The 57,671-nt window shown below is 46.1% G+C and carries 36 protein-coding genes and 1 pseudogene (1 of these 37 running past the window's edge); 15 read left to right on the top strand and 22 right to left on the bottom strand.

Translation table 11 applies throughout. The annotated features are described in order from the left end of the window. The 10 genes from QUA44_RS16965 to QUA44_RS16920 all read left to right on the top strand — a co-directional run. Positions 1 to 1,012, top strand: the end of a protein-coding gene (locus QUA44_RS16965) for an amino acid adenylation domain-containing protein (protein WP_333252685.1). The gene continues 7,709 nt to the left of window position 1, outside the view; 1,012 of the gene's 8,721 nt are visible here — the last part of the coding sequence; its start codon lies off the left edge, out of view; it ends in the stop codon at positions 1,010 to 1,012. A 315-nt stretch (positions 1,013 to 1,327) separates the two neighbouring features. Continuing rightward, positions 1,328 to 6,040, top strand: coding sequence for an amino acid adenylation domain-containing protein (locus QUA44_RS16960; protein ID WP_445243678.1), 4,713 nt, complete (start codon positions 1,328 to 1,330; stop codon positions 6,038 to 6,040). 1 nt (position 6,041) lies between these two features. Then, positions 6,042 to 9,335, top strand: a complete 3,294-nt coding sequence (locus tag QUA44_RS16955; RefSeq protein ID WP_333252689.1) for an amino acid adenylation domain-containing protein — start codon at positions 6,042 to 6,044, stop codon at positions 9,333 to 9,335. Positions 9,336 to 9,535: 200 nt separating this feature from the next. Then, complete coding sequence (panP, locus tag QUA44_RS16950) at positions 9,536 to 11,224, top strand: pyridoxal-dependent aspartate 1-decarboxylase PanP (protein ID WP_333252691.1); 1,689 nt, start codon at positions 9,536 to 9,538, stop codon at positions 11,222 to 11,224. Beyond that, positions 11,214 to 12,755: a condensation domain-containing protein gene (locus tag QUA44_RS16945; protein WP_333252693.1), complete on the top strand. Its 1,542-nt coding sequence runs from the start codon at positions 11,214 to 11,216 to the stop codon at positions 12,753 to 12,755. The genes panP and QUA44_RS16945 overlap by 11 nt, the downstream gene beginning before the upstream one ends. A gap of 67 nt (positions 12,756 to 12,822) precedes the next feature. Next, complete coding sequence (locus tag QUA44_RS16940; protein WP_333252695.1) at positions 12,823 to 13,872, top strand: TauD/TfdA family dioxygenase; 1,050 nt, start codon at positions 12,823 to 12,825, stop codon at positions 13,870 to 13,872. A gap of 22 nt (positions 13,873 to 13,894) precedes the next feature. Next, positions 13,895 to 17,134, top strand: a complete 3,240-nt coding sequence (locus QUA44_RS16935; RefSeq protein WP_333252697.1) for an amino acid adenylation domain-containing protein — start codon at positions 13,895 to 13,897, stop codon at positions 17,132 to 17,134. Next, positions 17,131 to 22,887, top strand: coding sequence for an amino acid adenylation domain-containing protein (locus QUA44_RS16930; protein ID WP_333252699.1), 5,757 nt, complete (start codon positions 17,131 to 17,133; stop codon positions 22,885 to 22,887). The genes QUA44_RS16935 and QUA44_RS16930 overlap by 4 nt, the downstream gene beginning before the upstream one ends. A 248-nt stretch (positions 22,888 to 23,135) precedes the next feature. After that, positions 23,136 to 27,497 carry an amino acid adenylation domain-containing protein gene (locus tag QUA44_RS16925; RefSeq protein ID WP_333252701.1) on the top strand — a complete coding sequence of 1,454 codons (4,362 nt, stop codon included), beginning with the start codon at positions 23,136 to 23,138 and terminating at the stop codon, positions 27,495 to 27,497. 59 nt (positions 27,498 to 27,556) lie between these two features. After that, positions 27,557 to 28,909, top strand: a complete 1,353-nt coding sequence (locus QUA44_RS16920) for an aminotransferase class III-fold pyridoxal phosphate-dependent enzyme (protein WP_333252703.1) — start codon at positions 27,557 to 27,559, stop codon at positions 28,907 to 28,909. Positions 28,910 to 29,356: 447 nt separating this feature from the next. Here QUA44_RS16920 and QUA44_RS16915 read toward each other — a convergent pair whose 3' ends face one another. From QUA44_RS16915 to QUA44_RS16870, 10 genes are all read right to left on the bottom strand, one after another. Then, positions 29,357 to 30,397 (bottom strand): tetratricopeptide repeat protein, encoded by a 1,041-nt coding sequence (locus QUA44_RS16915; protein ID WP_333252705.1) that lies wholly within the window; start codon positions 30,395 to 30,397, stop codon positions 29,357 to 29,359. Between the two features lie 390 nt (positions 30,398 to 30,787). Continuing rightward, positions 30,788 to 31,783 carry an MBL fold metallo-hydrolase gene (locus tag QUA44_RS16910; protein ID WP_333252708.1) on the bottom strand — a complete coding sequence of 332 codons (996 nt, stop codon included), beginning with the start codon at positions 31,781 to 31,783 and terminating at the stop codon, positions 30,788 to 30,790. Next, positions 31,767 to 32,462 (bottom strand): hypothetical protein, encoded by a 696-nt coding sequence (locus QUA44_RS16905; protein ID WP_333252710.1) that lies wholly within the window; start codon positions 32,460 to 32,462, stop codon positions 31,767 to 31,769. The genes QUA44_RS16910 and QUA44_RS16905 overlap by 17 nt, the downstream gene beginning before the upstream one ends. Before the next feature lie 5 nt (positions 32,463 to 32,467). Next, positions 32,468 to 34,525, bottom strand: a complete 2,058-nt coding sequence (locus QUA44_RS16900; RefSeq protein ID WP_333252712.1) for an ATP-binding protein — start codon at positions 34,523 to 34,525, stop codon at positions 32,468 to 32,470. Between the two features lie 159 nt (positions 34,526 to 34,684). Further along, on the bottom strand, positions 34,685 to 35,458 hold the full coding sequence (locus QUA44_RS16895) for a BMC domain-containing protein (protein WP_333252715.1): 774 nt from the start codon (positions 35,456 to 35,458) through the stop codon (positions 34,685 to 34,687). 205 nt (positions 35,459 to 35,663) lie between these two features. Beyond that, positions 35,664 to 36,341 carry a carbon dioxide concentrating mechanism protein gene (locus QUA44_RS16890; RefSeq protein WP_333252717.1) on the bottom strand — a complete coding sequence of 226 codons (678 nt, stop codon included), beginning with the start codon at positions 36,339 to 36,341 and terminating at the stop codon, positions 35,664 to 35,666. 286 nt (positions 36,342 to 36,627) lie between these two features. After that, a complete protein-coding gene (locus QUA44_RS16885; protein ID WP_333252719.1) occupies positions 36,628 to 38,265 on the bottom strand; it encodes a ribulose bisphosphate carboxylase small subunit in 1,638 nt (545 codons plus the stop codon). A gap of 157 nt (positions 38,266 to 38,422) precedes the next feature. Continuing rightward, complete coding sequence (locus QUA44_RS16880) at positions 38,423 to 38,728, bottom strand: EutN/CcmL family microcompartment protein (RefSeq protein WP_172186882.1); 306 nt, start codon at positions 38,726 to 38,728, stop codon at positions 38,423 to 38,425. Between the two features lie 278 nt (positions 38,729 to 39,006). Beyond that, positions 39,007 to 39,348, bottom strand: coding sequence for a carbon dioxide-concentrating mechanism protein CcmK (locus QUA44_RS16875; RefSeq protein ID WP_006635058.1), 342 nt, complete (start codon positions 39,346 to 39,348; stop codon positions 39,007 to 39,009). A gap of 96 nt (positions 39,349 to 39,444) precedes the next feature. Beyond that, positions 39,445 to 39,756 (bottom strand): carbon dioxide-concentrating mechanism protein CcmK, encoded by a 312-nt coding sequence (locus QUA44_RS16870; RefSeq protein WP_006635059.1) that lies wholly within the window; start codon positions 39,754 to 39,756, stop codon positions 39,445 to 39,447. Between the two features lie 384 nt (positions 39,757 to 40,140). On the opposite strand from QUA44_RS16870, the gene QUA44_RS16865 reads away from it, so the two are divergent. Then, entirely contained in the window at positions 40,141 to 40,374 is a 234-nt protein-coding gene (locus tag QUA44_RS16865; protein ID WP_333252721.1) for a hypothetical protein, read from the top strand. Positions 40,375 to 40,515: 141 nt separating this feature from the next. After that, on the top strand, positions 40,516 to 42,390 hold the full coding sequence (locus tag QUA44_RS16860) for an NAD(P)H-quinone oxidoreductase subunit F (protein ID WP_333252723.1): 1,875 nt from the start codon (positions 40,516 to 40,518) through the stop codon (positions 42,388 to 42,390). Positions 42,391 to 42,556: 166 nt separating this feature from the next. Here the strand turns inward: QUA44_RS16860 and QUA44_RS16855 are convergent. Further along, a pseudogene (locus tag QUA44_RS16855) lies at positions 42,557 to 43,164 on the bottom strand (Uma2 family endonuclease). 128 nt (positions 43,165 to 43,292) lie between these two features. Here QUA44_RS16855 and QUA44_RS16850 point away from each other — a divergent pair. Together QUA44_RS16850 and QUA44_RS16845 are read left to right on the top strand one after the other, a co-directional pair. Beyond that, positions 43,293 to 44,807 (top strand): NADH-quinone oxidoreductase subunit M, encoded by a 1,515-nt coding sequence (locus QUA44_RS16850; RefSeq protein WP_333252725.1) that lies wholly within the window; start codon positions 43,293 to 43,295, stop codon positions 44,805 to 44,807. A 245-nt stretch (positions 44,808 to 45,052) separates the two neighbouring features. Beyond that, complete coding sequence (locus QUA44_RS16845) at positions 45,053 to 46,219, top strand: CO2 hydration protein (RefSeq protein WP_333252728.1); 1,167 nt, start codon at positions 45,053 to 45,055, stop codon at positions 46,217 to 46,219. Positions 46,220 to 46,476: 257 nt separating this feature from the next. Here QUA44_RS16845 and QUA44_RS16840 read toward each other — a convergent pair whose 3' ends face one another. The 4 genes from QUA44_RS16840 to QUA44_RS30725 all read right to left on the bottom strand — a co-directional run bounded on the left by QUA44_RS16840 (position 46,477) and on the right by QUA44_RS30725 (position 51,536). Continuing rightward, the gene (locus QUA44_RS16840; protein ID WP_333252730.1) at positions 46,477 to 47,196 is read right to left on the bottom strand and encodes a PHP domain-containing protein; all 720 of its coding nucleotides are present in this window, start codon (positions 47,194 to 47,196) and stop codon (positions 46,477 to 46,479) included. A 503-nt stretch (positions 47,197 to 47,699) separates the two neighbouring features. Beyond that, positions 47,700 to 50,129: a bifunctional serine/threonine-protein kinase/ABC transporter substrate-binding protein gene (locus QUA44_RS16835; protein ID WP_333252732.1), complete on the bottom strand. Its 2,430-nt coding sequence runs from the start codon at positions 50,127 to 50,129 to the stop codon at positions 47,700 to 47,702. 191 nt (positions 50,130 to 50,320) lie between these two features. Next, positions 50,321 to 51,082, bottom strand: a complete 762-nt coding sequence (locus tag QUA44_RS16830) for a ZIP family zinc transporter (protein WP_333252734.1) — start codon at positions 51,080 to 51,082, stop codon at positions 50,321 to 50,323. A gap of 244 nt (positions 51,083 to 51,326) precedes the next feature. Continuing rightward, entirely contained in the window at positions 51,327 to 51,536 is a 210-nt protein-coding gene (locus QUA44_RS30725) for an HPP family protein (protein ID WP_445243733.1), read from the bottom strand. On the opposite strand from QUA44_RS30725, the gene QUA44_RS16825 reads away from it, so the two are divergent. After that, positions 51,505 to 51,681: a hypothetical protein gene (locus QUA44_RS16825; RefSeq protein ID WP_333252736.1), complete on the top strand. Its 177-nt coding sequence runs from the start codon at positions 51,505 to 51,507 to the stop codon at positions 51,679 to 51,681. The two genes, QUA44_RS30725 and QUA44_RS16825, sit on opposite strands and share 32 nt — an antisense overlap. 5 nt (positions 51,682 to 51,686) lie before the next feature. Here QUA44_RS16825 and QUA44_RS16820 read toward each other — a convergent pair whose 3' ends face one another. The 7 genes from QUA44_RS16820 to QUA44_RS16790 form a co-directional block, all read right to left on the bottom strand. Beyond that, on the bottom strand, positions 51,687 to 52,439 hold the full coding sequence (locus tag QUA44_RS16820) for a hypothetical protein (protein WP_333252738.1): 753 nt from the start codon (positions 52,437 to 52,439) through the stop codon (positions 51,687 to 51,689). 17 nt (positions 52,440 to 52,456) lie between these two features. After that, complete coding sequence (locus QUA44_RS16815) at positions 52,457 to 53,131, bottom strand: DUF2254 family protein (protein WP_333276637.1); 675 nt, start codon at positions 53,129 to 53,131, stop codon at positions 52,457 to 52,459. A 16-nt stretch (positions 53,132 to 53,147) separates the two neighbouring features. Continuing rightward, positions 53,148 to 53,783: a DUF2254 domain-containing protein gene (locus tag QUA44_RS16810; protein ID WP_333252740.1), complete on the bottom strand. Its 636-nt coding sequence runs from the start codon at positions 53,781 to 53,783 to the stop codon at positions 53,148 to 53,150. 20 nt (positions 53,784 to 53,803) lie between these two features. Next, a complete protein-coding gene (locus QUA44_RS16805; protein WP_333252742.1) occupies positions 53,804 to 54,790 on the bottom strand; it encodes a mechanosensitive ion channel family protein in 987 nt (328 codons plus the stop codon). 296 nt (positions 54,791 to 55,086) lie between these two features. Next, positions 55,087 to 56,208, bottom strand: a complete 1,122-nt coding sequence (locus tag QUA44_RS16800) for a hypothetical protein (RefSeq protein WP_333252744.1) — start codon at positions 56,206 to 56,208, stop codon at positions 55,087 to 55,089. A 14-nt stretch (positions 56,209 to 56,222) separates the two neighbouring features. Continuing rightward, complete coding sequence (locus QUA44_RS16795) at positions 56,223 to 56,774, bottom strand: SH3 domain-containing protein (protein WP_333252746.1); 552 nt, start codon at positions 56,772 to 56,774, stop codon at positions 56,223 to 56,225. A 155-nt stretch (positions 56,775 to 56,929) separates the two neighbouring features. Further along, positions 56,930 to 57,541 carry a hypothetical protein gene (locus tag QUA44_RS16790; RefSeq protein WP_333252748.1) on the bottom strand — a complete coding sequence of 204 codons (612 nt, stop codon included), beginning with the start codon at positions 57,539 to 57,541 and terminating at the stop codon, positions 56,930 to 56,932. Positions 57,542 to 57,671 lie beyond the last annotated feature (130 nt).

Raw genomic sequence — 57,671 nt, 5'->3', positions numbered from 1 at the left:
CCCTGAGAGGTTAAGGGCGATCGTCAAAGAATGTCGCGTTGTCAGTGTCGGCGGGCCAACCGAAACTACCCTTTGGAATATTTGGTATCCGGTAGAAACTGTTGATTCTTCTTGGAAGAGCATTCCCTACGGATCGCCGATCGCCAATACACGCTATTACATTTTGAATGAAAGGCTAGAAGACTGTCCCGTCTGGGTTGCCGGCGAGATGTGCTGTGCCGGAGTTGGGCTGACAAAAGGATACTGGCGGAATGAAGAAAAAACTCGCGCCAGTTGCGTCACGCACCCCGTCACGGGCGATCGCTTGTACCGAACGGGAGATTTAGGGCGCTTCCTCCCTGACGGCAACATCGAATTTTTAGGGCGAGAAGATTTCCGCCTTAAAATTCGAGGATTTCGCATCGAAGCAGGAGAAATTGAAGCTGCTTTGAACGAGCACCCAGCAGTCAAAGCATCCATTGTCACCGCATTCGGAGAAAATCACAGTCAAAAGCGCTTAGTAGGGTATATTGTTCCCCAACAAAATGCTGTCCTTGCGACTGAAGAATTGCGCCAATTCCTGAGAGAAAAACTGCCCGATTATATGGTGCCGTCTGCATTGATAATTCTGGACGCGCTGCCACTTTCGGCGAACGGCAAAGTTAACCGTAAGGCTCTGCCCGAACCGGATGCTGCAATTCCAGAAGCCAAGAATTTTGTCGCGCCTCGCACTCCTATTGAGGAAATGTTAGCGAGAATTTGCTGTGAGGTTCTCGGCATTGAGCAGTTAAGTATTACCGATAACTTTTTTGAACTAGGAGGAAATTCGCTGCTGGCAATTCAATTAGCAGCAAAGATACGAGAATGTTGTCAGATAGAGTTGCCTTTGTGCGATATTTTTGCAGGGCGATCGCTCGCCGTACTTGCAGAAAAGATTGCTGAAGCCAAAAACCAAAATGCGGTCGTTGAAGAACCCGCGATCGTTCCCGTTTCGCGATCGGCGTACCGCAGGTCACTGTCATCTTTGCGCTAACCACAATTCAGTGATGAGTCATATCATGTCCGTTCGATTGACCATTATTCCTGTAGGGGCGGGTTCGCCAATATCTTTACTAAAAACGATAAATCTCGTAAACCCGCCCCGCCCAAGATATTACCTCATGTCCGTTCGATCGACCATAATATCCCGGTCGGGGCGGGTTTACGAGATGGTCAATTATTGGCAGGTATTGTTGGTGAACCCGCCCCTACAAAAATCGCGGTTGCTCGAACGGACATGATATTACCTCATAATCAATCCCTAAATATCTGCTGCAATCCCAATTACCAATTACCAGCTACTAATCCCATGACGGTGCATTTTTCCGAAAAACCTCCAACAGATACTCGCGACTCTGCGAATACTTCCGAAGAAGAAGTATTTGCATTTCCCACCTCTTTTGCCCAGCAAAGACTGTGGTTTATTGACCAATTTGAACCGGGAAACCCTTTTTACAACCTTCCGGCGGCTGTGTTACTGAAAGGCAGGCTAAATGTAGTAGTGCTAGAACGAAGTTTCAAGGAAATTGTGCGCCGTCACGAAGCTTTGCGAACGACATTTGCCACTGTAGACGGTCAACCTGTGCAGGTGGTTGGTGAAAATTTTAATTTCGGACTGCAACTTTTAGACTTGCAAAAATTGTCCGAAATTCAACGAGAAGCGGAAGTCAAAAAACTGGCAGCAGCAGAAGCTAGCAAACCTTTTGACCTCACCAAAGGGCCGCTGTTGCGAGCTAATTTGCTACAGTTAGATGCTGAGGAATATGTCTTGCTGCTGACGCTGCACCACATTATTTTTGATGGCTGGTCAATCGGAGTCTTTCTGCAAGAATTAGCAGCACTTTATGAAGCGTTTTCGATTGGCAAACCATCCCCACTTCCCGAACTTCCCATCCAGTACGCCGATTTTGCTATTTGGCAGCGGGAATGGCTGGCGGGCGATTCCGTGGGGGATAGCTTCGCTTCACGCTTGCAAACTCAACTTAACTACTGGAAAAAGCAGCTCAGTGGCGCTCCCCCCTTGCTGGAATTGCCAGCCGATCGCCCCCGTCCCCCCGTGCAAACCTATCGGGGCGCGAAAGAATCATTGCTCATCCCGAAAACGCTAACGGCAGCCCTCAAAAAGCTCAGCCGCCAGGAAAATGCCACCCTGTTTATGACCCTGTTAGCAGCCTTTAAAACGTTGCTCTATCGCTATACAGGACAGGCAGATATCCCCGTTGGTTCTCCCATCGCCAACCGCAACAGAGCGGAAATTCAAGGGCTAATCGGGTTTTTTGTCAATACTTTGGTATTGCGAACTGATTTGTCAGGCGATCGCACTTTTCGGCAGTTGCTCGATCGCATTCGGGATGTGAGTTTGGAAGCTTACGCTCACCAGGATTTGCCGTTTGAGAAACTGGTTGAAGAGTTGCAACCCGATCGAAATTTGAGCTACAATCCGCTGTTTCAAGTGGCTTTTGTTTTGCAAACTGCACCTGTTGCTGCGGAATCAATCGCCGGACTCAATCTCACTCTTTTAGATGTTGAGAATCAGACAGCAAAAGTTGACTTAACGCTGTATTTAGAAGAAAAGCAGGAAGAAATTAGCGGTCAGTTTGAATACAGCACGGATTTATTTGATGCAACCACAATCAAGCGGATGGCGGGGCATTTTCTCACGTTGCTGGAGGGCATAGCAGCCAACCCCGATCGGCGGATTGAAGAGTTGCCGTTGCTGGGGGAAAAAGAGCGGCATCAGTTATTAGTAGAGTGGAATGACACCCGCGCCGATTATTCGAGCGATCGCTGCATTCATCAATTATTTGCAGCGCAGGTCGATCGAACTCCCGATGCCATTGCAGTCGTATTTGAAGACCAAAAACTCACCTACCGCGAGCTGAATGAACGAGCCAACCAACTCGCGCATTACCTGCAGCACCTGGGCGTTAAACCAGAAGTTTTGGTGGGAATTTGTGTCGAGCGAGCGATCGATACAATTATCGGCATTCTCGGTATTCTCAAAGCTGGGGGCGCTTATGTTCCGATCGATCCAGCCAACCCGCGCGATCGCCTTGCTTTTATACTCGAAGACGCACAGGTAAATGTGCTGCTGAGTGAGAAAAAGTTGTTGCCAAATCTGCCTAAATCCAGCGCCAAAATCGTTTGTCTCGATGCCGATCAAAGTGCTTTCTCCCAACACAGCAAAGAAAATCCCGCCAGCGCCACCACTGCCGAAAATCTCGCCTATATTATCTACACTTCTGGCTCAACTGGCATCCCCAAAGGCGTTTTAGTTTCTCACTCCAACGTCGTCCGCCTGTTTGCTGCTACCCAGTCGTGGTACAACTTCAACGAGCAAGATGTGTGGACGCTGTTTCACTCTTATGCCTTTGATTTCTCAATCTGGGAAATTTGGGGCGCTTTGCTATACGGCGGGCGACTCGCGATCGTGCCTTATTCAGTCAGCCGATCGCCCCAAGAATTTTACAACTTGCTATGCAAAGAAAAGGTAACAGTTCTCAACCAAACTCCTTCTGCATTTTACCAGTTGATAAAAACAGAAGAATCTGTTGGAATTGGCGAAGATTTAAGCCTGCGCTTAGTAATTTTTGGCGGGGAAGCTTTAGACTTGCAAAGCTTAAAACCTTGGTTCGATCGGCACGGCGATCGACATCCCCAACTTGTCAATATGTATGGCATTACAGAAACCACAGTCCACGTCACCTATCAGCCGCTGACTGTCGCTGATTTAAGTAAAAATGCCAGCCTTATTGGCCGTCCAATTCCTGACTTGCAAGTTTACCTGCTCGATCGCAACTGTCAACCCGTTCCGATCGGCATTCCTGGGGAAATTTACGTTGGTGGCGCTGGCGTCGCGCGGGGCTATCTCAATCAGCCAGAATTAACGGCCCAGCGGTTTATTTCCAATCCCTTTAATGATAGTTTGAAAGCGCAGTTGTACAAATCGGGAGACTTAGCTCGCTACCTACCGAATGGCGATATTCAATACTTGGGACGAATTGATCACCAAGTAAAAGTGCGTGGTTTCCGCATCGAATTAGGAGAAATTGAAGCAGCACTAGGACAGCATTCCGATGTGTTGCAGGCTGTAGTTATAGTGCGAGAAGATGTACCAGGAGATAAGCGATTGATAGCTTATATAATTGCTAACTCAGCAGCACAAAATAAGCATTCAATACTGATTCACGAACTGCGCTGCTTTCTGAAAGAAAAATTGCCTGAATACATGATACCTGCTGCTTTTGTGACACTGGAGGCGCTGCCTTTAACAAACAACGGTAAAGTCGATCGCAAAGCCCTGCCTGCACCGGAGCGCGATCGCCCAGAACTCGAAGAGGCATTCGCCGCGCCCACCACGGCTATTGAGAAAATCCTGGCAGAAATTTGGGCGCAAGTATTGGGGTTAGAACAAGTTGGAATTGACGACAATTTCTTTGAATTGGGCGGCGATTCTATCCTCAGCATTCAAGTCATTTCTAAAGCCAATCAAGCTGGGTTGCGACTCACACCAAAAAAACTATTTCAATACCAAACTATTGCCCAATTAGCCACCGTAGTCAATACAGACAAATTAAACTTAACTGAACAAGAATTAATCATTGGCGAAGTTCCGCTGACACCGATTCAGCAATGGTTTTTCGAGCAAAATCTCTCCGATCCGCACCACTGGAATCAGGCGGTGCTTTTAGAGTTGCAGCAACCTCTCGAACCTGCATTAATTGAGTCAGTTTTGCAGGAATTGCTGAAGCACCACGACGCGCTGCGCCTGCGTTTTGTGCGAGGAGAATCTGGCTGGCAGCAGGATCTCGCCAATCCCGACGAGGTTGCTCCGTTTACCTGCATTGATTTGTCATCGCTACCTCCAGAGGAACGAGAAGCCGCTTTCCAAAATGCTGCCACTCAGTTGCAAATTAGTTTGAATTTGTCCGAGGGGCCATTACTTCGCGCTGCCCTATTTGACTTGGGTCAACATCAGCCAAATCGCTTGTTATTGGCCATTCATCACTTAGCGGTTGATGCTGTTTCTTGGCGAATTTTAATTGAGGATTTCCAGACAGCTTATGGCCAGATTAGCCGCGGCAAAACAGTCGCGCTCCCGCCCAAAACAACCTCATTTAAGCAGTGGGCAGAACGCTTGCAGGAGTGGGCGCGATCGCCCGAATTGCAGGGAGAGTTCGATTACTGGTTCGCCCTTTCTCATCAACCAACTTCTAGCTTGCCAATAGATTTCCCCACAGCAGCTAATTTAGTTGCATCTGAAAAAACAGTATCCGTTGCTTTGAGTGTTGAAGAAACAAAACTCCTCTTACAAGAAGTACCTGCCGTTTACCGCACTCAAATTAACGATGTATTGCTAACTGCTTTAGGTCAAGCATTTGCACGCTGGACTGGCAATAACTCACTTTTACTTGACTTAGAAGGTCACGGGCGCGAAGATATATTTGAGGGAGTAGATTTGTCGCGCACAATCGGCTGGTTTACAGCAGTTTTTCCTGTCCTGTTAAATTCAGAAAAACATTCCGATCTAGGCTCTGCCCTCAAATTAGTAAAAGAGCAGTTACGTGCAGTACCAAATCGCGGCATCGGCTTGGGTGTCCTGCGATATTTAAACGAAGAAACGGCTAAAAAGATCTCGAATTTGCCGCAAGCTGAGGTAAGCTTTAACTATCTCGGACAGTTTGACCAAGTGCTGCCAAAAGCTTCTTTATTAATGCTGTCTTCCGAGCCGAGTGGCCCCCTTCGCAGCCCGCGCGGAAATCGGCGTTACCTGCTGGAAATTAACGGATTTATTGCCAGCGGCAAGCTGCAATTAGATTGGACGTACAGCGAAAACATTCACCGACGAGAAAGCATTGAAAATTTGGCAACGGGCTTTATAGAATCGCTACGATCGCTAATTCAATACTGTCTGTCACCCGACGCTGGTGGCTGCACTTTTTCTGACTTTGCAGAGTTTAAGTGGAGCCAGTGGAGCCAGGACGATTTAGATAACATTACCGCAATTTTGGGAGAGCTTTAATATGATCAAAGGCAATATCGAAGATTTTTATCCCCTCTCCCCAGCGCAGCAGGGCATTCTCTTTCATTCCCTTTACCAGCCAGAATCGGGCGTATATTTCGGGCAACTGCTATGCGTCTTGCGCGGCGATCTCAATGTTTCTGCATTTAGAAATAGTTGGCAAAAAGTTGTAGAGCGACATCCCATTTTGCGGACTTGTTTCGTGTGGGAAAATTTGAAAGAACCCGTGCAAGCGGTGCGTAAGCAGGCTGCATTATCTTGGCAGGAAATAAACTGGCGATCGCTCTCTGCGTCAGAACAACAACAGCAGTTAGAAACATTCCTCAAAGCCGATCGAGATCAGGGCTTTGACTTGAAATCAGCTCCCTTGATTCGCATTACACTGGCGCAGTTAGAAACAGATACTTTTCAGTTTATTTTGAGCCACCACCACTTAGTTTTAGATGGGTGGTCGCTGGCGATCGTGCTTGAGGAAGTTTTTGCATTTTATCAAGCCTTCTCCCAGGGCGAGGAATTGCACCTCAAACGCCCTCGCCCTTATCGGGATTACATCGCGTGGCTGCACCAGCAAGATTTATCTGCGGCTGAGTCATTTTGGCGGCAAACTCTCAAAGGTTTTGCAGATCCAACTGCGATCGCCCGATGCAATATTGTCGCGGGAAACCGTTTAGAAAGTAGTGGCGAACAGCAGGTGATATTTTCTGCAACAGCCACGGCCACACTGCAATCCTTAGCGCGGCAGCATCAGCTAACATTAAATACCCTCGTACAGGCAGCTTGGGCGCTACTTTTGAGCCGATATAGCAGCGAGGAAGATGTGGTTTTTGGTACGGTTGTTTCCGGGCGATCGCCAGATTTAATTGGTGCTGAATCGGTAGTGGGACTGTTCGTAAATCCTTTGCCAGTGCGCGTAAAAATTAACCCACAGGATGTTATTTTATCCTGGTTGAAAGAACTCCAAGCGCAACAAGTTGAGGCGCGGCAGTATGAGTACAGCCCCCTCGTTGAGGTGCAGGGGTGGAGCGAAGTTCCTCGGAGTTTACCTTTATTTGAGAGTTTCGTCGTTTTTGAGAATTATCCCTCGGATGCTTCTTTGCAGGAGAAGATTCACAACTTAAAAGTAGAGAATATTCGCTCCTTGGAAACAACGAATTATCCTCTAACGGTGATGGCGATGCCCGGTGCAGAATTGACGCTGAAAATTATTTTCGATTGTAGCTACTTTGAGGACAGTGCGATCGCGCGGATGCTCAAACACCTGCAAACTTTACTGGAAGGAATGGCTGCCAATCCTCACCAAAAACTATCCAATTTATCCTTATTGAGCGCCGCTGAACAACAACAATTACTTGTCCAGTGGAACGACACCCAAGCGGATTACCCCAAAAATTCCTCAATTCATGAATTATTTGCAGCACAAACAGAGCGAACCCCAGATGCAGTGGCTGCAATTTGCAAAAATGAACAATTGACTTACCGCGAATTGAATGCCAAAGCCAATCAAATCGCGCATTACCTGCAAACTCTCGGTGTAAAATCCGAAGTTTTGGTGGGAATTTGCTTAGAGCGATCGCTGGAAATGCTGGTGGCCATTTTGGGCATTTTAAAAGCCGGTGCTGCTTACGTTCCTCTCGATCCTGCTTATCCCCAAGAACGCCGATCCTTCATGCTAGCAGACGCAAAAGTTCCGGTGCTTTTGACTCAAAAAAACCTCCTAGAAACCCTCCCCAAACACAGCGCAAAAGTCGTCTGTATCGACGCCGAATGGCAGGAAATTTCCCGCCAGAGCGATCGCAACCCCGCTGTTAAAGTGGAAGCTGAAAACCTCGCTTACGTCCTCTACACTTCCGGCTCGACAGGCACTCCCAAAGGCGTACTCGGCACCCACCGAGGCACAGTCAATCGCTGTTTTTGGAACCCCTACCCTTTGATCGCAGAAGATATTTGCTGTCAAAAAACTTCCTTAAATTTTGTCGATTCAATTTGGGAAATCTTTGCTCCTTTGCTGCATGGGTTGCCAACTGTGATTATTCCCGATCGAGCCGTCAAAGATATTAACCAATTCCTTCAAACCTTATCAAAGCAAAATGTAACGCGACTGGTTTTGGTTCCTTCTTTGTTGCGCGCCATCTTAGATTCCTTCCCTGATTTAGACAGGCGTTTGCCTCAATTAAAGTATTGGATTTGCAGCGGAGAAACTCTGCCGATGGAACTTTGCCAGCAATTTCGAGAGCAGATGCCCCAGCGGGTATTAATCAATCTTTATGGCTCTTCGGAAGTAGCTGCGGATGTGACGTGGTACGATGCAACTCACTGTGTCGAGAAAGTTACAATTGGTCGCCCGATCGCCAACACGCAAATTTACCTGCTCGATCGCAATTTGCAACCCGTTCCCATAGGAATTCCCGGCGAGATTTACGTCGGCGGCGATGGATTAGCCCAGGGCTACTTAAACCGCCCCGAATTAACCTTGGAGAAATTCATTTCTAATCCGTTTGGGCCAGAAAAATTAAATTTTCTCGGTAATTCTCATCAAAAAGTTTTGTTCAAAACAGGCGATATCGGTTGTTACCTGCCGGATGGTAATATAGAATTTCTGGGCCGTAGTGATTGCCAAGTAAAAATTCGCGGTTTCCGCATCGAACTAGGAGAAATCGAGGCAGCACTTTCTCAACATTCTTCTGTGTCCACCGCTGCTGTTTTGCTTCAGGAAAAAGCACCGGGCAGTCAACGCCTAGTCGCTTACCTAGTTGCTAACTCAGAGTTCAGAAATCAGCAGCCAGAACTTATTTCCGAACTGCGTTCATTCTTAAAGCACAAACTGCCCGATTACATGGTGCCTTCAGCTTTTGTGCTATTAGATGCGTTGCCACTAACGCCCAACGGAAAAATTGACCGCCTCGCCTTATCTCAAAAGTGCGATTACGTTTCTGATGAAACAGCCTTCACTGAGCCACAAACGCCCACAGAGAAAGAAATTGCTGAGATTTGGACTGCTCTTTTAGGGCTAGAAAAAGTAGGAACTAACCAAAGCTTTTTTGACCTCGGCGGCCACTCTCTGATGGCAACACGGTTAATATCGCGAGTGCGATCGTGCTTTGGGGTAGAGTTAGCGCTGTGCGATTTTTTTGCCGCTCCCACCATTCAGAATTTAGCTGAACTAATCGAGGAAGAAATTCTGGCAAATGCCGATTCTAACCAGATAGATAAATTGCTCGATCTCTTAGAAAAGAGTGATGGAGAGTCAGCACAAACTGTGATGCTGACTGATATCATGTCCGGTCGATTACCCTGATTTTTGTAGGGGCGGGTTCACCAATAATATTTGCCAAAAACAAACAATCTCAAAAACCCGCCCCGGCCTATGTATTATGGGCGATCTATCGGACATGATATGAGTAAATATCGGGTTGGAAAAAAAGCACAAAAAGCCCTTTTTCCCTTAAGGCGTGGGGAATAGGAGATTTAAAAAGCCCATTTAACAGGATTAATCTGATGAACAAACTAACAGTAAAAACCAAAAATTCTCAAGATATAATGCAGCCATTAACAGCCTCAAAAACCCCAATTGAAGAAAAGTTAATGGAGCTATTCAGTGCCTCAGAAAAGTCATTTTTGGCAGAGGAAGCAATGGAGGAGCGAATTTCTGCGATTGTTCAAGACTTTTTGTACGCAAAAACCGCGAGTACAGATCTTGACTTAGAGTTAATTATTCAGGAGTTTAGGGAAAACAAAATTCCCGCCTTTCCTACAGATGTTGGGAATTATATCGATGATTTTGCCAAAACCCTCGTTGCCCATTCCATTCACACATCTTCCCCCCGATATATCGGTCACATGACGAGCGCACTTCCCTATTTTGTGCGCCCGATCGCGAAGCTTTTAACCGCGATGAATCAAAATTTAGTCAAGATGGAAACTGCAAAAGTTTTAAGCCCCTGCGAGCGCCAGACTTTAGCAATGATGCACCGATTAATTTACGATTTTTCTGAGGATTTTTATAACCAGCACATTCAAAAAAGTGACAGCACGCTCGGTATCATGGTAACGGGCGGCACCCTAGCTAATATCACAGCCATGTGGTGCGCTCGCAACGCTTCTTTCGGGCCAAAAAATAACTTTAGTGGCATTGAAAAAGAAGGTTTGTACGCAGCTTTAGAGTTTTACGGTAACAAGGGAATGGTGATAATCGGCTCCAGTTTGATGCACTATTCTTTTGAAAAGGCTGCCGGTTTATTAGGCATTGGCGATCGCAGTCTCCTAAAAGTCCCCACCGATTCCAATCACCGCATGGATTTGGCAGCGCTGCGCCAAACTGTAGCCGAATGTCGCGATCGCAATCTGCACATTCTGGCAATTATCGGCGTTGCAGGCAGCACCGATTCGGGAAGTATCGATCCGCTTCCAGAAATAGCGGCGATCGCCCAAGAAGCAAACGCTCACTTTCACGTCGATGCCGCTTGGGGCGGCCCCGTGCTTTTTTCCGAACGTCACAGGCACAAATTCGCAGGCATTGAACTAGCAGATTCCGTCACCATAGATGGACACAAACAAATGTATTTGCCAATGGGAATCGGTCTGGTTTTATTCCGCAATCCCCAAACCGCCAAAGTTATTGAAAAAAATGCACCCTACACGGTGCGAAAAGACTCCCTCGATCTAGGCAAGCGCTCTCTCGAAGGCTCTCGACCAGGTGCGAGTTTGTTCTTGCAAGCGGCGTTGAATATCATCGGCCATCAAGGCTATGAGTTGTTGATAGATGGAGGTATCCATAAAACGCAGCACTTGGCCAATTTACTTCGGGAAAATCCAGCATTTGAATTGCTGCTAGAACCCGAAATTAATATTCTTTTATACCGATACATTCCAGAAACCTTCAGGGAAAAAGCAGCCAAAAAACAACTAACCGAAGCAGACAACCAATTCATTAATCAATTTAACGAGTGCCTTCAGGAGGCCCAGCGGCGAGCCGGTCACACCTTCGTATCGCGAACAACCCTGCAAAACACCTGTTATGGCAAAACCATTCCCATTGTTGCTTTTCGAGTCGTCCTTGCCAACCCCCTCACCACTGAAGCAGATATCAATGTTGTTTTAGACGACCAGATAAAAATAGCAGCAAAGCTTTCCTTAACTATCACAAACAGCGACCACTCCGAGGAGGTGAATCATCATGTCTACTAATCGTTCAGAACGACTGAAAAACCTCTCGCCCCAGAAGCGAGCGCTCCTCCTCAAAGCATTAAGCAAAGAGGCAGTACAGGCTGAGCAATCTCAGCGTATTCCCAGGCGATCGCAGCAAAATTCGGCTCCCCTTTCTTTTGCCCAGCAACGGCTGTGGTTTCTCGATCGATTGTCTCCCGAAAACCCTGCCTACAACCTTCCTGCTGCTGTGCGTTTGCAAGGGCAATTGAATTTGTCAGCACTGCAACAAACACTCAATGAGATTGTCAGGCGTCACGAAGTTTTACGGACTGCTTTTGCAGAAGTGGACGGGGAACCTGTTCAACTGATTTCTCCTTCCTTGGATTTCGCTTTGTCGGTAGTAAACTTGCAACATTTACCAGAAACTGAGCAGCAAGCTGAAATTGAGCAGCGTACTCTTGAAGAAGCCCAACGCCCCTTTGACTTAACGCGATCGCCCTTACTGCGGGGCACTCTCCTGCAACTTAGTCCGGCAGAATATGTGTTGCTGCTGACGATACACCACATTATTTCTGATGGTTGGTCTATGGGGGTATTGGTGCGAGAAGTGGCCGCACTTTATGAAGCTTTTTCCACTGACAAACCCTCTCCGCTGCCTGAACTTCCCCTACAGTATGCCGACTTCGCCAGTTGGCAGCGGCAGCATTTGCACAGAGAGAAATTAGAAAAACAGCTCGCTTATTGGAAACAGCAATTGGGAGGCGGTTTAGCTGTGCTGTCAACAGATAAGCAGCGCTCTCCCGTGCAAAGTTTCCGAGGATCGCAGCAATCTTTTGTGATTTCTGCTTCTTTCACTGAAAAAATTAAAAAGCTAGCTCAGCAACAAGATGTCACTCTATTTATGACGTTGCTGGCAGCATTTCAATCCTTGCTATACTGCCACATAAAGCAGAATAACCTCGCGATTGGCTCTCCGATCGCCAATCGCAACCGCCTTGAATTAGAGGAACTGATTGGATTTTTTGTCAATACTTTAGTGCTGCGAATTGACACCGCAGGTAATCTAACTTTCCGCGAACTACTCGGTCGAACACGCGAGGTAGCGTTAGCAGCTTTCGCTCACCCCGATGTCCCTTTTGAAAAGCTCGTCGTGGAATTGCAGACAGAGCGAAATCTCAGCTATAACCCGCTATTTCAAGTGTGGTTTGTACTCCAGAATGCACCCATGCCACCCCTGGAGTTAGCTGGTTTGACCTTGAGCATTCTGGAATTCGATGTCGGTATGTCGAGACACGACTTAAGCCTCACTATCTGGGAGGTTTCAGAAGGAATTCAAGGCTTATTTGACTACAAAACAGACTTATTTGAGGCTGCGACTATTGCCCGAATGGTGAGAGGTTTCCAAATCCTCCTCAACCAGGTAGTCATCCAGCCAGATATCAAGATCGACGACTTGGAAGAAATTCTTGCGGAAGCAGAAAGGCAGCACCAAATCGAGCAGGAAAAACAAATTCATCTTTCGGGAATTCAAAAATTAAAAATGGCTAAACGCAAAGTTATGAAAAGTTGAAAATGATAGCTCAATGTCTCATGTTTTTTCGGGAAAAAGGGATAAATTTTTCACAAAACCCAAAACTATGACAAATACAGAAACAAAGAATCTCAATTCCCAAAAGTTAGGAGCAGTTAGGCGCAAAGCCGTCAGCTTGTCCTCAGAGGAATTAGTCACAACCGCCTACCTCCAGCCCGAAAACCTTCTACCTCTAGTTATTCAGCCAACAGTAGAAAAATTAAATCTCGCAGGTTGGGCACAGAACAATCGCTCATCAATTGAAACGCAGTTATGGAAGCATGGAGGAATACTTTTTCGAGGCTTTGAAGTCGGCGGCGTGAATGGTTTCCAGCAGTTTATTCAAACTATTGCTGGCGACTTGTTGGAATATTCTTTTCGCTCAACTCCGCGCAGTCAGGTGAGCGGAAATATCTACACTTCCACCGAGTATCCTGCCGAGCAATTCATCCCCCTGCACAATGAAATGGCTTATTCTCGCAATTGGCCGCTGAAAATCGCTTTTTTCTGCGTCAAGAAAGCCGAACAGGGAGGAGAAACTCCGATCGCTAATAGCCGCAAAGTGTTTGAAAGCCTGGATTCAAATATTAGAGAAAAGTTTGCTCAAAAAAAGGTTATGTATGTGCGAAATTACGGCGGTGGCGTAGATTTACCCTGGCAAAATGTCTTCAATACTGATAGCAAAATTGAGGTAAAAGAGTATTGCCAAAAAGCGGGAATAGAGTTAGAATGGAAAAGTGGCGATCGCTTGAGAACTCGCCAAATATGTCAAGCGGTCGCCCAGCACCCAAAAACGCAGGAAATGGTGTGGTTTAATCAAGCTCACCTCTTCCACATTTCCAATCTCGAACCCGTCGTTCGCAAAGAGCTTTTAACTTCTTTTAAGCAGGAAGATTTACCCCGCAATGCTTATTACGGCGATGGCTCGCCCATTGAATATTTTATATTAGACGAAATTCGTCGCTGCTATCAGCAAGAAACGATACTTTTTCCTTGGGAAGAAGGAGATGTCTTGCTGCTAGATAATATGCTAGCCGCGCACGGACGCACCCCATTCTCTGGTTCGCGTCGAGTTGTTGTCGGGATGGCAGAACCGTTTAGCTGTCAAGATATTTAGACCCATGAAAGGAACAGTAGATATGCAAAATGAAACAATCGAAGGGTTTAGACTTTCTCCACAGCAACGACATTTGTGGGGGTTACAGCAAAATAATTCTCAACAGATCTATCGTGTTCGAGGTGCAATTTTAATTTCAGGAAACCTCGATCGAGAGATTCTGAAAAAGGCGCTGCAAAATGTCGTAAATCGGCACGAAATCCTGCGTACTAGCTTTCACTGCTTGCCTGGGATGACACTACCCCTGCAAGCGATCGCCCGCACTGGTGAAATTCCTATCTCAGAACACAATCTGAGCGGTTTGTCTCCCGAAGAACAAGAAGCTAAAATTGAAGCGCTTTTTCAGCAACTAAACCTGCTTGCTTTTGATTTTGAGCGCGGCCCACTTTGGCATCTCTCTTTAGTAACTTTGGGGGAAAACAAGCACCTATTGCTGGCGAACTTCTCTGCCTTAATTGCAGATAGTGTCACCCTGAAAAATTTTACCCGCGAACTCAGTCTTTCCTACTCAGCTTGTGGGCGCGGGGAAGAGTTCTCTGATGAGTCAATGCAATATGCCGATATTGCTGAGTGGCAAAATGAGTTACTCGAATCAGAAGAAACGGCAATCGGCAAAGAATACTGGCGCAAACTGAATCTTGAATCTTTGGATTGCTTAACGCTTCCTTGGGAAAAGCAGAATTCCGCTTCGGAATTTCAGCCGCTAGTAGAAAGGGTGGAAATTCGGGGTGATTTGTTGAACAGATTGGAAGCGATCGCGCAAAAACACCAAAGCGATATTTCTACATTCCTGCTGACTTGTTGGCAAATTTTAATTTGGCGGCTTACCAGACAGCCAAACCTGATAGTCGGCGTAACTGGAAACGGCAGGAAATATGAAGAATTAGAACACTCTCTGGGGCTGTTGAGTACCTATTTACCGCTACATTGCGACTTGCAAGACGAATTCAGTTTTGCAGAAGTTTGGCGACAAGTTGAGCTAAATCTCAAAGATATTCACACTTGGCAAGAATATTTTACCTGGGAAGAAACTCTAGAATCCGATAAAAGTAACGCTTTTTTGCCCATCTGCTTTGAGTGTGAAACAGAGCCAGAGAAATATGGCGAGTCTGGCGTTTCATTTTTCCTCGATCGGCAAGATGCCTGCCTAGAGCCATTCAAACTTAAACTTTCCTGTCTTTCACGAGGCAATTGCTTAATCACCGATTTTTGCTACGATCCGGCTTTATTTGAAGCTGAAGATATCAAACGCTTGTCAAAACACTTTCAGGCACTATTAGAAAGTGCAGTAAAAAGTCCACAAATTCCCATTAGTCAGTTAAATATACTTAGCGATCGCGATCGTCACCAACTTCTCATTGACTTTAACCAAACTCAAAAAGATTACCCGACAGACAAGTGCGTTCACCAGCTTTTTGAAGAACAAGCCGAGCGCACGCCAGATAGCATTGCCGTTGTCTTTGAAAGTGAACAAATCACCTACCGAGAACTCAACGATCGCACCAATCAACTGGCCCATCACCTGCAAAACTTGGGAGTTGAGCCAGAGGCAATTGTCGGAATTTGCGTCGATCGCTCTTTAGAAACAATCGTAGGAATGCTGGGCATTCTCAAAGCCGGTGGTGCCTATTTGCCGATCGATCCGGCAACCCCAGTAGATCGCAAAGCACTCATGCTAGAAGACGCTCAGGTGAAGGTTTTGCTCGCACAACAGCGGCTCATCGAAAGCTTGCCGAAAACTCAGGCAAATATTGTTTGCATCGATCGAGATATTCCGACTGTTTCTGCCTCTTACACGCCCCCTGTTTCTACAGACAATTTAGCTTATGTCATCTATACTTCCGGTTCCACTGGCATCCCCAAAGGAGTAGCGATCGAACATCGGCAACTGCTCAATTACCTTTACGCTATTCAGGAAAGATTAAACCTGCCATCTGGTGCCAGTTTCGCCACCGTTTCCACCTTCGCCGCCGACTTAGGAAACACAGCGATTTTCCCCGCCCTTTGTTTCGGCGGTTGCCTGCATATTATCTCCCAAGAACGCGCCACCGATCCAGAGGCACTGGGTGAATATTTTTCCCGCAATCCCATCGACTGCCTCAAAATAGTTCCCTCTCATCTAGCCGCCCTTTTAAATTCCTCCCAACCCAAGTCAATTTTGCCTGGGAAACGGCTTATTTTAGGTGGTGAAGCTGCCAACAGGAGCTTAATTAAAATACTTCGCAATCTTGCTCCCAGTTGCTCAGTCTTCAATCACTACGGGCCAACAGAAACAACTGTAGGTGTCCTGACTTATCAAGTCGAATTTGATAAAACTGGGTGCGATTTTGAGACAGTTCCACTCGGTCTTCCGATTGCCAACACTCGGATTTATATCTTGGATTCTTACTTGCAGTCGGTGCCGATAGGCGTACCTGGTGAACTGTACGTCGGCGGTGATAATTTGGCACGCGGATATCTTAACCGCCCTGAATTAACCGCAGAAAAATTTATTCGCAATCCATTTGACACGCAAGCAAAAACACGACTGTACAAAACGGGTGATTTGGCTCGCTATTTGCCAGACGGAAACATCGAATTTATTGGGCGAATTGACAGTCAAGTAAAAATCCGGGGTTTCCGCATTGAATTGGGAGAAATTGAGGCGGTGCTGGGGCAACATCCAGATATCGCGCAGGCTGTAGTTGTGGCGCCAGAAGACGAGATGGCACAAAAGCGCCTCGTGGCTTATTTGATTTCTGAGCAGAAACCAGCACCAAGCAGCAGCGAACTTCGCCGTTTTTTAGCGACAAAATTGCCTGAGTACATGGTGCCTTGGGCTTTTGTAATGCTCAAAAGTTTGCCTTTAACTCCTAATGGAAAGATCGATCGGCGATCGCTGCCAGAACCTGACGAAATGCGGCCGGAGTTGACAGAAAACTTTGTCGCGCCTCGCACAAATATCGAGGAAGTTTTAGCCGCTATCTGGGCTGAAGTTCTCAAACTTGAAAAAGTCGGCATTTACGACAACTTTTTTGAATTAGGAGGGCATTCCCTATTAGCCACTCAAGTAATTTCCAGAGTGCGCCAAGCATTTCAGGTCGAGTTGCCTTTGCACCGTTTATTTGAGTCTGCGACTGTCGCCGATTTTGCTGTAGCGATCGCGCAAAAGCAAGTCGAACAAACAGACAGTGAAATGCTAGCGAGGGTGTTAGCAGACCTCGATCAACTTTCAGAAGCACAAATTCAGGAAATTCTCGCCCAGCAAGGAGTCAGCAAATGAGTGATTTAATTGAACGCATCGCGGGTCTTTCTCCCCAAAAGCGCGAGTTGCTGTTGCAGCGACTCAACCATAAAAAAGAAAGCGTTTCGCTAGCAAAAATTCTGCCTCAAAGTCGAGAGTCTAACACTTTTCCTCTGTCGTTTGCTCAACAGCGGTTGTGGTTTTTTGAGCAACTAAATGCAGGCAACTTTACCTATCATATCCTCGCCGGCGTGCGTTTGACGGGCACACTCGACGCCACAGCCCTCGATCGCAGTCTCAACGAACTTGTCAAGCGTCATGAAGTTTTGCGAACGGCTTTTAAGACAATAAATGGGCAACCCATTCAGGCGATCGCTTCAAATCTGGAATTGAAAATTTTAGAAATAGATTTGCGATCGCTTCCTGAAACTGAACGATCTCGCGAAATTGAACGGTTGATCGCCGCAGAAGCAAAGCTTGCTTTCGATTTGTCACAAGCACCCTTATTACGTGCCAAATTGCTGCAATTGAGCGATTCAAACTGGGTGCTGCTATTGAGTACGCACCACATCATTTTCGATGCCTGGTCAATGGGAATATTCATTCAGGAACTCGCCACGTTTTATCAAGCCTTTTGCACTGGCAAACCTTCTCCCCTTCCCGAACTGTCGGTACAGTACGCAGACTTTGCAAGTTGGCAGCGCCAGTGGTTGCAAGGAGAAGTTTTAGAGACGCAGCTTGCTTACTGGAAAAAACAGCTCGGAGGCAATCTTCCTGTACTAAATTTGCCAACAGATCGCCCCCGCTCGGCAATACAAAGCTTCCGAGGTGCGGTGCATAAATTTACTATTCCCAAGGCAATCGCAGAGGAAATCGTCCAATTGAGCCAGCGGGAAAAAGCTACTTTATTTATGACCCTACTGGCAGCGTTTAAAACATTGCTTTATCGCTACACTGGCCAAGAAGATATTTTAGTCGGCTCCCCCATTGCTAACCGCAACCGACGCGAAATCGAGGAATTAATTGGCTTATTTGCTAACACTTTAGTTTTCCGAACCAATCTGTCGAGCAACCCAACTTTTAAAGAGTTACTGGCTAGCGTGCGAGAAGTAGCTCTCGGCGCGTATAACCACCAGGATTTACCATTCGAGAAACTGGTAGAAATCCTACACCACGAACGAGATTTAAGTCATAATCCGCTATTTCAGGTGTTGTTCTCTCTGCGAAATGTTCGGACACCGCAGATAAAATTGCCAGGAGTGATGTTGAGCAATTTAGAAATAGAACGAAAAACCGCGAGATTTGATTTAGCGCTTGACCTGGAGGAAGGATTAGAGGGTATTAATGGAACGCTTGAGTATAGCCAAGATTTGTTTGACGCTAGCACTGCACGACGGATAGCCGGACATTTTATTACCTTACTAGAAAGTATAGCTACCAATCCCGAACAGCGCCTTTCAAATTTGCCAATCTTGACAAAACCTGAACAGCAGCAACTACTATTCGAGTGGAACAATACTCAATCGAATTTTCCGCAAGATAAGTGCATACATGAACTATTTGAAGCGCAGGCAGAACTGACACCAGATGCGATCGCTGTCGTTTTTGAAAATGAATGTCTGACTTACCGGGATCTGAACAAAAAAGCAAATAACCTCGCAAGTTACTTGCAAAAAATTGGTGTCAATCCAGAATTTTTGGTAGGAATTTATGTCGATCGCTCCCTAGACATGGTGGTAGGGCTTCTCGGCATCCTCAAAGCCGGTGGTGCTTACGTTCCCCTCGATCCAGCATATCCGCCAGAGCGCCTGGGATTCATGCTAGAAGACGCGCAAATTTCAGTGTTACTCACTCAGCAAAAACTATTAGAAACACTGCCAAAAAATAGCGCCTATATCGTGTTTCTGGATGCAGATAGGGAAGGCATATCGAGCTGCGACGAGCCAGTCGTGGGTTTACAAAATTCCTCAAATTTAGCCTATGTCATCTATACTTCAGGCTCAACAGGTCAACCCAAAGGAGTGCAAATTTCCCACGCCTCTGCCGTTAACTTCTTGAGTTCTATGCACCAACAACTCGCGATCGCAGACCGAGATGTTTGGCTAGCAGTAACATCCTTATCTTTTGACATTGCAGCGCTGGAACTGTTCCTGCCTATTACAACAGGTTCTCGCGTCGTTGTAGCCAGCCGAGAAGTGGCATCAAACGGGGAAAAGCTGTTAGAAACATTAACAAATTCTGGCGCGACATTTATGCAAGCTACTCCAGCCAGTTGGAAAATGCTTTTAGCAGCAGGATGGCCGGGAAACAATCAATTAAAAATACTGTGCGGGGGAGAAGCTTTACCCCGACAGCTCGCCAATCAGTTGCTTTTGCGTGGCGCTGCTGTGTGGAATTTATACGGCCCTACAGAAACCACTATCTGGTCAACTCTCTATCAGGTCGATCGCAAAGATGAATCAGTTTCCATCGGTCGCCCGATTGCTAACACTCAAATTTTCATATTAGACCGCTATTTAATGCCAGTTCCCGTTGGCATATTTGGCGAACTGCACATCGGCGGTGCCGGCTTATCTAGAGGCTACCTAAACCGACCGGAACTGACCGCAGAGAAGTTTATTCCTAACCCCTTTGCAGAGGACGGAATTCATGCTTCATGCTTCATTCATCCTTCATCGTTTATTCTTTCAGAACGCCTCTATAAAACCGGGGACTTGGCTCGCTATCTCCCAGATGGAAACATTGAATTTATGGGGCGCAGCGACCACCAGGTGAAAGTTCGCGGATTTCGCATCGAATTAGGCGAAATTGAAGCGGTACTCAGCCAATACCCAGCCGTGCGAGAAGCGATCGCACTGGTTCGAGAGGATAATCCGGGCGACAAGCGTTTAGTAGCTTATATCGTTGTTAACTCAGAACTCCGGGGCGGACACGGGAACACTGCTCCTACGAATTCAGAATTTATTAATCACTTGCGCGTCTTTCTCAAACAAAAACTGCCGCAGTACATGATACCGTCAGCGTTTGTGCTGCTGGAAGCAATGCCTTTAACGCCTAACGGAAAAATCGATCGGCGATCGCTAAGAGCACCTGACACAAACACAGCGGAATTCGAGAGCAATTTTACCGAGCCTCGAACTCCCGACGAGCAATTAATAGCAGAAATTTGGGCGGAAGTTCTCGGTTTAGAGCGAGTTGGCATTCACGATAACTTCTTTGAATTGGGAGGTCATTCATTGCTGGCTACTCAGGCGATCGCCCGCCTGCGAGAAGCGTTTCAAATTGAATTGCCCCTGCGCGTTTTATTTGAATCGCCTACCGTCGCAACTGTGACCGAAAGCCTCTTGCAATATCGCACCGAGCAAAACCTGAAAGCACCCCCCATCGATCGCGCATCGCGGGAGGGAGAATTGCCCCTTTCCTTTGCACAACAGCGGCTCTGGTTCGTCGATCAATTGCAACCGGGCGATCCAGCGTACAATATTCCCGCAGCCGTGCGCTTGAAAGGCGCGATCGACGTGACAGCATTACAGCGAAGTTTCCAAACAATTATCGCTCGCCACGAAGCCTTGCGGACAATTTTTAACACAGTGGAAGGGCGACCGATTCAAACGATTATTCCCTCTCCGACTTTCGCGCTTTCAGTCATAGACTTGCGGGAATTTCCTCACTCGCAGCGGGAAGCCGAAGCGGTGCGACTCGCTCTTGAAGAAGCGCGACAACCTTTTGACTTAGCAAAATGGCCATTAATGCGCGTTACTTTGCTACAGTTAAAGGAGACAGAATCTATATTATTGCTAACCATTCATCACATCGTTGCAGATGGCTGGTCCCTAGGGGTACTCGTGCGGGAAATGGCTGCACTCTACGAAGCTTTTTGTGCTGGCAAAGCTTCCCCACTTTCCGAACTTCCCCTTCAATACGTCGATTATGCCGTCTGGCAGCGAAACTGGCTTTCTGGGGAAGTTTTAGAAACAAAACTTGCCTATTGGAAGCAACACTTAGGCAATCCTTTGCCAGTGCTGCAACTGCCTACCAAACAACCGCGCTCTAATGTTTCTACCTATCGGGCTGCCCTTCAACCGTTCCAGCTTTCCCCAACCCTTTCGCAAGCCCTCAATAAGCTGAGTCGTCAAGAAAGTGCCACCCTATTTATGACGATGCTAGCCGCTTTAGAAACGCTGCTATATCGCTATACAAATCAGGATGACATCATTGTCGGCACAGACCTGGCAAATCGCACCCAAATTGAGACAGAAGCTTTAATAGGCTTCTTTGTCAATATCCTCGTTTTGCGGACTGATTTGAGTGGCAATCCCACTTTTTGTGAATTGCTCGCAAGGGTGCGCGAAGTAACTTTAAAAGCCTACGCTCATCAAGATTTACCCTTCGACAAATTAGTGGAGGGATTGCGCCCCGATCGCACTCTAAATCAGCCACAAATTTTTCAAGTTTTATTCGTCATGCAAAATATGCCGATGCCTGCTTTAAAGCTGGGGAATTTAACTTTAACTCCGTTAGAAGTTGACAGCGAAATTGCGAAATTCGATTTAGTTCTCTTCGTGGGGGAAACCGAGCGGGGAATTGCCGGTAGTTGGAAATATAATGCAGGTCTTTTCGACTGCGCCACCATCGAGCAAATGTCAAATCGCTTTGAAACCCTCCTCAGCAGCATTGTAGCGCAGCCAGAAACTCGGTTAAACAACTTGGAAATTATCACGGAAGCTGAAAAACAAAAACAAACCATGCAAGAACTAAAGCGCGAAAAAATAAATTTCAGCAAGTTTAAGAGCATTAAACCGAAAGAGGTTGCTCTGCCTGAAGGCGAGTTGATAAAAACCGAGTTTCTTCAGCCTGGGGAACTATTCCCGTTAGTCATCAAACCCGCTATTAACAATGTCGATCTTGCAGACTGGGCAAAGAACAACCGCGAATTGATAGAAGCAAAATTGCTACAGCACGGAGCAATTCTGTTTCGAGGGTTCATCGACCCTGTGGTTTCCGCATTCGAGCAGTTTGCACTCTCAATTTGTTCGGAATTATTTGGGGAGTACGGGGATTTGCCACGCGAAGGAGTTAGCGGAAAAGTTTACGGTTCAACTCCTTACCCAGCAGATAAAGCTATCTTATTTCACAGCGAGAGTTCGCACCTGCACCGCTGGCCGATGAAAATCTGGTTTTTCTGCGTTCAGCCAGCGCAACAAGGCGGAGAAACGCCGATTGTTGACTGCCGTAAAATTTACCAGTTGCTAGACCCGAAACTCAGAGAAAAATTTGCCCAAAAGCAAATTATGTACGTTCGTAACTACACAGACGGACTAGATGTAAGCTGGAAAGATTTTTTCAAAACTGAAGACAAATCGGTGGTTGAAGAATACTGCCGACAAGCTGGGATGGAATTTGAGTGGAAAGCAGGAAATAATTTGAGAACTCGCAAAATTCGCCCCGCAATTGCCAAGCACCCAAAAACCCAAGAGATGGTATTTTTTAACCAACTTCCCTTGCACCACATTTCCTGCTTAGATGCGGCAACCCGCGCTTCCTTGCTCTCTGTTTTTGGAGAAGAGAACCTCCCCCGCAATGTCTATTACGGTGACGGCACTCCTATTGAAGACTCGGTAATGGAAGAAATTCAGGCAGTGTACGCGCAAGCTGCTGTTAGTTTTCCCTGGCAAGCAGGAGACATCTTAATGCTAGATAATATGCTTGCCGCTCACAGTCGCAATCCATTTATCGGTTCGCGAAAAATTGTTGTAGCGATGGGCGAAATGATTCCTGAATTAGGAATTTAATTTCCTCTCATCTCTTCCAGGGCTGTTTCATTCTCTTGTAGGGGCTGCCCCCCGTGGCTGCCCCAATCTCTGAAACACCTAGCAAATCGTGGATGGGGAGGGCGGGCACGGGGGCACCGCCCCTACAAAATCATCGTTTTCCGTAGGGGCAATCCCCCCGTGGTTGCCCCGAAACAGCCCTGCTTTCTCCTCTCTTCGAGGCAGAACCGGGTAACGAGAATAAAGTAGTGCTTTGAGAAATAAAAACAATGCAAACAATTAATGGATTTCGGCTTTCACCCCAGCAAAAATATCTGTGGCTGTTGCAGCAAGACAGCCCTGCTTATCGCATTCAATCCGCTATTTTGATCGAGGGAAGTCTTCAAACTGATAACCTAAAAAAAGCTTTAGAAAAAGTTAGCGATCGTCACGAAATTATCCGGACAAGCTTTCAGCGAAAGGCCGGGCTAAAAATTCCTATACAAGTTATCTCCGAACATAGCTCTGTTTCGTGGAACTGGGTTAACTTAAGTGAAGTGACTCCCCAGGAGCAAGAAGCCAAACTTGAAGAGATTTTTCAGCAAGAAAAGAGCGCTTTATTCAACTTCGAGGGCAATCCTGTTTGGCGCTTGTCTTTAATTACACTTTCATCTGAGAGGCATATTTTGTTAGTCAGTTTACCAGCACTGTGCGCCGATAGTCGCACACTAAAAAATCTGGTTCGAGAACTCAGCCAGTGCTATGCTGCCTCCCTTCACGGCGAAGAACTTTCCGATGAAGTTGTACAATACGTTCAATTTTCCGAATGGCAAAATGAATTGCTCGAAGATGAGGAAGCGGCGGAGGGCAAAGAATACTGGACTAGACAAGATTTATCGGCGCTAGCGAGTTTAAGGTTGCCGTTTGAAAATAGATTAATCAACGCGCCAGCTCAATTTACTCCCCAAGCTTTTGAGGTCAAATTAGAGTTAGCTTTGCTGGAAAAAGTGGAAGCGATCGCCCGCCAGTACAACACCTCACTTTCTACATTCTTGCTCGCTTGCTGGAAAATTTTGCTCTGGCGGCTGATTGGCCAATCAGAGCTCGCTGTTGGCGTGGCATTCGACGGTCGAAAATACGAAGAACTAGAGCCCGCGCTTGGGCTGTTTGCCAAATTTTTACCGCTGTCGAGCCAACTAACCGAAAATTTTTCCTTCGCGGAAACCTTGCAGCAAATTCAGCAGGAAGAACGCGAGGCATACAAGTATCAAGAATATTTCTCCCACGAATATCTAGGCAACTCTTCCGGCTTTCCATTTGGTTTCGAGTTTGAGGAACATCTCGAAAAGTATGCCGCTGCTGGCACATCTTTTTCGATTTACAAGCAGTATGCGTGCTGCGATCGCTTCAAAGTTAAACTCTCTTGCCACCGCCAAAATGACTCGCTCGCGGCTGAGTTTCACTACGATCCTATCTTCCTTGCAGACAACAGTATCCGGTGCTTGGCAGAGCAATTTTACGCCTTAGTGCAAAGTGCAGCCAGCAACCCACAAACCGCGATCGACCAACTCGAAATGCTGAGCGATCGCGCCCGACATCAGTTATTACTAGAATTAAACAGCACAAAAGCAGATTACCAGCTCGATAAGTGCGTTCACCAGCTATTTGAAGAACAAGCAGAGCGATCGCCGAACCGGATAGCTGCTGTTTGTGAAAATCAGCAAATTACCTACAGCGAACTCAACGCCCGCGCTAACCAAATCGCCCATTATTTGCAACAATTAGGGATAAAACCAGAGGTGATTGTCGGCATTTGCGTTGAAAGGGGGGCGGGCACGGGGGCACCGCCCCTACAGGCGATCGCTGGAATTCTAGGCATCCTCAAAGCAGGTGGCGCGTACCTACCGCTCGACCCAGCCATGCCCAAAGAGCGCCTAGCATTGATGTTGCAAAATGCTCAGACTCCAGTGCTGTTAACCCAACAGCATCTCCTCAAAAATTTGCCTGAAACTCAAGCACAGATCGTCTGCTTAGACGCAGAAATTCCCTCTGTCTCCCCCTCTCTCTCTCCCCCTCTCTCTCCTGAAAATTTAGCTTATGTCATTTACACTTCCGGTTCCACTGGCACACCCAAAGGAGTCGCCATTGAACACCGGCAACTGCTCAATTACCTGCACGGCATTCAGGAAAAATTAAACCTGCCACCGACTGCCAATTTTGCCACCGTTTCCACATTCGCAGCAGACTTAGGACACACTGTTATTTTCCCCGCTTTGTGTTCGGGCGGGTGCCTCCACATCATCTCTCAAGAACGCGCAACAGATCCTCAAGCAATTGCGGCTTATTTTCAGCAACATTCTATCGATTGTCTGAAAATTGTTCCCTCTCACTTAAAAGCTTTGTTGAGCGATTCTAACGCCTCGCAAATCTTACCTAAAAAGCGATTAATTCTCGGCGGTGAGCCTTTGATGTGGAATTTAATTGAAACAATTCAGAAATACAATCCAGACTGCTTGATATTCAACCATTACGGGCCGACAGAAACAACTGTAGGCGTGCTGACTTATCAGGTAAAAATGCAAGGCGATCGCATTTCCGAGACAGTTCCTTTAGGTCGCCCGCTACCCAACACGCAGATTTATTTGCTCGATTCGCACTTGCAGCCGGTTCCTGTAGGGGTGGCAGGTGAATTATATATTGCTGGTGCGGGATTGGCTCGCGGCTATCTAAACCAACCAGAACTCACGGCAGAAAAATTCATTTGCAATTCATTGACTCAGGAACCGAAAACTCGACTTTACAAAACTGGCGACTTAGCTCGCTATTTGCCAGACGGAAATATAGAATTTATCGATCGCGTCGATCGCCAAGTAAAGCTGCGAGGTTTCCGCATTGAATTGGGGGAAATTGAGGCGGGGCTGTCTCATCATCCCTCTGTACGTGAGGCAGTCGTTGTACTTCAGGAAAATGAACCGGGAAATCAGCGTTTAGTCGCCTATATCGTTGCTCACTCAAAACTCAGCGTTCAGGACTCACAACTGATTGAAAGCCTGCGTTCATTCCTCAAAGAAAAGCTGCCCGAATACATGATACCTTCTGCTTTTGTGGTTCTGAAAGCGCTGCCACTGACTCCCAATGGCAAAATAGACCGTCAAGCGCTTCCTGCACCGTCAATAGCAGCCAATTTTACAGATACGTTTGTAGGCCCTCGCACTCCCGGTGAGAAGATTCTTGCCGAAATTTGGAGCCAGCTTCTCAACCTTCAAAAGGTAGGAATTCACGATAATTTCTTTGACTTGGGGGGACACTCATTACTGATTACTCAGTTGTTAGCCAAAGTGCGAGAATCTTTTCAGGTGGAATTGCCTTTGCGCGTTTTGTTTGAAGCTCCTACTGTAGCTGGTTTAGCTGAAAAAATCGAAATGCAACAAGGGGGCAACACAGCGGGCGATCGCACTGCAAGTTTCGATATTAACGCTGAAGTTGTTTTAGACCCGGCAATTCGCCCTGCAACTCCATGGAGGGAGCCAAAAACTGAACCAGCTTGCATTCTCTTAACAGGGGCGACGGGCTTTTTGGGAGCCTTTTTACTCCGCGACCTCTTGCAACAAACTCAAGCAGAAATTTATTGCCTAGTTCGTTCTGCCGATGCAGAATCAGGCAAAAAGCGGATTCAAAGCAGCCTCGAATCCTATTTAATTTGGGATGAAAGCAGCAGCGAGCGAATTATCCCAATTGCTGGAGATTTGTCTCAACCACTTTTGGGGATTTCCGAGGAGCAGTTCCGAGTTTTAGCCAGTAAAATTGATGTCATTTACCACAATGGCGCGTTTGTCAAGTTTACTTATCCCTACTCGGTTCTCAAACCCGCTAACGTTTTGGGGACGCAGGAAGTTCTGAGATTGGCGAGTCAAAGTAAGCTAAAACCAGTCCATTTAATTTCTACTATTTCCGTTTTCTCGGCCAGGGGAGAATCTGGGATTAAGGTGGTGCGAGAGGAGGATGAACTCACTCCGGGAGAGGGTCTAAAAGGCGCTTACACTCAGACTAAGTGGGTGGCAGAAAAGTTAGTAGAGGTCGCGCGCGCTCGCGGGATTCCTGTTACCATTTACAGGCCAGGTCGCATTTCTGGGGACAGCAAAACAGGGGCCTGCAATCCCAGTGACTTACTGTACAGGTTAATCGCTGGTTGCGTGCAACTTGGATGTGCGCCCGATGGCGATAAGCTGATCAATGTAGCGCCTGTTGACTATGTGAGCCGAGCGATAGTTCATCTTTCGAGGCAAAAAGAATTGCTCGGAAAGACTTTTCATTTAGTCAACACTCAGTCCTTTCAAATGAGCGAATTGCTGGGCTGGATTTGCTCAATGGGTTATCCAATCAAACGAGTTTCGTCTGAGGCTTGGCAAGCAGAAATAATCAATCGCGCTGGATATTCTCCAGAAAATGCTTTGTACCCGCTTGTCGGTCTTTTTTCAGAAAAAGTTTCTGAAGCGGAAATGTCACAATCAGGAACGCTACAGTTCGATTGCAAAAATACACTAGATGGACTTGCTACCACTGACATCACCTGTCCGCAAGCGGATGCGAATCTGTTTCGCACTTACCTTTCCTATCTCGCCGATTGTGGCTTGATAGGTAGCCACAATTAAAACCTATAAGGGCGCAAAGCATTGCGTCCCTACCTAGCTCAATCTCTGGAGACTTCAAAATGAACGAATTGCAACAAAGACACATGAAAGCGCTCATAGAGCGCTACACCGATCGCACAAAGACATCTAAGAATTTCGCGCAAAAATACCGTCCGGTTCTCGCTGACAATCGGGCTTCTGATGGGTTTCGCATTCCCGTCAAGGAGATGTTTTATCCCATTGTCGCCGATCGCTCGCTTGGCTCTAAAATATGGGATGTTGATGGCAACGAATACATCGATATCACGATGGGATTTGGCATCAATCTTTTCGGTCATAATCCGACCTTTATTAAAGAAGCCCTATTACAGCAACTCGATCGCGGTGTGCAAATTGGTCCTCAAGCAGAAATTGCCGGAGAAGTTGCGGAATTAATCTGCGAATTAACGGGAATGGAGCGCGTCACTTTTTCTAATACGGGTACGGAAGCGGTGATGGCAGCTTTACGATTAGCTAGAGCGGCAACTAAACGCAATAAAATTGCTTTGTTTTCTGGTTCTTATCACGGTCATTTTGACGGAACTCTCGCAGTTCTAAAAAAGATCAATGGCGATTTATGCACCATTCCAAAAGCGCCAGGAATTCTCGCTAATTTTATTGAAGATGTTTTAGTTTTGGATTACGGAAGCCCTCACGCCCTGGAAATGATCAAAGCTCACCAGCATGAATTAGCGGCGGTTCTCGTCGAGCCGGTGCAAAGCCGCCGTCTCGATTTACAACCCAAAGAATTTCTCCACCAACTCAGACAATTAACAAAAGAATCAGAAATTGCGCTGATTTTTGATGAAATGGTTACTGGTTTCCGAATTCATCAAGGCGGGGCGCAGGGGTGGTTTGGCATTGAGGCAGATATTGCAACTTACGGTAAAATCGTCGGGGGTGGTATGCCGATTGGAATTATCGCTGGAAAAGCTGCTTATATGGATAAAATTGACGGCGGTTTGTGGAACTACGGCGATGATTCCTCCCCCCAGGTAAAAACAACAATTTTTGCCGGCACTTTTTGCAAGCACCCACTTGCTCTGGCTGCTGCGCGTTCCGTGCTGCGCTATCTTAAAAGTCAAGGCCCAACCCTTCAGCAGCAGTTGAATCAGCGAACTTCGCAGCTAGTTGAAACCCTGAATGCTTATTTCAAAGAAAATGAAGTCTCTGTCTGGCTTGTAAATTTCGGCTCGCAATTTCGCGCTGCTGCCTCGGTTGAGATAGATCCGCTACTTTTTCACTTACTCGAAAAGTGTATTTTCATATCCGAAGGTCGTAGCTGCTTTCTCTCCACCGCTCACACTAATGAAGACACAGAGCGCATCATTCAGGCAGTTAAAGAGAGTATTCAAGAAATGCGCGAAGGAGGCTTTTTCCCGATTCAGCAATAAACTTGGTTTTTGACCGATCGCATTGGGAGCATCTCACTTCTGCATGCAGCCAAGCTAGAAATTGGAGTTAGGAGCCAGGAGCCAGGAGCCAGGAGGAAAGAGTCAGAAAGAAGGAGGAAGAAGGAAGGAGCCAGAAAAAGTGTTTTTACAAATATGAGATGCTCCCGATCGCATTTTTAACGGACTCAGATTTAACTCACCTCCGAACCTCAATTTTCAGGAATGGAGAACGGGGTGATCATTAGGGACAGAAATTATTGAATATTTCTACTTACCATTGTCTCGGATGATTCACTTTGATCTACTCAATCCATGTACGCTGCCCGTTGGGGGTTGCGGAATGTGGGTTTAAATGTCTGTGCGTTGCATCTGCAGTTTCCTCGCTCAAAGATTTAGGCAATAAGTCTAATGACTAATGGCTACTGACTACACTGACTACTGACTAAATCAATCATTAATAAATTCACCTTCACAGATAATCGAGTCTCGGTTCTCCAAATCTTCTTGATTCCAGACGGCGTTTAATGCTGCGGAACTTAAGGAAGTTGACATCGTATTTAATGTTGTGTTGTAGTATTCGACAGCATTATTAAGTTCCACCTGCGGCGCTTCCTTGAAGTACGAATTAATATCAGGTGTGCACCGCTGGGCCTGGTAGTATAAATAAGATTCAGCATTAATGCACATTACGTGGTAAAAATCCTTATTTGCTGTCGCAATATCTCCAAGTTTATACAGCGCTAAACCCCGGTTGAGGTAAGCTTTAACATAGTTGGGATCGAGTTCCACTGCTTTGTTAAAGTCTTCAATTGCAAGCTGCATTTGTTTTAATTTATAGCGAACGCAACCTCTGTTATAATACGCATAAACATTATTTGGATCGATGCCGAGTGCAGTGTTATAGTCGGCGATCGCCTGCGTATTGTCTCCTAATTGGTGGTAACAGAGACCGCGATTTATGTAAGCTTTGATATATCTAGGATTCAATCGCAGCGTTTCGTTAAAGTTCTCCGTTGCTGCTTCTTTTTCTCCCAAAAGGTAGTAAGCGCGCCCCCGGTTGTAATAGGTTTTATAATTGTGGGAATTGATAGAGAGAGCTTGATTGTAGTCTTCTATTGCTTCTTCGTAATGCCCTAAATTAGCAAGTACGAGTCCTCGGTTGTTGTAGATAGCGTGGTTATTAGGCTTACTGGCTAAAGCGCAGTTGAGATCGTCAATGGCTTTTTCGTGTTCTCCGAGATGGCGCCAAGCATTGCCTCGATTCAGATAGGCCTCGAACAAGCTAGGATTGATATCTAGTGCTTGGGTGAGGTCTGCGATCGCCTTTTGGTAGTCTTTCATGTAATAGTAAACCAAGCCGCGATTGTTATAGGCTTTGGCATCGGCGGGATTGACTTGCAATATCTGATCGAAGTCCTCAAGTGCCGCTTCATAGTTTCCTTTCTTGGCGCTGTGCAAACCGCGTTTGTAAAATTGTTTGAGGTTCATATGTCAACTTTCAGGATTGCTTGATTCTGGGGGTTGATTCCTTTGCTGTCAGTTTTGAGTTGAACAACTGTTAAACTTCTCTTTTTTTGCCACCCGTTATTAGATTACCCTCAAATTGATTGTAGGCTATCTACCGGAAACAGGATTTTAGGTTCATTTTAACAGCTCTTCGAGCTTCTGGAGACCGTCACTACGCCGGCTTGATTTACTTTACCAGTTCGATTATTGACAATCTTGAGTTTCAGTAAAAAGTCTGATTTTAGTCGAAATCCTGTTTCCCATTCTCGGGCTGTGATCGAAGCGATCGTAAAACTTGGTATCAATTGCTGCACGTGTTTTCTAAGTGTAAACTTTAGATATTGTTAACAAACTCGCCATGAATAAGCAACATCAAACTCTAAAACGCCGACATAGTGGATGAGAAACTCGATCGATAAATTCTTGGTGTGCAGCAATGCCGGCAGCATAAGTCGTTTTGTTGCCTGCAATCTTGATTGATACAGTTCCTCCACAACAACTGTTGCTTGTGCGCCCCCTAGCAGGCAGAGCATTTAAGTGCGCGGGTTCTGAATCGGGAACGCTGTCTGCACATTTGCTTGATAGCTGAGTACATAAAATATGAGCCGTTGGCAAAGAAGTAACTACACCTTCTACTATGCCTTCGCGGGGATTTCCAAATCTCCCCCGAGCGATCGAGAATACTACTAGATTAGGTTGGACTAAATCGCACAACTGCTGAGCAAATGCTTTGCTATCAGCACCGCCCGGTCTACCTCCATGATGTGGAAAAACCAAGATGTCAGCTTTCAATTCACTTCTTTCCTTTAGAAGTTCGTCTAATCCAACTTGGTCAATATCAGCACCTAATATAGCCACTCTATGAGTATTGTGAACCAGACCAATAACAGCCGATGTCGAGTTGGGGTTCAATCGGCGATCGTCCACAGTTTTACCTACTCCACCAGCCAGGGCTAATTCAGGAGTTGGGGCAAGAATTTCTACCATAACTTGACCCACATTCAACTGACCTGTTTTTGTTGTTGTCAGTTCACTTGAAACTACTGTACCCAAACGTAGCCGTGCATCTTTTAAAGCAATAAGTAAGTCTTTCCAAATTTCTGTGTTCCTGAGTAAATCGGGATTTAAATGTACGTTATTAATTTTGATATCTTCATTTAACAGCAGGTTGATGATGCCTGCAATGTGGTCTGCATCAGCATGAGAAATCAAAATATGTGAAATTTCTTGAATAGATAAATGTTCCAATGTTTCTATCAAAGTAACGCCATAAGCACAGTCAATAACTATTACGCCGTTTGTATCTCTCAAAACTGCACAATTTCCATGACCAACATCTAAAATTATAAGTTCAGGTAAGCTCATCATTATCATCTAACTCAGGTGCTAACTGGAATTTCTCAAAATAAAGATCCTCAGATTTATCAGCTCCTATATTAACATGAGCAAATAAACGGACACCTCCTTTTAGTGCGTCCTGTCGAATTTCTTCGGGAATAAGCACAGCAGGAAAACGAACAGCCTCATGGGGATTCCAACCAGGAACTATTGCATCTAGAACATCTTCCCCAGATTCTTTATCAGTATTGGTGATTCTTACTAGCGTTCTATGAGGTTTTCTGTTACTGGGGACTTGACCCCTAAGTTCTAAAACACAGTTTTCAATTCCTTGTTTTATAGTCGCAGCATTGGCTTCATCTCGACTCAAAAGCACGGGAATTTTGCGCCGCGACTTTCTAATAGAGACATTGGCATCTATTGCGGTGTACTGAGTTATGAGAATAGATGGAATTTTTCGATCGTACAATGCGGCTACTAATGTCGCTCCAGAAAAATTAGTCCGCCCATAATTAGCCAAACGATGGTCGCACAAGGCACCTTGAGCATTTTTCTCAATATGCGATGCAAGTACATCGACTTCTCTGAAAAAGTCATCGACTATAAAAGATTCAAAACCCGCCTCCTCTACATCCCACCCAGTCACCTTAGCTAAGTCTGGTTCATCATCAACTATTGCTATTTTATTAAGTGAAATTTGTGCAATCATTACAGTTAACTCCCAGAAAGCGGTAATTCTACAGCAAACTCAGCTCCTCCCAATTCGCCATTCGCGATCGCGCGTACTTTCCCTCTCATATCTTTAACAGAATCTTTGACAATTGTCAAGCCAAAACCTGTACCACCAGTTGTAGTCGTGATACCAGGCAACCAAATTTCATCTAGTTCAATATCCTTGATTCCCAAACCATTATCTAAGACTTTTAGTCGCACGTTATTCCCTGAAATTTCAGTGATGATAATTATTTTCCGTCCTTGATTGCGTGCGCCCTCAACCTGGAAAGCATTAATAGTATTTGTCAGCAGATTTGTCAGAATGGCTTCTACCAGAGCAATGCTACCCCTGATGTGGGGTATTTGATTAACTTTTATTGTTTTTATTTCTATTTTAGATTCTTCAAAAAAAGGTTGGAACAGTTCAACTGTATCGTCAATAACACTGTGGACATCTATCACACCAGAGCGACGCTTTTCTCGTTTTAATAAATGCAGCGGAAAATTAGCAAAACGCTTCCAAGAACTACTGGTTCGATAAAGCATTTCTACAGGTTCTTTCAGAGACTCTGTATATTCCTCGTCACTCAGTAGTTGTTTTCCTTTACTTTCTATTCTCTGAGCTAATTTCTGGATTAGAGTGACAGGTTTACTAGATTCGTGAGCAAAAACTGCTGCCGTTGTTCCCGCTGTAGCCAAACTGCGATAGAGCTGAAGGTCATCGCGCAATGCTTTTATTTCTCGCTCTTTAGCAGTTTCATACTCTTTAACTACATTCCGCACGATCGCCCGATTTTCTTGCGCTACTGCTTCTTCGATCGCTTTTTCAAGACGTATTTTGACATCCTCAACATCTTGACTAGATTCTTGCTTGATTTCCTCTCGTTTCTTTTCTGTTTCTTTCAGCCTCTCTTTAGCCATCCATTCCAACACATCGACAGCAAAGCGTCTCAGCTCCAAAAAAGCTTCATTTTCTATGAAACCGAGCCGATCGGTTTTTTGAATTAGGAAGTCATCAGGATCGATCGCAATTACTCGGCCAATAACCGTGCTGGTGGAAGGACGCACCTCAGGGTTCCTAGCCCGTGCTAAATTGATATTCAGCCAATCATCGGTGCGATCGCCATAAGGCTTTACCCGCAAACCTCGGTGGTAAAGATGAACACCTCCTACCTCAGTCAGCCAACTTCTGACTTCTGCGGAAGAAACTTTTTTGGCTGAGAAATTTTGAGGATTTAGCAGAAAAACCCACATCTCAAATTCCGCTGGCACACTTCTGTATGGTTCTTTAGAGGGATTTCGAGAAATATTTTCATGATCGGCGCTAAAAATCAAGTCTCCCTTCCAATCTAACAGCGTCGCTTCAGCAGTTCCCTTCGCATTCAAACTAGCTTTTAAATGATATTCAGCGGCCTCAAAGTAAGCCTCATTTACTTTTTTTTCGATATCGGAAAATCCTGGAGCTATCAGCCGAGGACGGAAAGCGACACTATTATCAAATGGATCGGCTAAAAGTAAAAGTTCTCTTGCCAGTCTTTTAATCTCAAGTCTTCCCAACTTAACTTTTAAGTTATGAATTGTAATATCAGTTCCTTGACTTTTTTCAGTAGAATTTTTTTGAGCATCAAAAGAGACATCTTCTACGACATCAGCGCCTTCAAAAACATCCCAGTTAATTATGAGACTGTACTCAAATCCCGGCTCATTTTTAGGTCTGGTTTTTAGGTCAACTTGAGAACCTTGCCTCAAAGCAGCTAGCCTGCCTAATCCTTTATCGCCAACAGGTAAACGTCCCAGCAGTGTGGGCTGTCGGGCTGCTTTTTTTGAGCGACCCAGTACCAACCATCCCTCACTAATGGCATCGGTATCCATACCTGTACCGTTATCTGAAATAATTATTGAGCCACCTATATTGCTAGTATTTATAAGCTCTACGGTGCATTTTGTAGCATCAGCATCATAAGCATTCTTAACTAACTCTATAATACCTTGATCCGGGTTCGGGATCAGTTCCTCGCCTAGCCTGTTGAGGATGTTTGGTGAAAACTTAAAGTGCATAATATTGTCCGTTATTTAATATCACCAAGAGTAGGCAACAATCTCAGGATTTATACAGAACCTCTATATGTATTATGCCACAAGCACCTTACCCGAACCATTTAGTAAGATACATCCGAACAATTGCCTAATTCCTAATTCCCGATTACCAATTACCGATTACCGTTCGACTTCCTCTTCCACATAAACAGTCAATTTCTCCAAATCTGGAAGTTCGATCAATTCTTGTTCCTTTTCCTTAACGGACACGGGCATCATCACAGGTTGACGGTGCTCTATCCAGCAACTCGCCAGCGGCAAAGTTTGCTCCAAATCTTCCAAAGGCCTCGGAATTACCATCACCGCGTTCAACTCGCCAATTCGCTCAGCTTCGTACATCCCCGCTTCTACGGCTACTGCTACATCTGCGACTGCACCGCGAATAATTGCCGTGCACAAACCGGCGCCAATTTTCTCGTAGGCGGCCAAGTGTACGTCTGCGGATTTGAGCATAGCATCGCAAGCGCCGACCATTGCCGGAAATCCCCGGGTTTCGAGCAAACCGATCGCCTGATTGCTCAACCGAGAATAACTGCCACTTTCCGACAGTTGAGTCAGGCGAAAGCCGATCGGCAAAACCACTTCCAAATTAGCCAAAGGTCTAGCAATCACCAACTTAGAAACAAACTGCCCGAACTGTTCGGCAGTTTGAGCTCCAGCTTCCACCGCCAAACGCACGTCGGAAATTCTGCCCCGGACGATCGCAGTACAGTGACCGGAACCAATTTTTTCGTATCCTACTAAAATCACCCCTGCCGACTTCAGCATCATGTCAGCAGTCCCCACAATTGCCGGAAAACTCTTGGTGGATACCAAACCCAAAGCAGTGTCTTTGAAGTATTCCTGGCGCTGCGATCGCTCTTCGTGACTGTTACGATCTGTTTGTCCGTCCATCTTCTATTACCCTTAGAAACTTCCCAAAATAAAAATTTGTTGATAGTTTATAGTTTCTCAGATGAGAAGACAGACTGCACGAGCTACAAGACACAGATTGCTGCTGCAAGGCCTTACAAATTGCTGAGCTACCAATAATATGAGATTACCTATTTATATTTGATCTTTCTGCCTTCAGCATAGCTGCCTTTTGGCGAAATGACGGCTACCCGGAACCGCCCGATAGAGTTTGGCCGTTTTCCTCCGATCGATTAAAAGCTTGCCGGTGCGGAAACAGCGTCCCCAACAGCCGATTGATGTGAGCTTGACCGTACAGAATAGTTGGCGTTTCCCCTGGTTGGGGAGGCTCTGCAGCGGTGGATTCCGGCGGGTCTGGGGCAGTCTCTGGCGCTGTTTGAGGCGGTGTTTGGGTGGGTTGTGGCGGCTCGATCGGCTCGATCGGTCGATCGACTGGTGGCGTAGTGGCTTCGGGGGTTTCTGGTGATGTTGGCGCTGCTGTTGGCGCTGCGGTTGCTTCTTCTGCGGCGGCTTGGCGGCTGGTATCTCCGATTAGAGAACCTGCTGGCATAATTTGCATTTTGTCTATACAAGGATTGATTATGGTCGTCCCGGCGCCAATACAGGCATTTTCCCCGATCGTCCCCGCACCTACCACCAGCACCCCTGCACCCAGAATAACGCCCGCCGCGATTTCCAGAGTACCTTCACGGGCGTGAAGGATAACTCCCATACCGATACAGGCACTGGCGGCGATCAAGATCCGGCTACCCGGATCTGCTTGCAGGATGACTCCAGGGGCGATCGCCGCACCCTCATTCACAACTACATCGCCACTCATCAAAATCTGAGAGTTGCTACTTAATTGCAGTGGCGATAAATACATTCAACTTCACCATGAAAGGAGCTATAATTTTAGATATAAGGACTTTAAATTATCGGTTTTCTCGACTGATACAATTAATCCTTTCAAGCTAAGAAACTAGGATTTAGTATACTAAGAAGCTTGAGGCTTTAACGTTTTCTAGAAAGTTTCAGAAGATTCTAGATTTTGACCAATACTTCTCAATCGAGTTCTCTAAATATCTAAAATCTAACTTCAATGCGATTGCATTTCTCCCGCCAGCCCAACAGAGAACTTAACGGGAGAAACCAGCTAATTACCTGACAAATTAAGGGCGTTGGATAATTTCTTCGAGAACCCGGCGCTTGGCCTTGGAGTCGATACCAAGCAAGCGGACGTAATCGCCACTGTGTTCTGTCATACAGCCTTCGAGAGCGGAAATCACTTCCGATTCGCGGTTAGATGATATCGGCGCGCAACTACTCCACGAACCAGTACGGAAACGACGCGCGTCGGCGTGTTCTGTGCCAATTTTGTAGCCTTGGGAAAGCAAATTGCGGATTTGGTCGATCGTCTTACCAGTCAACTTTCCACTACCAGCCGCACCAGTCGAAGCTGCTTTGAATCCCGATGTTCCAGCCGGCTTAGCCGATTGAGCAACCGGGCCATCGGGACGCTGAATAATTTCTTCAACTATGCGGCGCTTAGCTTTCGGATCAATCCCGATCAAACGCACATACTCGCCCGTATATTCGTTCATCACAGCTTCCAAAGCGGCGATCGCCTCAGATTCGTTTCTGACTTGCAGCGAAGCCCCGCTTTGCCAAGAACCAGTGCGGAAGCGGCGCGCATCGGCGTGTTCCGTCCCCACCTTGTAGCCTTGAGCTAGCAAGCCACGAACCTGAGCCACTGTTTCGGCACTCAATTTTCCGCTTGACACGGAACCGCTATTGTGGTATGAAGCTTGTTGTGCAACTTTACCGTTAGATTGGTGAGTTTTCGCACCGTTAGAACCGTTAGAGCCATTGTCTCCCGGTCTTTGGACGATTTCTTCTAGTACGCGGCGCTTGGCTTTGGTGTCAATCCCGATCAAGCGGACGTATTCTCCTTGGTGATCAGCCATGCAAGCTGACAAAGCCGCGATTACTTCAGAGTCGCGGGTTGAGGAAATCGGGCCACAAGTGCGCCAAGAACCGGTACGGAAGCGGCGCGCGTCGGCGTGTTCGGCTCCCACGCTGTATCCTTGGGCTAGTAAATTGCGGATGCTATCGGCTAGAGAAGAACTCAATTGGGTGCCGGCATGGGTAGAATATTTGGTTTGAGTCATATTGGGGTTTTTAGTTTGCTCGTTGCGAATTGGTGCTAGACAGGCGATGTTCTCAGCGCAGCGATAACCCGTTCTCAGAGCGTCATTGATGCCGATGACATGGGTAGCAAATTGAACGTCAGAATCTTGAACGTCAGGCAAGCGATCGGCTTGCTTCTGATTAGTGATGATGGCTCCCGAAGGTACGTACTTACCGGGGGGAATCTCCACATCTTTAATTAGTACGTGCATCATCACAATGCAGCCGTTGCCCACTCTGGCATTGAACACCGTAGAGCGAAAGCCGATAAAGCACTCGTCACCCACGTAGGCAGGGCCGTGAATTAAACTCATGTGGGTGAGGGAAGTATTTTTCCCCACCCACACAGAATAGGACTTGCCGTCGTCTCCTGTGACTCGGCCTTGTTCTAGGCCGTGAATCACTACTCCGTCTTGAATGTTACTGCTTTGTCCGATATAAAAAGGAGTGCCTTCATCGGCGCGGATAGATGTCCCGGGGGCAATCATCACATTAGAACCGATCTGCACATCCCCAATAATGTTAGAAAAGGAATGTACGAAGGCGGTGTCGTGAATTTTGGGCTCAGCCAAGTTTTTCGACCAAGGCGTCGGGGGAGCCGCAACGTTGCGGACTGCCATAAATTAAGTTCTCCTAAACTGAAAAATCTTTTTGTTAGTTGTTAGTTGTTAGTTGTTAGTTGTTCACTGTCAACTGTTCACTGTTCACTGTCAACTGTTAGCTGTTCACTGTTCACTGCCAACTGTCAACTGTCAACTGTCAACTGTCAACTGTCAACTAGCGGTACGGGTCGTCTTTTTTACTGTAAATGAGGCGGTTTTCTACATTGACAGTATCTATAATGCCTACTACTAGAGCATCGATCGGACGGTTTTCGCTGCCGGGGGCGATCCGGGCTGCGCTGCCTCGGGTTACTAAAACCCATTCATCTATACCAGCGCCCACGCAGTCAGCGGCTACCTCATAGCCGGGAACTGGTGAACCTTCCTCATCGATGAATTGCAGCAGGAGAAATTTCGATCCTCTCAGCGTCGGCTCTTTTTGGGTACTGACAACTGTGCCGAGAACTTTGGCCATTTGCATTTTAGGTAATAGGTAATAGGTAATTGGTAATTGTCATTTTTACAGGGTCACTTGTTTTTTTTATTAGCTCTGTCCGATTTCCGTTGTCCGCCTTTTAAAGCTTCGTCTAGTAACTAATGACTCATGACTCATGACTCATGACTAATAACCAATATCCCATGCCCACCTCAATTAAAAATTAAAAATGCTAAATCAAAAACATCGCGATTTTTAATTTTTAATTACCAAACGCCCCTAACAGCCGTGAAGCGAAGCTATCCCGTAGGGAATCGCCTATCTTATGATCTGTTGAGGGGGCGAATGCCGCTCACGCCTTCACGGAACTGTTCTACAGCTTCGGTGTAGCGAATGGGCAACACGTACTCCAAGTTTTCGTGAGGGCGGGCGATAATGTGGGTGGACATCACTTGTCCGCCGTTAACGCGCTTCACTGACTCTACTCCGGCTGCGACAGAAGCTTGCACTTCCGAGACATCTCCTCTTACAATGACCGTAACGCGAGCGCTACCGATTTTTTCGTAGCCTACCAAGGTGACGCGGGCTGCTTTGACCATCGCGTCAGCGGCTTCTACCACTGCGGGGAAGCCTAATGTTTCGATCATGCCAACTGCAATTGCCATTGGTTTTACTCCTGATTGAATATTTGGGGAACTAAACTGTTAATTTTTGACGATCGCACAAATTTTCTTTTAAGGAAATTTTTGTGCGCTAAGAACTTAGTAGCCTCGGAACTGTTCTACTGCTTCTGTATATCGAATCGGCAGAACGTATTCTAGGTTTTCGTGGGGGCGAGCGATGATGTGGGTAGATACGACTTCTCCGCCGTTCACCCGCTTGACGGATTCCACTCCGGCAGCCACTGAGGCTTGAACTTCCGACACGTTGCCGCGCACAATTACGGTGACGCGGGCGCTGCCGATTTTTTCATAGCCCACAAGGGTAACGCGAGCAGCTTTGACCATAGCGTCGGCAGCTTCCACAACAGCGGGAAAACCTTTTGTCTCAATCATTCCCACGGCAATTGACATTTTTGAATCTCCTTTGAGGATGAGCGAAATTACCGTTACAAATCTTTGAGAAATCTAAAAATTTGGACGGGGAGGCCCACATTATTTAGTAATGCAGTGTAAAGCTTCCTATCCTATAAGAATAGGGGAAGCTGTCCACCTTGACAATATAAACTAACATCATAATGTTTAATAACAAAAATTAAAATTTTTTATGTTACTTAAAATAATTTAATATTTATTTAATAATCTTAATATTAAAGAGGGGTAGATGCCGACGGCGAGGGGTATCAAAGTAAGTAATAATACTCATACAAAGTAGAGTTCGGTATTTCAGTTGACAGTTGACAGTTGACAGTTGACAGTTGAGTGCGACCTCTACCTGGAAGTCCGAGGATTGGAGTAATGAATAGTCTTCTTTTAATTTCTCCCTACAAGGCTTGGGGCTTTAAACCAATTCTTTCTGGTAAAGGCGGAGCTGATCACTGCCTGGAAACTTGGGGATTCCAAAAGGGGGATCGCGGGGAAATTGGTGAAAAAGGCAGTCTTGGCCCATCGGCAGGCATTTTTTTGTTTGAGTGCCTCTTCTGCTCAGCCAGTAAATTTGTGTTGAGAGAATTATCAGTTTTGATGCTTTAATGTATAGTTAATCTGGAGTGCAAATTATTTTGCCACAACTATACGATCGGGTTTAGTCAAAGTTTTAGGGTGTCGGGCGATCGCCCGCGACTGTTTTTGTATAAAGGCAGCCAGTAATTTCAAGTTTAAGGGATAAATTAAATGACTGAATTTCTCCTCCAAGCCTGTTGGTGGGTTCCTTTATATGGCTTAATTGGCGCAATTTTAACTTTGCCGTGGTCTACAGGAACCGTTCGCACCACAGGGCCGAGGCCTGCAGCTTACTTCAATTTGTTGATGACTGTATTGGCTTTCATCCACGGAACGGTGATTTTTAGAGCAACGTGGGATCGACCCCCCCAACAGTTGCTCGTACACTGGGTGCAAGCAGCAGATTTAAATTTGTCTTTTGCCATAGAAATCTCCACCATCAGCGTCGGAGCAATGGAGTTAGTTACAGTTCTGAGTCTGCTAGCACAAATTTACGCTCTTGGCTACATGGAAAAAGACTGGGCGCTAGCTCGATTTTTTGGGCTGCTCGGTTTTTTTGAAGGAGCAATTAGTGGCATTGCCATTAGCGACTCGCTGCTGCTAACTTACGCTTTGTTGGAATTGCTGACGCTTTCAACTTATTTGCTAGTCGGGTTTTGGTACGCTCAACCGCTGGTAGTAACGGCGGCTAGAGATGCGTTTTTAACAAAGCGTGTAGGAGACGTACCGCTGCTGATGGGAGTAGTGACGCTTTCTACTTTAGCGGGAAGTTTGAATTTTTCCGATTTAGAAATATGGGCTGCAACTGCAACTTTGTCTCCTTTGGTAGCGACTCTTTTAGGTTTGGCTTTAATCGCTGCACCTACAGCCAAGTGCGCTCAATTTCCCTTCCATTTGTGGCTTGACGAGGCGATGGAAGGGCCCAACCCGGCTTCGATTATGCGGAATACGGTTGTTGTAGGTGCTGGCGCTTATATTTTGATTAAACTTCAGCCTGTTTTAGCGCTGTCGCCGGTGACTGGTGTGGTGTTGGTGGTTTTGGGTGCGGTGACGGCGGTTGGCGCTTCCTTGGTAGCGATCGCCCAAATCGACATCAAAAGAACACTATCGCATTCTACCAGCGCTTCCTTGGGTTTAGTGTTTATCGCGGTGGGACTCAATCAAGTTGACATTGCTTTGCTGTTGCTGTTCGCGCACTCGATCGCCAAAGCACTATTATTCATGAGCGTAGGGTCAATTATTACCACAACTAACACTCAAAATTTAACAGAAATGGGTGGGTTGTGGTCGAAGATGCCTGCCACGACTATGGCTTATTTAGTAGGCGCTGCAGGGATGGTAGCGCTGTTACCTCTGGGCAACTTTTGGGCGATGCGACGCTGGCTCAACGGTTTTTGGACAGTGCCCTTGTGGTTAGTAGTTGTATTGCTTTTGGTTAACTGTTTGACAGCGCTAAATTTAACTCGCATATTCGGTTTAGTGTTTGTGGGAAAACCGCAGCCAAAAACTCGCAGAGCTCCAGAAGTTGGTTGGCCGATGGCTTTGCCGATGGTAATTTTGACGGTGATTGGGCTGTTGGTGCCTTGGATATTGCAGAAGTGGCAACTGTTAATTAGTTGGACTGGGCCTTGGGCGACAACTGGGGATTTTGATACTTTAAATTTGCTGTTGAAGACTCTGGATACTCCGCTGTTAATGTTATCTGGCTTGATTGGCGTGGCGGTTGGCGTGGCGATTTATTGGTACGACGTTTTACCTCGACCGGTACGGCTGCCGATTCCAGCGGTGCAGGATTTGTTTGCTTACGACTTTTATATCGATCGAGTTTACCGCTTGACTGTGGTTTGGGCTGTGGCTTCGATTTCTAAAATCAGCGCTTGGACTGATAAGTATGTGGTGGATGGGGCAGTGAATTTGTTCGGTTTTGCCACAATTTTCAGCGGTGAAGGGTTGAAGTACACCGGCACCGGTCAATCGCAGTTTTATGTGTTGACTATTGCGGGGGGGGTTGCTGTGTTGCTGGCGTTGACTATTTGGCAGTTTTGAACCGCAGAGGTTGGCAGATAAATTTTTCGGGGTTTGTCTGCTTTTTGTCTGATGTTATTTAATTTTTAACCGCAGATGAGGGCGGATGAACGGGGATGTAGGCGAAGCCTTCCCGAAGGGTACGCAGATGATTTTATTCTGGGTTTGTCTGCTTTTTTATCTAATTTTATTCAAACTCGATCGGCCACAATTCGGCAACCGGAACTTCCCAACCGGGTAACAGTTCGGGAATTGAAATCATGTCGCCGTCTCTCAATACAACTGGCTCGGCTGTCGAAGTGTAAATTGTTACTGTGCGCTTGTCCGGGTCGATTAATATTCCTACTTTGGCTCCGCTTTCGATAAATGATAGAATTTTTTCTCGGAGGGGTTTGAGGCGATCGGACTGAGAGTTGATTTCTACAACTAAGTCGGGAACAAGTTCGGCAAAATACCTTTTACGTTGTTTGAGGCGATCGGCACAAAAGAAACATCGGGAAATCTCAGATCGGAATTGGGGAGGATAAACCCGCCGCTAGATTCAAATACTCGTCCGAGTTTGCGAGGTTTAACCCAGTTGCCCAAAAGTCTGCCAAACTCTGCCCCAATTTCGCTCGATACAATGTCTGATGGGCCCATAAGGATAATCTTCCCGTCTACGAGTTCTAATTGGTAGTCTAGATGTGCTTCCGAGAGTATACCTTGCAGTTGTTCCAAGTCGGCAACGGTGAGGCGGGTGGAACGAGAACCGGATTTAATTTGCAAATCTTCTCGATCTGTAAGACTTGAGGTCATAGGAGGATTCCAGAGACATTTGAATCTATGTTAACAAGAAAATCAGCCGATCGCTTTTATATGTAGTTGCTTTGCGTTAATGTTAAATATAACTCTAAATACTGTGTAACAAAGGAAAGTTTTAATTGATGCTCAGTGCTTTAATCTGGATACCAATGTTGGCTGCTGCCCTGATTGGGCTCTGGCCCGGTTCAGTGAGTCCTAAAATAGTTCGGAATGTAGCGATCGCCATTGCGGGTATAACTTTTATTCTCTCGGTGATTTTGGCAGTTCAGTTTGATGCCAGTACCAGTCAGTTGCAGTTTGCGGAATTTATTCCTTGGATAGATGTTTTGGGATTGAATTATAATCTCGGCGTTGATGGTTTGTCTCTGCCTTTGGTAATTTTAAATACTCTGCTGACAGGAATAGCTATTTATGCTACGGATGAGTCGATCCGCAGACCTCGACTTTATTATTCTTTGATTCTGTTAATTACCGGCGGCGTAACAGGGGCTTTTTTATCTCAAAATTTGCTGCTGTTTTTCCTGTTTTTTGAGGTAGAATTGATTCCGCTTTACCTGTTAATTGCGATTTGGGGAGGCGAGCGCCGGGGTTATGCTGCTACTAAGTTTTTAATCTATACTGCATTTTCCGGAATTGTGCTGCTGGCTGCTTTCTTGGGCACTGCTTGGCTTAGCGGTGCTTCTAGTTTCGATATGGTTGGTGCAGCGGGCGCATCGCATTTGCAAGGAGGATTGCCATTGCCTTTGGTAAGGCAAATTGTTTTGCTGGCAGGGGTGTTGCTGGCTTTTGGTATTAAGATGCCTTTGGTGCCTTTTCATACTTGGCTGCCGGATGCTCACGTAGAAGCTTCGACGCCGGTTTCGGTGCTGCTGGCGGGGGTGCTTTTGAAGCTGGGGACTTATGGGATGCTACGCTTTGGTTTGGGTTTGTTTCCCGAGGCGTGGGCGGTGGCGGCACCTTGGTTGGCGAGTTGGGCTGTGGTGAGTGTGCTTTACGGGGCGAGTTGCGCGATCGCCCAAAAAGATATGAAAAAAATTGTAGCTTACAGTTCGATCGCTCACATGGGCTACATTTTGTTAGCTAGCGCCGCAGCTACTCCGATTAGTATGTTGGGAACTGTTTTGCAAATGGTTAGCCACGGTTTAATTTCGGGGCTCCTATTTTTGAGTGTCGGTATTGTTTACAAAAAATCCGGCACCCGCAACATCGATGTGCTCAAAGGTTTATTCAATCCCGATCGCGGTTTGCCGATGATTGGCAGTTTAATGATCCTCGGGGTGATGGGAAGTGCCGGCATTCCGGGGTTGTCGGGATTTATTGCTGAATTTTTGATTTTTCGGGGCAGTTTGCCAGTGTTTCCCGTGCAAACTTTGCTCTGCATGATCGGCACTGGTTTAACTTCAGTTTACTTTTTAATTATGGTCAACCGCGCCTTTTTCGGCCGCCTTTCGGATGTGGTGGTAAATTTGCCGCAAGTCCGCTGGCGCGATCGCATTCCTTCGCTGGTTTTAGCAGTAATTATCGCCATCATGGGAGTGCAACCTGGTGTTTTAGTTGCTTTGAGCGAGAAAACTGCGATCGGCTTAGTATCGGCTGTGCCCGCGCAAGTTAAACAAGTTGCTCAAAACATGGATTGATATCTGTCATAGGTTTGTAGTAAGTGGATAATTGCCAAAAACAATAGTATCTTGTAGGGGCGGGTTTAGCTAAGAATATATGATACCAGGCAGTTTGTGAAGGCAAAACCCGCCCTCTCTCTCCCCATCTTCAGTCCTTTAACAAAGCTTTGAGCCGATAATGACTGAAGTCCTCACTACAAACCTTTCTCTGGATTCTGAATTGCTCGGTAATAAAACAGTTATTCAATGAAGGTTCAAATCAAATGACAAGTACCGTATTAAAACCCTCTGCCCATCCCCTCTCCGCATACATTGATATCTTGGAATCAGGCAAAGCTTTACTGCCTGAATCTACGGAAAATGTGGTTGAAGTTGTCGGCGTTCTGAAAAGTTATGCTATTGTTTTAGATGCCTATTCTCGCAATCTCAATTATATTGCCGAAGAACAGTTTTTAGTGCTTTTTCCGTTTTTTAAATATTTTAACGGAGAGGTGACGCTGCCCAAATTAAGGCGCTATTTGTGGCACGATCGCATAAATTTTGAGTATGCTGAGTATTGCATGAAAACAATGCTTTGGCACGGCGGCGGGGGTTTGGACAGTTATTTGGATTCCCCGGAATTTAGCAGTTTGGCCGAAAAGGCGATCGCTGCTAAACTGAAAGGCAATTTTTTCATGCAGGGACTCAACAAAGCATTTCCTGATTTTTTGCCGGAACAAGTGCGGATGCTGGCTTACTACACCGGTCTCGGTCAGTTTTGGCGGGTAATGAGCGATTTGTTTATGGACTTATCTGATTCCTACGATCGAGGGGAAACTAAGTCTATTTCTGATGTAGTTGATTTTGTCAAAGCCGGTTTAGTCGCCGGGGCCAGCCTACCGATTACCTACAGCGTCAAGATTCACGGTCAAGTCTACGATATCATTCCGGCATCGGCTAACTTGACATTTTTACCAGATGTAGCCGTGCCTTATGTAGAGGCTGTTTTCTTTCGGGGTACAGCTTTTTTTGGCACAGTTTCCTACAACGCTCAAGCTCATCAAATCCCGGAAAAACAAAAAGATTTTGCCTACGGGGCTTTGTTTGCTGACCCTTTACCTATTGGAGGTGCAGGGATTCCGCCAACTCAATTGATGCAAGATATGCGTCATTATTTGCCGGAGTATTTGCACGAAGTTTATCGCACTAGCTGTCGCGGCGAAGACGATGTGCGCGTGCAAATTTGCCAAAGTTTTCAGAAGTCAATGTTTTGCGTGACGACGGCGACTATTTTGGGTCTAGCACCTCATCCGATGAATACCTCAGACCCAGAGGAAAAAAAGGCTAATCGGGCTTATTTGGAAGCTTGGATGGATCGATTTGGGAATTCTCGCTTGGATTGGGCAAATCAGCCAACTAACCGGGCCTGTCAGTTGTTCCCAGAACGGTAGTCATTAGTCATCAGTCATTAGTCATCAGTCATTAGTCATCAGCATTTTGTAGGGGCGGATTTAGCTAAGGATATATGATACAAATGACTAAAAAAAGGGCAAAACCCGCCCTCAGTCATTAGTCATTAGTCATTAGTCATTAGTCATTAGTTGTAGGGTGTGTGACAGCGAGAAAGCTTTGACTTGTAGTTTGTGACTTTGGACTGTCACGCACCTTTTTTTCAACTTCCAATTCCCAATTCCCAATTCCCCAACTACTAGATTCGGACTAGAAGACTCAGGCCGTGAGAGTCCGTGCCACAAGTTCCCAGCAAACCATAAGTTTCTGCTAATTCTTTGACTAAAGCAGTTTGTTTGGGACTCGGTTTCCAAGGATTGGGATTACCGTAAGCATAGTAAATTTCTACACCGTCAATGCCGAAACGGGCTGCTTCTGGGATTAGTTTATCTGCACTCGATCGATACCTGCAAGGATGTGCGAGAACTGCTAAACCTCCTGCTTCATGAATAGCTTCAATTACCCTAGCTGCTGAATAACAATAAGTGCCTTCTGTACTTTTACCTCGTAGGTATGGTTGGAGACTGGGATGTTGCGGATCAAAGGCGTAACCGAGAATGTGTACCTCATTGTTAAGCAATTCGGCATTAATTTCAGCGCCTGTCCAGAGACTAGGTGCTTCGCTATCTTTGTCAGGATGGTTTAATTTCCAATTATCCAGCCAAATTTGAGCTTTAACGTAGCCTTGGGTGCTGTGGTGGTCGGTGATAGCTAAGCCTTTGAGACCTCCGGCTATGGCTTGTTCCATCAATTTCTCTGGCTGCAATCGCCCGTCGGAGTAGACTGTGTGCATATGAAAATTATAGGAACCCGGACAGCTATCGGCATCAATTGCCTCAAAGACTTGTTTGAGTGCTGAGATATTCTGGGCTTCTGGTTTGAGACTAGAACTTGTTGGGGAAGCTAGATTGACAGCCATAAGCGTTATTATAAAAAAAACTAACCTTGTTTAATATATCTAATAAATTGATATGTTGCACCTGTGGCAAGAGTCGGCTGTAGGATTGAAACATCTGGCGGATTGTTGCGTTCGGCACAAAATATCAATTCACTCGCACATCTTGCACAATTCTTTATCCAGAATTTTATTGTCGGGTGGGGGCGGGTTTATGAGATTATTGATTTTAGGCAATTTATAGTTGGTAAAACTCGCCTCTACAGGTTTGGGGAGAATGCCGCAAGATATCAATTTACTCGCACCTATTGCATCATTCTCAGCAACAGGCTTTCCGGCCTGTTCCACAAAGAGTAAATTTTATTGTGGAGTGGGCACCCTGCCCACGCTTAAAAGGTTTGTGGAAAATGCCACAAGAGATAGCAATCCTCGCATCATTTGTGAATTTCTTACTCCCTCCCCTTGGTAAGGGGAGGGTTGGGGTGGGGTAAAAAGTTTACGACTCCTGCAAGGATTGCTATATCAATTCAATCGCACTTTAAACCTGCGGCTGCGGCTGTGGAAAATTCGATCGGCACAAATGTAACTCCAAACTGTTCTCTAGAACACGGTACAATATGCGCCACTCGTTTAGGAGGGTTTTTCCGATTTCCAGTCTTCGAGTCAAACTCAATTATACCCGAGGCTCCTTCGGCTTTAAAGTTGGGATCGGCTAAGGTTTTTTGCATTCCTTGGCGGCTAGGTTCTGGCTGCATTTCGAGGGCTTTAATCAGCGTCCGGGCGGCATCGTAGGTTAAAGCCGATCGAGTATTGACCGGGCCTCCCCACAATTTTTCAGCGTTTTGCGGAAATTTTTTGTCAAAACTTATTAATGGATGCCAAAACACAGATATGCCCAGTTTTTCAACAGACTTTAGCTCTTTTGCTACTTCTAACGTTCTCGGTTCGTACAGAGTCCAGGGCCCGACAATCCAATTGCGATCGCCATTAGCTTTAATCATTGCGATCGCATTTTCCAGGGAATTAGTGACTTGACCGTCGGGAATGACAAGTAAGGCTGTTTTTCCGGCTTTCTCAACTTCTTTGATTGCTGCTTCGGCGTCTAAATTATTTTTAGATAAATCGTAATAATTCCTAATTCTAAAAGTCGAGCCTCCTTTGGCTTCAAATTGCTCTTTGAATTCTTCCCACAAAGAAGCGCTAAACGGACTGTTGGGATTGTAAAATACTGCGGCTTTTTTCTCACCGACCAAGAGCAGTTGATTTACTAAAGCTTCAGCTTCTATTCTAGTTGTCGGAGCCGTCCGAAAGAAAAATTTTCGAGGTTTTCTCGTCAGTTCTTCTGTTGTGCTTCCTGGAGAAATGGCGATTAGTTGATTTCGATTGTAAATATCTACGGTTTCTACAGTCATGTCGCTGGTGTAGTGGCCGATAACTGCTAGAATATCGGGCTGAGCGACCAGATAATTAGCCCTTTGAATCGCGTAGGATTTGATATTGCCATCATCAGCAATGATGACTTTGAGACCTTTTCCTTTAATAGCTTTTGGTTGGAGAAAGCCTTGACCGGGAAAATTTTTATTGTTCTCATTTGCAGCCAGAAGACCTAAATTAACTTCGGTTTGAGCTTGAGCAATGCCACGAAGCAGTTCTTCTGCTAAATTTGCGTTGAGGATGCTGCCGTCCTGATTTCTGCGAATGGGAACAACAATTGCGATCGTGTAATATTCTGCATTTATTGCCTTCAGCAGAGCATTGTTGATGTAAATTAAAGTTTCTGGATCTCTGCGGTCTTCCCGCCAGGACTGTTTGAGCAATTTTAAAGCTTCGGGATAATTTGAGTCGGCAAACTCATTGATTCCCCTTTGTTTTGACCACAGGGCAGAGGTTTGCACTAGGAGTTTTCTGCCGGAACTTACACCATCGCCGGAGGGTGTAGGCAGCGTTGGTTGCGGGGAAATTCTGGGGATTAGCGGGGAAATTCTGGGGATTAGAAATACGATCGCCCCAAAAGCCGCAATTCCCGCAACGCCGAACAGCAGCCAGCGAAAGTGCGATCGCAACTTCCGCGAAGTTTTGGGTAACTCGGGCCCTTTAACGATCGACAAATCCAAGTCTTGCAAAACTTCATCCACAGATTGGTAGCGGTCTTGAAAGTGGAAACGCACCATCTTGGTTACAATATTTTTGAGCTTGTCGCTAACTTGTACCGCAGGGCGATCGGGCGTCGAGTAATCCCAGACAATTTCCCCAGTTTCGGGGTCTTGCGGCAGATTGGTGGGACGTTGGCCAGTGAGAGCTTGGATGGCGATGATTCCGAGGGCGTAAATGTCGTTGTAGGGTTGCGGGAGAGACCGCGGGTTGTATTGTTCGGCCGGCATATAACCGCTAGTGCCGATCACCTGCGATGTTAATATTTCACCTGTAGAGTTAGAGGTAAAAGTGCTGATTTCTTTGACAGCCCCAAAATCAATTAAAACAATCTTTTTATCTGTTTCACGCCGAATTAAGTTAGCAGGTGTAATGTCGCGGTGAATAATATTTTCTTGATGGACTGATTTTAATATTTCCAGAACTTCCCGCAAAAAAGCAACAGTTTGTCTCTCCGTCCACTGTTTACCGGGAGTGAGTTCTTCCTTCTTGAGCGGATGTCCTTGAATGTATTCTTGAACTAAGTAAAAATTGCTATTTTCTTCAAAGCAAGCGAATAATTCGGGAATGCACGAGTGATTGCCGAGACGGTACAAAGCGCTAGCTTCCCTTTCAAATCGCCTCCTTGCCATCTCCAAAACGCGCGGATCGTTCGATGAGGGAAAAGGAATTTCCTTAACAACGCACAGGGGATTTCCGGGTCTACTTAGATCGTTAGCCGTGTAGGTGATCGCACACCCTCCCTGTCCCAACTCAGCGATAATTTTGTAGCTTTTGTGGAGGATATGCCCTAATTTGAGACACATATATTTTTCCAAAACCTCTTGACAGGCTGCGGTCTTTAATGTTGATTATAAGCTTTTTCGTTGCCAGATACAGCTTGGCAATATGTCAAATTCGTCTGGGTCGATCTCAAAAACACTATAAATGTCAGCAATTCCTCATTCCCTATTCTCCATTACTGATGACTGGTGACTGATGACTAATGACTAATTAATTATCTCTCTGCTAACTTACTCAGTACAAAAGCAGCTAAAAAACCGCAGACAGTAATTAGTCCAGCAAAATCGTGAGTTTCCTCGAATGCTTCGGGAATCATAGTATCTGAGATCATGGCTAAAATACCCCCTGCTGCTACGGCGGTAGTAGCGGCTATTACTTCCGCAGAAAAGTGGCTAAAAAGCGTATATCCTAATAATGCTGCGATACCGGAAATAACTGCGATCGCGCCCCAAACTCCAAAAATGTAACCCATCGATCTCCCGGCTTTTTTCATGCCGGCGGCGCTGGAGAGCCCTTCGGGAATGTTGGAGAGGAAAATTGCCGCTACTGTCACCCAACTGACAGCACCTCCAGAAATCATGCTGACACCAATGACGATCGACTCCGGTATCCCGTCTAACAGCGCGCCGAGGGCGATGGCTAATCCGCCATCGCCTGATTCTTTTTTAGCTGGGTGCAAAGCGCCCGATCGCTTGCGGTGTTTTGCTCCCTGTTGACTCAAAAACCAATTGGCGGCGGTGTAGACTGTAGCGCCCCCCAAAAAGCCGATCGCCGTCGAGTCGAAACCGCCGCGCTTGTAAGCTTCATCCATCAGTTCAAAGGATAGCGCTGAAATCAGCACACCGACGCCAAAAGCCATAATTGTCGCGATCGCGCGCTGGGGAATGCTGACAAAGTAACCCACCGCCGCTCCCAGTAGCAGCGCCGACCCCCCCAGTAAACCCCAAAATCCTGCCTGCAACCACACTGGAAACATCAGCTCAACCTCAGACGAATTTTTTTTATGCGCGCCTAAAAATTAATTATATATACGACTTACGGATGGGTGCCAGAAACCGGGTTTTTTACCTAATCTGCTAAGTACATTCCTCATAGTTATAGTCGCTAGTGTTCCCCTCAACATTAACTTTTTTACCCCAGGATGCGATTGACTCAAAACCAGGGATAGCCGCAGGCTTCTAACGGAAGAGATGGCTAATTTTTTAACTAGCATTATTCAATCAATAATAACGATATTTGATCCTAATCGCAGTCTCCGCTGACGGATATCCTGGCCCAAGAATTAGATCATCAGTCAACCAACCAATCGTTGCTGCAATCATGTGAGAAACCACCCGGCTTTTGACTTCGTTTGTGCTGTGTTGGATGTCTAGATAAATTAAGAATGAACTGGCAGCAATGGATGCGAATAATAAACGTCGATCGCTCAGAAATTCGACTAAAGTTAAGACTGTTAATACCGTCGCTGTTGGTAGCAGCGATCGGAAAAATTATCCCGGTAATTTTAAACTGCGTCTGAAAGAACGATTGGCTCCTTCAAATGGTTTTAACCTCGAACGTTTGGGCTGCCTTTGATTCCTCTACAAAGCCAATAAAAGAGCCGTGTAAATTCCAGCACCAAGGACAAATGCCCAAAACCGACTTTCTCGTTCTTCTGGCAATTCTTCTTTGAGGACGTTGAGAACAATTCCTCCGGCTAAAAAAGCAAATAAAACTGCGATCGCAGTTTTTCCAATCTCAGTAGCGCTACCCAACACCCACCCCACAATAATAGCTGCTGCTAGTATCCAGCGCCCGATGCGGTCATAAATATGCTTGTGGTGTTCCCGCAAACCAGAGTCGTTCACTGCAAAGTGCAGTGCCATTGCACAAGAAAACAACAGCAGATTGGTAATGCCCGGTTGTTCCCGATGCAGCAGCAGATAGCCAATCAGAGCGTTGTAGATTGAAAAAGAGCCAATGTGCAACCAAAAAACACCAGGACTGGTCACATCCTCTTCGCGACGCTGACGAGATAAATTTGCAATTCGCTCCAAGCCGTAAAATATAATCAATCCTAACAAAGCTATTAAATAAACGTGGTGTTCTAAATAGGAAATAACTCCTGATTCTACTTGCTCTAATACCGCTTGGTGCTGATTTAATTCCGGTAAAATATGCACAAAAACATACGCTACCGAAACCCCGCTTGCTGCTGAAAGCCAGCGATTGCGAGGAATAGGAGCAAACCGCAACTTGCCGAAAAATAAATGTGTCAGCGCTAAACCAATGGCAATCAGCGCGGTTAAAGCTAAAGTATTAGGAGCCGATCGCAAAGCTGCTGTTATTACCATAATTCTGCTCTACCAAATTAATCATGTCTTAAAGCTTTAATGACTTGGTGATACCTTTCTTGCACATCTTTCTGGTCTTGCTCCTGAGAGATTTGTTCGCTGCTACTATTTAAAATCATCTCCGCGTGACGGCGTAAAGCTTCTCGTTGTTTGGAATTGCGGGTGTAAGTGGCGATGCAAGCTATAGCTTCCAATAAGCGAATTGTTACCGCCACATCTGATTTACTGTACTGGCGAATTTGGTTAAAGGCAGCATCGACTAACCCTTCAAAGGTCACTCCTTCAACAATGACGCGCAAATTCTGTTCATCGTCGTAGCGATAGGGCGAGGGAAAATCCCTTTGAGCGAGGCGGGATAATCCGGCGCTGAGTCGATCGATACACCGAATCGCAGTAAACGGATCGTTGATAGCAGGAGAAATCGCACGTAAGGCTTCAACTAACTGATATATGGGAAATTCTACATCTTGATATTCAGTTTGTTCTTGACCCAGAATAAAAGCATCGTTCATCTGTTGTTTCAGGCTTTGATTCATTTGTTTTTCCGGGAAAACCATCGCTAAATCGCTGCCCTTGACGATCAACTTTCCCGATCGAGTTTTAAGACGTACAAGCAGATTGTACTGACGGGCAATTTTCATTAATTTGTCGTCATCGATTGCTTGCAAATAACCCTCACCAGTGGCTTTGATTGGACTTGCTTCCGAGTCAAAATTTGCTTGCAGGAATTTCTCCCACTTCTCGCGAGTTGTTCGCTTTACCTTCTCCGATTTTTTCGGGAAACAGACGATCTAGAGCTTTGTCTAAATCGCCACTAACCTGAGTAATTACATGGGACGCTTGAATAATGGTTGATGCGTGATGGATAAAGTAAATTAGTACCCCGATACTGGCAATTGCCAATCCAGTACCAACTGTAACCGAGAGTTGGGGTACAAAGAGACTGTATTCTTCTCCTTCTGCATGAATGGTTCGCAGTACGACTAAATAGTAAATAAACGTGCCAATGAAAGTACAAAGCATGATTTGATTGCCCGTATCCTGCATAAAATTACGCAGCAATCGGGGGCAAAAATTTGAACTCGCCAACTGAAGCGCCACAATAGTAATGGAAAAAGCTGTAGCAACAACGCTGATCGTTGAACCGGCAACCGATGAAAGAACCGATCGCGCACCATCGGTTCCACCCGTGTAAATCCACCTCCAGTTTGGTATATTACCCGTGCGGTCAAGTGTCAGCATGGCGATCGCTAAAATTATCGACCCCAGCGCCATCAACGTTGGGATAAACCAGTAGCTAGAGTGCAGCGAGTCCCAAAGTTTGCTTAACTTGACATTTTTCATGAGTTGGGGTGGGGTTAAGATTATCCGTTGCCGTTGCCGTCTTGTTGCGATCGCAGTTCAATTAGTTTTCGCAGAGAACCGCTGATGCTGAGGGGTTTGGGAACTTCGCCATTACCAGCGGGCCATCCTTCGCGTTGACGTTTGCGATCGCCATCCGTCTCTTCGGTTTGGTCGTGAAACAAAATTTGCTGCGTAGGAAAGGGCAAGTCGATCCCATTGGCAGTCAGATTTTTCTTAATCGCATACAGCACCTTGTCCCGCGATCGCAGATCGTCCATTCGTCGTGGCGGAGCAATCCACCATCGAGCGCGGATATTGACGGTACTTCCTGCAAGTTCCATCAGCAGCACGTCAGGAGCAGGGTCATTCAAAACCTCATCCACACCGTGCATGGCTTCCATCATTAACTGCTTGGCTCGGTCAATATCATCGCCGTAGCCGATACCAACGTCGTATTCCATCCGGCGTTTATCAAAGGCAGTATTCACAGTAACAGAATTGGTGAACAATTCCGCATTGGGAATTACAATCCGGCGACCATCATAGGTTCGGATTGTTGTAGCGCGAGTTTCAATATTTTCTACCGTTCCCTCAAAGTTTTTAAACACAATCTGGTCATCGATTTGGAACGGTTCCGTCAAAAGAATTAGGATACCAGCTAGGAAGTTTTGTAAGATATCGCGAAAGGCAAAACCAATCGCTACCCCGCTAATTCCCAGCAGTTGCACCAAATCGCCTGCTCTAAATGTGGGAATTACAATCGACAAGGCAATAAACAGACCAACCAGAACAGTAATACCCTGCGCTAACCTTCCCAACACCAGTCCCAAATTCCGGGATTGGCGGTGGTTGCGGGTAAGCCGCCTGACCGCTCTCTTAATTGACCTCCCAACAAAGAAAAAGATTGCAAAAACAATGAACGCTAGCATCATATTAGGCAGCAGGACAATGAAGCCATTGATCATGCTCTCAATCTTGTCCCAGACTCCGGATATTTCTGCTGTCATAAAACTTCCTCTTGCATCAGTCGTTATTGATATAGCAATCCTAAATGATTTGCGTAATTATTGTAGGGGCAATCCCCCCGTGGTTGCCCCAATAGATAGGGGGTAGGCACGGGGGCACGACCCCTACAAATTTATCTGAACGATTTAGGATTGCTATAGTATTAAAATTAGCCATGTCAAACTCTATCTTAAGGCTCTAGATTACTCTAACGTGAGGCTAATTTAGGACTTACACAGCGACAGTAAATATTGGGGATGGTGCGTTACGCAGAAAGCTAACGCACCAACAATTTTTTTCAAGTGGATATCGAAGCCACATCTTGACCGTTGAGTTTTTGTGCGATCGCATCGAGCACCCTCTGTTCTGCTTCGGAAACCTCTCCGCTACTTTCGGCAATGCGACGGCATTGAGCTAATAGCGGTACTGCAAAGTCCGGGTTAAGTTGCTCTAACAATGCACCCAATGGTTTAGGGGACTTGATGTTAGCAGCAACCCTTTTGAGAGAATCGGCATTTAATTGCAATGCCTTCAATTCTGGCAGAATATCTTCCCAGTTTTTGTTGGGATAAGTTGCCAAAATCATGTGAACCATAATTTGATCCATCGCTGCTTGCTGGGCGATCGCAACATCGAGATATTTCTCGCTTTGTTGCTGGATCGCTTCGAGCGTTTCGGTTCCAGGTTCTTCAGTCTCTTCCCTCAGTTTGGCTTCGTAAAATTGGCGCGCCGCATATCCCAGCGCGTACAGCATTGTAGCATTCGTACTCGCACCAATCATCGCGCCAGCCAGCGGTACGTTGCGTAAAAAGCCCAAACCAGCTCTCATTGCATTGCTACCGCCTAGCGCTAACCCAAAAATTGCCAAAACCTCACCTTTTCGGGCTGGCTGTTGCAAATCCATCCCATAAGCGGCGGCAATTTCATAAACCATTTCGGTTTGAATCGCAGTAGTTGCGGCTAAATCGATCGCCAGCAGTGCAGCCGCGACACCAGGTAAAATGCTGCTAGCAAATCCAACACCACCGGCGTGAATTGCTTTTTCCACCATAATGCGATGGGCAATTTCGCTGGGATATTCATTGGGATACTTTTGTTGGAGTTCCTTGACTTGAGCTTCCGCTTTGGCTAAGTCGATGCGATCGCTGACCCCAACTAACCAATCAAGTCTGAGTACCCCTGCCACTTGTTTAACAAAGGGAAGATTGCCAACATAAGTTACCGCATCTCCGGTTCCTTGCGTCGCTTGTCCAATCAATCTATAAGTTTGTTTAGCAGCAGCTTCCCCCCAATCAACTGCTGTGTCAACAACCGCTTTACCTGTATTCAGTGCAGATTCTGTTGTCTCGGCAATGAAATTTAACAAACCAGACTTTTGCTGTGAATTAGTTTGTTTTTTTGGGTTTGATTGGTCATCCATCACTGTTTTTTCAATTAACTACAATACGCCAGGTTTTCAGCTTGGACGTAGCCTCTCAGTGGCACTGTAATGGGCACCCAACCATCCGTTCCTAAACTTTCAATCGTCACTCTTCGTCCACTCGCGACGACTCCAACGCTTTCCCCATCAGTGGAAGGTGCTTGATGTACGTTAATTCCTCTGGCGGCTGCCACTTGGCGGCAGTTAGTAGGAGGCGGGGCGGTTGCGGCTTCACACGCTCCGAGAAAACCACCATATACGTAGCCTTGTATGGGGGCTGTAATTGGTACCCAGCCATTCTCACCAAGATTTTGAATCGTCACATTTCGTGAGGAACCGATGATGCCAACCGCTTCGCTGTTAGCTGTCGGTTGTCGCCGAACATTAAGGCCATTCCTCGCAATAACCTGGCGACAGTTGTCTGAAGCTTGCGCTAGTAAATATTCACCTTGAATCTGTTTTTGATTTGTATTAGCGGCGAACGAGGGAGCAACTAAAACCGTTGCCGTTAACAAGATCGAACTTGTTAACCTTGTATATTTTTGCCAGATCCTCTGCTGTTGCATCGCTTTATCTCCTTTTAAATCTCTATGCCAAAACCTTAGAAAAGGTTTTTAGCTTGTTCATCTTCTCCAAGAAAGGATGAATCATCATCACAATGGTATAAAATCATTCGACTCGCTGGTGTGCTTGTTGAATTTTCTGGTTTTATAATCGCTAATCAAGCATAAACGCGAGGTTTGCGAGCGCCAACTGCACCACCCATCATTGCCGCTGCCAAACTCAGCAAAGAGCCCAGTAGAAATGACCAAGTAGCTTTAGCTGTATTACCAGCTAGATCGCGAACTTGATTTGGGTCTACATTCGGCGCTTGATTCGGTATATTAACGCCGCCCTGTTGTTGTACTTGATTGGCAATTTCTCCAGCATTAGCAGCGGCAGCGCCAACAGCACCCGATATCCCGGTTGCTAATAACCAAGAACTAAGTGCTAATGTAGCTCCCCACATAATTGCTGCATTCAAAAGTGCTGTTTTCTTTGTCATAGGGCCGCAGCTTTGAGCCATCACCCAACCTCCCAAAAATAGGGAAATCAGCAAACTGATAATCGACCAAATTACTACCCCAAGACCAACGGAACCTGCATCCGCACCTGTTGCACCGGCGCTTAATCCGATCGCCATTGCCAAAGCGCTTAAAAGTAGTTGAGTGCCCAGAGCGATCGCAATTCCTGCCAAAATTGGCCCCCACCTCACTTGGTCGTGGTAATCCACCAGCGGATTGACGATTGTAGGATCAGTGAGGTCACTGCTCGATCGATCTGGATAAGTCATAAAAGATTAACCCCTGCGTTACGTGGTTATTTTTTTTTGAAGGTAATTTAATTTTACCAAAAAATTGGGTCTAAAGCCCCGTCCTTCTAGGACGGCTTTAATTTCCACTTATTGCAAATAATTGTTAAAT

The sequence above is a fragment of the Microcoleus sp. N9_A2 genome, from assembly GCF_036701775.1.
In the GTDB taxonomy this organism is placed as follows: Bacteria; Cyanobacteriota; Cyanobacteriia; order Cyanobacteriales; family Microcoleaceae; genus Microcoleus.
This window is presented reverse-complemented; position numbering and strand designations above follow the sequence as displayed.

Bases quoted from the DNA above. Each gene is read 5' to 3' on its own strand.
- QUA44_RS16960 (WP_445243678.1), top strand. From the start codon at position 1,328: ATGACGGTGCATTTTTCCGAAAAACCTCCAACAGATACTCGCGACTCT.
- QUA44_RS16955 (WP_333252689.1), top strand. From the start codon at position 6,042: ATGATCAAAGGCAATATCGAAGATTTTTATCCCCTCTCCCCAGCGCAG.
- panP (WP_333252691.1), top strand. From the start codon at position 9,536: ATGAACAAACTAACAGTAAAAACCAAAAATTCTCAAGATATAATGCAG.
- QUA44_RS16945 (WP_333252693.1), top strand. From the start codon at position 11,214: ATGTCTACTAATCGTTCAGAACGACTGAAAAACCTCTCGCCCCAGAAG.
- QUA44_RS16940 (WP_333252695.1), top strand. From the start codon at position 12,823: ATGACAAATACAGAAACAAAGAATCTCAATTCCCAAAAGTTAGGAGCA.
- QUA44_RS16935 (WP_333252697.1), top strand. From the start codon at position 13,895: ATGCAAAATGAAACAATCGAAGGGTTTAGACTTTCTCCACAGCAACGA.
- QUA44_RS16930 (WP_333252699.1), top strand. From the start codon at position 17,131: ATGAGTGATTTAATTGAACGCATCGCGGGTCTTTCTCCCCAAAAGCGC.
- QUA44_RS16925 (WP_333252701.1), top strand. From the start codon at position 23,136: ATGCAAACAATTAATGGATTTCGGCTTTCACCCCAGCAAAAATATCTG.
- QUA44_RS16920 (WP_333252703.1), top strand. From the start codon at position 27,557: ATGAACGAATTGCAACAAAGACACATGAAAGCGCTCATAGAGCGCTAC.
- QUA44_RS16915 (WP_333252705.1), bottom strand. From the start codon at position 30,397: ATGAACCTCAAACAATTTTACAAACGCGGTTTGCACAGCGCCAAGAAA.
- QUA44_RS16910 (WP_333252708.1), bottom strand. From the start codon at position 31,783: ATGATGAGCTTACCTGAACTTATAATTTTAGATGTTGGTCATGGAAAT.
- QUA44_RS16905 (WP_333252710.1), bottom strand. From the start codon at position 32,462: ATGATTGCACAAATTTCACTTAATAAAATAGCAATAGTTGATGATGAA.
- QUA44_RS16900 (WP_333252712.1), bottom strand. From the start codon at position 34,525: ATGCACTTTAAGTTTTCACCAAACATCCTCAACAGGCTAGGCGAGGAA.
- QUA44_RS16895 (WP_333252715.1), bottom strand. From the start codon at position 35,458: ATGGACGGACAAACAGATCGTAACAGTCACGAAGAGCGATCGCAGCGC.
- QUA44_RS16890 (WP_333252717.1), bottom strand. From the start codon at position 36,341: ATGTATTTATCGCCACTGCAATTAAGTAGCAACTCTCAGATTTTGATG.
- QUA44_RS16885 (WP_333252719.1), bottom strand. From the start codon at position 38,265: ATGGCAGTCCGCAACGTTGCGGCTCCCCCGACGCCTTGGTCGAAAAAC.
- QUA44_RS16880 (WP_172186882.1), bottom strand. From the start codon at position 38,728: ATGCAAATGGCCAAAGTTCTCGGCACAGTTGTCAGTACCCAAAAAGAG.
- QUA44_RS16875 (WP_006635058.1), bottom strand. From the start codon at position 39,348: ATGGCAATTGCAGTTGGCATGATCGAAACATTAGGCTTCCCCGCAGTG.
- QUA44_RS16870 (WP_006635059.1), bottom strand. From the start codon at position 39,756: ATGTCAATTGCCGTGGGAATGATTGAGACAAAAGGTTTTCCCGCTGTT.
- QUA44_RS16865 (WP_333252721.1), top strand. From the start codon at position 40,141: ATGAATAGTCTTCTTTTAATTTCTCCCTACAAGGCTTGGGGCTTTAAA.
- QUA44_RS16860 (WP_333252723.1), top strand. From the start codon at position 40,516: ATGACTGAATTTCTCCTCCAAGCCTGTTGGTGGGTTCCTTTATATGGC.
- QUA44_RS16850 (WP_333252725.1), top strand. From the start codon at position 43,293: ATGCTCAGTGCTTTAATCTGGATACCAATGTTGGCTGCTGCCCTGATT.
- QUA44_RS16845 (WP_333252728.1), top strand. From the start codon at position 45,053: ATGACAAGTACCGTATTAAAACCCTCTGCCCATCCCCTCTCCGCATAC.
- QUA44_RS16840 (WP_333252730.1), bottom strand. From the start codon at position 47,196: ATGGCTGTCAATCTAGCTTCCCCAACAAGTTCTAGTCTCAAACCAGAA.
- QUA44_RS16835 (WP_333252732.1), bottom strand. From the start codon at position 50,129: ATGTGTCTCAAATTAGGGCATATCCTCCACAAAAGCTACAAAATTATC.
- QUA44_RS16830 (WP_333252734.1), bottom strand. From the start codon at position 51,082: ATGTTTCCAGTGTGGTTGCAGGCAGGATTTTGGGGTTTACTGGGGGGG.
- QUA44_RS16825 (WP_333252736.1), top strand. From the start codon at position 51,505: ATGGATGCGAATAATAAACGTCGATCGCTCAGAAATTCGACTAAAGTT.
- QUA44_RS16820 (WP_333252738.1), bottom strand. From the start codon at position 52,439: ATGGTAATAACAGCAGCTTTGCGATCGGCTCCTAATACTTTAGCTTTA.
- QUA44_RS16810 (WP_333252740.1), bottom strand. From the start codon at position 53,783: ATGAAAAATGTCAAGTTAAGCAAACTTTGGGACTCGCTGCACTCTAGC.
- QUA44_RS16805 (WP_333252742.1), bottom strand. From the start codon at position 54,790: ATGACAGCAGAAATATCCGGAGTCTGGGACAAGATTGAGAGCATGATC.
- QUA44_RS16800 (WP_333252744.1), bottom strand. From the start codon at position 56,208: ATGGATGACCAATCAAACCCAAAAAAACAAACTAATTCACAGCAAAAG.
- QUA44_RS16795 (WP_333252746.1), bottom strand. From the start codon at position 56,774: ATGCAACAGCAGAGGATCTGGCAAAAATATACAAGGTTAACAAGTTCG.
- QUA44_RS16790 (WP_333252748.1), bottom strand. From the start codon at position 57,541: ATGACTTATCCAGATCGATCGAGCAGTGACCTCACTGATCCTACAATC.